Below are 57,671 nucleotides of genomic sequence, written 5' to 3' on the forward strand. Positions count from 1 at the left end.
GGGAATAATTATAACAAGAGACCTTGAAACCGCAGAATTGATGGAAAAACTTAAACAAGTATTACCGGTAAAGTGATGAAAGTAATTGCAGTTGACGATGAGCCCGTGGCACTGGATATTATCCGTGCCCATGCAGAAAAGATTCCTTTTATTGCCCTTAACGCTACCTTTTTAAGTGCTAAAGATGCACTGACATACCTTAAAAAAGAGCGCGTAGACCTGGTTTTTCTTGACATCGCTATGCCGGATCTTTCGGGGATTGAATTTGCGTCGATGCTGAATGCTGAAATTCAGGTTGTTTTTACCACTGCTTATCCGGAGTACGCATTAAAAGGGTTTGAGCTGGCAGCTACCGATTATTTACTGAAGCCGATTAATTTTACACGTTTTTTAAAGGCATGTCAGCTTGCTGAAACCAGGTTGCAGTCACCAGGTTTGAAAAAACGTGAAGAGGAGCAGGCTTTATTTGTGAAGGATGGACATGACTGGGTACAAATAAAATTTAACAACCTGATCTATGCGAAGGCAGAGGACAATTATGTCGACCTGCATGAAGCAGATAAGCATACCCTGACACGCATTACATTGACAGAATTACAGTCGAAACTTCCTGCGGATCAGTTTATACGAGTTCATAAATCTTTTGTCATTTCCAGACAGAAAATTGAGCGCATTGAGAAGCATCAGGTAACTGTGGGAGGGAATAAGATCCCCTTGTCTAAACTGTATAGAGATCAGCTGCTGCAACATGTAGGCAAAGACATATAGCATAGTTGTTTCAGATTGAATTGAACAGGAAAAATGTTTTCACTGTAAACCAACAGGTTAAGTAAACAGAGCGAAAATAATTTAAAAACAGTTTTGACTTTTAGAAACTATCTCTATCTTTGCAATCCAAAACAAATACATCCTAACTGCGGAAGTGGCGTAATTGGTAGCCGCACCAGACTTAGGATCTGGCGCTTCACGGCGTGGGGGTTCGAGTCCCTTCTTCCGCACAATACATTAAGACAGCTTCGAAAGAGCTGTCTTTTTTTATGCTGTATTCATTCGTATAAATCTTTTTTATTCATCATGCTGTACGGTTTGAAAAAAATCATGATGGTTTCCTATATATAATGTGAAAAATAGAATAAAAAAAACTAATTTTGCGCCCTCTAACAGGAATGGTAAAAGGAGGGTGTACTTCCCGATATTCCGCAGACAGAGACGGTTATAAAAATTGATTCAGAAAAATGAACATTACACAGGAAAAAATTAACGACCTAAACGCAGTTGTAAAGATTAAGATTGCGCCTGAAGATTATACTGAAAAGGTTGATAAATCTATAAAAGAACAAGCTAAAAAAGCAACCCTTCCGGGTTTCCGTAAAGGAATGGTTCCTGCAGCCCACATTAAAAAAATGTATGGCAGAAGCATCCTTGTTGAAGAGATCAATAACCTGTTGAGCGAAACTTTAAACAAGCACCTTACTGATAATAAAGTGGAAATCCTTGGACAGCCATTACCAGTAATGGATGACACTAAAGAATTCAAATGGGATAATACTGACGAGTTTGAGTTTGACTACGAATTGGGTCTGGCTCCTGCGATCGATGTAAACATCACTTCTAAAGATAAATTTACTCAGTATGATGTGAAAGCTGATGCTGAGACGCTTGCGGCACGTATCAAAAACATCCGCAAAAGCTATGGCAAAATGACAAATCCTGAAGTTTCGGCAGAAGAAGATGTACTTTATGCCGAAATAGCACAACTTTCTGCTGATGGTTCAGTTTTTGAAGGTGGCATTAACCATACAGGATCTATTCGTTTAGATCAGGTGACTGATAAAAAGATTTTAAAAACTTTAGTTGGTCTGAAAAAAGATGACGTAGTTGAACTGGATGTTCAGAAAGCTTTTGATAAAAATGAGGTGATCATCGCCAAATTGTTAAACATCAGCGAAGAAGATGCAAAAGACTTGAAATCTAAATTCCAGGTAACGGTTAAAAATGTAAACCGTTTAGAGGAAGCAGACCTGAATCAGGAGTTCTTTGATAAATTATTTGGTGCAGGCGTAGTGACTGACGAAGCTGGTTTTACTACTAAAATCACTGAGGAAGTTGAAGGCATGTTTAACCAGGATGCAGACCGCAAATTGCAAAACGATATGTACACTAAATTAATTGACAGTGTAAAAATCGAATTGCCTGATGAGTTCTTGCGTAAATGGTTAAAAGCTACCAACGAGAAATTAACTGATGCTGAATTGGCTGAAGGATATGATGATTTCGCTAAAAACCTGAAATGGACATTGATCGAAAATAAACTGATCAAAGACAACAACATCGAAATTAAATATGAAGATGTGTTCCAGACAGCGAAACAACGTTTAGATGCTCAGTTTAGAATGTACAGTCCAGCTCCGATGCCGGAAGATCAACTGGCTCAGTACACTGCAACTTTCTTAAAAGAGAAAGACAATGCAAATCGTATTTTTGATGAGGTAAAAGCCATTAAGGTTTTTGAACACATTAAATCGGTTGCTACAATTGACCAGAAAGAAATAGCTTACAATAAATTTGTAGATCTGTTGAAGTAATCGCTCGCGAAAGCTTTAATTTATAAATATTGATAGGGCGGCTTTTTTAAGGCCGCCTTATGCGTATAAAAAGATCGTCAAATTTTACAATACCACAATAAATTGCCAACTTAGTTTCCTTACTTTGGTGTAAGGAACAGAAAAAATAAAATAAAAGGTCATGAAAATAGATAAAGACGAATTCAGAAAATACGCAGTTAAACATCACCGCATTAACGGTTTGAATGTAGATCGTTACATTGGCGCAACCAATGTTTCTCCAAAAAGCATGACGCCTTATATTATAGAGGAGCGCCAGTTGAACGTAGCTCAGATGGATGTGTTTTCACGTTTGATGATGGACCGCATTATCTTTTTAGGTGATGCCATCTATGACGGAAATGCAAACATTATTCAGGCACAATTGTTATTTTTGCAATCAGTAGACAACAACAGAGATATTCAGATCTATATCAATTCACCGGGTGGTTCTGTATATGCAGGTCTGGGTATTTATGATACGATGCAATATATTTCACCTGATGTGGCTACGATCTGTACGGGTATGGCAGCATCTATGGGTGCTGTATTGCTGGTTGCGGGTGCTAAAGGTAAACGTGCGGCATTGCAACATTCAAGAGTAATGATCCACCAGCCTTCGGGAGGAGCACAAGGTGTTGCTTCAGATATGGAGATCAATTTAAGAGAGATGCTGAAACTGAAAAAAGAATTATACGATATTATTTCTACGCATTCAGGACAAACTTACGAATGGGTAGAGAAGGCTTCAGACCGTGATTACTGGATGAAGGCAGAAGAAGCTAAAGGCTTTGGAATGATTGATGAGGTACTGGGAAGTACGAAGAAAGACTAAAAATGGCGAAACAAAACAAAGATTCCCGCTGCTCTTTTTGCGGGTCGGGCAAACAGGATACCTTGATGCTTATTGAAGGGCTGGATGCATACATTTGCGATAAATGTGTGACCCAGGCCAATCAGCTCCTTGCACAGGAGTTGGGCAGTAAGAAATCGAAACCCCTGGATTCTTCGATCACATTATTGAAACCGCAGGAAATTAAGGCGCATATTGATCAGTATGTAATTGGTCAGGATGATGCTAAAAAAGTACTTTCGGTGGCGGTGTATAACCACTACAAGCGATTGAGCCAGAAGGTAGATAAAGCCGATGAGGTAGAGATTGAAAAATCGAACATCATGCTGGTTGGTGAAACCGGTACGGGTAAGACCCTGCTGGCGAAGACCATTGCAAAAATCCTGCATGTGCCTTTCTGTATCTGTGATGCTACGGTCCTTACGGAAGCAGGTTATGTTGGGGAGGATGTGGAGAGTATTCTGACGCGTTTATTGCAGGCTGCGGATTATGATGTGGCCTCAGCTGAGCGTGGAATTGTATACATTGATGAAGTAGATAAGGTGGCGCGTAAGAGTGACAATCCTTCTATTACACGTGATGTATCCGGTGAAGGTGTACAGCAGGCTTTACTGAAAATCCTGGAAGGTACGGTTGTGAATGTTCCACCTCAGGGCGGACGTAAGCACCCTGATCAGAAAATGATCCCTGTGAATACGAATAATATCCTATTCATTTGCGGCGGTGCTTTTGATGGTATCGAACGTAAAATTGCAAACAGGCTGCGTACTCAGGCGGTTGGTTATAAAGTGAAAAAGGATGATGTAGATCTGGATCTTAAGAACCTGTATAAATACATCACTCCGCAGGATCTGAAATCTTTTGGTTTGATCCCTGAGCTAATTGGCCGTGTGCCGGTATTGACGCACCTGAATCCACTGGATAAGCAGGCTTTGCGCAATATCCTGACAGAACCTAAGAATTCATTGGTACGTCAGTACGTGAAGTTGTTTGAATTTGAGAATGTGAATCTGTTATTTGATGATGAGGTATTGGATTTTATAGTTGATAAGGCTATGGAGTATAAGCTGGGGGCCCGCGGTTTGCGGTCCATCTGCGAGGCGATTATGCTGGATGCAATGTTTGAGATACCGTCTGATTCGACGGTCAAGGAATTGCTGATCACACTCGACTACGCGGTAGAGAAATTTGAAAAGGCCGATTTTAAGAAGTTAAAAGCAGCATAAAATGATGAGATCCCCGGTAAAATAACCGGGGATTTTTTTTAACTTGTTATTTGGGAACCCGCCCGTTCGTAAGAAAAACAACCGTTCTCTTCGAAGAAGGTGATAACTCCAAGAGAATCGCTTGGACTTTGAAAAAATAACCGTTCTCTTCGAAGACTGCATCCCCTGAAGCTTCGCAACATGGGCGCTGAGGTCTTCTCTGAGAAGGTGATTTTTTAAGTCCGCGCTAGTGCAGAGGAAGGGGAAACAAGTGGACATTATTAAATATAATAGTTAAAAAAGGAGGAATATATGAATGAAGAGAAGGATGTTAAAAAAGACGAGAAGATTGTAGCGAAGGCAAAGAAGGTGAAGGAGGTTGAGTCTCCGGTAAAAAAAGGATTAAAATCCAAGTCTGATATTGTCAATAATTGGTTGCCGCGGTACACCGGCAGGCCATTGGAAGATTTTGGCCAATATATATTGCTGACAAATTTCAGCAAGTATGTGCAAATGTTTTCGGAATGGAATGACAATGCACCTATAATGGGACTTGATAAGCCAATGCAGAGCGTGACTGCCAATGGCATTACCATCATTAATTTTGGTATGGGAAGTCCGCTTGCGGCAACGATGATGGATCTGCTGAGTGCCATAAAGCCAAAGGCTGTGCTGTTTTTGGGTAAATGCGGCGGACTGAAAAAGAAAAACCAGTTGGGCGACCTGATACTGCCGATCGCCGCGATAAGAGGAGAGGGGACTTCTAATGACTACATGCCGCCGGAAGTGCCCGCTTTGCCTGCGTTTGCTTTACAAAAAGCGATATCCACTACGATCAGGGACCATTCAAGGGATTACTGGACAGGTACTTGTTATACGACCAACCGCAGGGTATGGGAACATGATAAGGATTTTAAGAAATACCTGAAGACACTAAGGGCGATGGCGGTGGATATGGAGACGGCGACCATTTTTACAACAGGTTTTGCCAATAAAATTCCTACAGGCGCATTGCTCCTGGTTTCAGACCAGCCGATGATCCCTGAAGGTGTGAAGACAACAGAAAGTGACAGCAACGTAACCAGTCAGTTCGTGGAGACCCACCTGAGGATAGGAATTGACTCTTTAAAGCAGTTGATCAACAACGGACTTACTGTAAAGCACCTGCATTTTTAATCTTCAGCCGCTAATCTTCATCTGCACTTTTAGGGAAATCAAATTCAATCAGCTTACCGGTATGGTGGCTGATCTCTGACCAGTGATCAGCGGTAAATTCTATCAATACGGTGCCGCAGGTAGGGATGTTGTAGATTCCCGCATCGCTCAGGTAATTCGCAAAATCCGTAAAACCGGGATTGTGCCCAAATATGGCAATCCTGTTGTAATCATCACTCAGTCCATTCAATACACCAAGTAATGTGCTGGTATTTGCTTCGTAGATTTCCGGTTTTTCCAGTATTTGCTCCGGAGCTTTGTTCCAGACCTGTGCAAAATGTTTTGCTGTCGTCAGTGCTCTGAGCGCAGGGCTGCTGACAATCAGTTCAGGTACAAGATTTTTGTTCAGGATTCTGTTTGCCATCTCAGGCGCATTTCTGTGTCCCCTTGGGTTTAAAGGCCTGTCGAAGTCTGCGAGGTGGCTGTTGCCCCAGTCAGATTTACCGTGTCTTACTAATAGCAGCTGTTTGGTCATTATTTAGTTTTTCTAGTAGTTTATCTACAATATTTTTTTCAGGTAAATTATTCATGCATGCAAAGTCTCCTCTATAACAGGGTACATTTCCATATACTGAACATGGCCTGCAATATAAATCTATCTGAACGGCATCGTTTATGGATTGTCCATAGCCCAGGAAGCCAGCATAGGGATGGGTAGCTCCCCATACGGATACAACCGGAACATTCTTTAAAGAGGAGAGGTGCATTCCAGAAGAATCCATGCTGAGCATCACATCCAGTGTTGAAATGAATTCCAGTTCCTCCTGCAGTGTCATCTTTCTTACAACAGAGGTAATGTTTTGGTGCTTGTTTGCCCAGCCCTCAGCAGTCTGTTGTTCTTCTTCCGATCCACCAAAAATAAACAGCTGGTGACCAAGTTCTGCCAATGTAAGCAATACGGCCTCCATTTTGTGTAAGGGATAAACTTTTTGAAGGTGCTGGGCGAATGGACTGACACCGATCTTCCTGACGTCATTTCCGTTTAGCGTTTGCTTGTGGAGGGTATTCTTTAGTGTAAGCGGAAAACCGAGCTTTCCGAATACTTCGGTATAGCGCTGAATGGTCAGCTTAAGCGGGATGACCAGTTTGTTTTCCTTTCTGGTGAGCCGTTTTTTCTCCTTCCTGCCTTTATCGACAGTAGCGAAATCTATACCTGCGAAGAAAAAAAGAAATGTCAGTATTTTGCTGCGCAGGTTGTTGTGGAGATCCGCCACTGCAGTTACTTCCTGTTTCTTTAATTCCCTGAATAATTTAATGAGTCCAAAAAAACCCTTGTGTTTTTGTTTAGGATCGAAGGCATGAAACTGCGCATTGGTTAAGCCCTCGAAAAAAGGTTTGAATAACGTGCGGCTAACAATTAGTAATTCGGTGTCGGGGTAGGCTTCTCTGAATTCTTTCAATACAGGCGCAGTCATTGCCACATCGCCCATTGCCGAGAAACGAATTACTAATATTTTAGCGGCTTTTGGCATTAATTACTTTGTATTATATAATATCGGGTTCAAATTTGGATCATTGTACATCTTCATTTGCTTGTATACCTTCATGTATTTGGTGCCGTTTTCTATGTCTGTGATCAGTTCATCTAAGCTACCGGAAAGATCTGTTCTTTGGTTTAACAAAATGTTAAGTTTATCCGTACAATTGCGGATGTGTTCTTCAGAAGCATCGCTGCGCTCAGTTTCTTCCGTCATGTGATAAACCTTCAGGGCAAGGATAGACAGCCTGTCTATTACCCATGCCGGACTTTCAGAATTAATTCTGGCGTCTGCTTTAGGACTGATGTTTTTATATTCTTCCAGGAAATAGCTGTCGATGTATTCTACCACATCTGTACGTTCCTGATTAGAGGCATCAATGCGTCTCTTCCATTGCAATCCTTCCACCGGATCAATACCGGGATTACGCACTACATCTTCCATATGCCACTGTACTGTGTCTATCCAGCATTTCATGTATAATAAATGCTCCAGGGTACTGATGCGGTAAGGATTTACAATTGGCTGATCTATATTGTTATGAACGTGATAATCATTAATCGCATCCTGAAAAATTTTATTACAAAGCTTACTAATCATGGGGTAAAGGTAAGGATAACTATTTTTTATTGCTGAAGTATTGGGAGATATCTTCCAGCGACATGGCATTGAGACACTGCTTTGCGGTTAGTCCGCCTTTACGACCAATCAATAAACCAAAGCGGGTATCATGAAAACCCTCTGTTCTGTGTGCATCCGGATTTATGGATAACAACACGCCCTTTTCCAGTGCATAACGGTGCCAGCGCCAGTCGAGGTCGAGGCGGAGCGGGTTGGCATTGATCTCAATGACCACATTGTTCGCCGCACAGGCATCAATTACTTTAGTGTAATCTATAGGATATCCTTTCCGGCTGAGTAATAATCTGCCCGTAGGGTGACCAAGGATCGTCGTGTAAGGATTTTCTACCGCTTTGATGAGTCTGGCAGTAGCCTTCTCTTCATCCATTCTCAGGTTGCTGTGAACCGATGCCACCACAAAATCGAAAGTTTTCAGGATGTCATCGCTATAATCCAAAGCACCATCATAAAGGATGTCACTTTCGATGCCTTTAAAAATCTTAAAAGGAGCAAGTTTGGTATTTAGCGCATTGATTTCCTGATGCTGTGCATATACCCGCTGCTCATTGAGGCCATTGGCGTAAAAGGCAGAGCGGGAGTGATCGCAAATACCCAGGTATTCCAATTGGAGGTTTTCTTTGCAATACTGAGCCATTTCCTCAAGCGTATGGACACCGTCGCTCCAGGTAGAGTGATTGTGCAGGCTACCTTTAAGGTCTTCATATTTGATGAGTACAGGAAGCCTGTTTTCTTTAGCCAGTTGAATCTCATCAAGCCCTTCCCTGAGTTCAGGCGCTACGAAAGACAGTCCAGCCTTTTGGTATATTTCATATTCATCGCTGAAAGGGCCTGTGCCAGCCAGGTCAAGCACCTGCTTTACATGCGCTTCATTTCCGGTGAGACTGAACCAGTTCAGGTAGAAATCCTTTTTGTCCGTCAGGTGAAGTTTTATTTTCATGCCGAAAGGACTTAAGGCGATTAAAGTATGCTCTGTATGAGGTTCAAAATTTAAGGGCTCGAATTCAGCGATCCTGTCATAAATTTCCTGTATGCTTTCTGCGCCAAGTACCAGTTCTACTTCTTCGATGATCTCCAGGCAGCGGCGGTATGCGCCGGCTACACCAAGTAGTGGCTCGCCACTGATGCCTTTGAGCCAGATGGCCAGATCAGCATGGAGTTTATTCACTAGAGGTTCAGTCTGGGCATACAAGAACTTACCATGTGCCGCCATCTGAAATTCGATCACTTTTTTGATCTCTTCCTGAGTTTTCAGACCGAAACCCTTGGCTTCAATCAGTCTGTTTTCATTACAGGCATAATAGAGTTCGCCGATATTCTCAATGCCAAGGTCTTTCCAGATCACCACGATTTTCTTAGGGCCAATTCCCTTGATGCCCAGCATTTCTACGATGCCTTCCGGGGTTTCTGTAAGGATGGCCTGCAGTTCTGCCATGGTACCAGTCTGAAGCAGTTCCCATACCTTTGAAGATATACTTTTACCCAGACCATCAATTTGGGCGATCTCTTCCAGATTTTTGGTTTTGATGGCAAAGGGGAGCTTATCTACCTTAAAAGCAGCATTTGCAACAGATTTAATTTTAAAGGGATTTTCATTGTGCAGTTCCATCAGCTGCGACAGCAGGCGTAGGGTACGTGCAATAGCTTTGTTTTCCATTGATTACTGAACTTTGATTTCGAAAGGCATCCTGGCCTGTACGCCGGATTTGGCAACAGCAGATTTCATTTGTTCGTAGATGTGGTAATGCTCACCCAATTCCTGTTTCGCGAAATAGGTTTTTACTTTATCAGTACCAGTTTCCATGAAGGACTTAATAGGGTCTATGATTTCAGGATATTCAACAATTTTATAGTCTTTTATTTTTGCTTTTTTAGCGGCGGCTACTATCGCATCATTGAAGCTGCCGGTTCTGTCGGCCAGACCAATCTTAACCGCATCAGTACCTACCCATACACGTCCGCCTCCGATACTGTCAATGTATGCTTTTGATTTTTTACGGCCATCAGCTACCCTGGTAATGAAGCTGTCGTATACGCGGTTGACATCGTTTTGTATGATCAGCCTTTCGCCCGGTGTAAGCGGCCTGTTGGTGCTCATGATGTCAGCGTACTTACCGGTCTTCACGCCATCGAAAGTAATGCCCAGTTTATTGTTCAATAAATTCTGGAAGTTAGGGATCACGCCAAACACACCGATAGAGCCGGTGATGGTGTTGGGCTGTACAAAAATAGAATCCGCTGCGCAGGCGATGTAATAACCGCCAGATGCTGCGACGTCTCCAAAAGAAGCAATTACCGGTTTCACTTTTTTGGCAAGTACAATTTCTCTCCAGATCACATCAGAAGCCAGCGCGCTGCCGCCCGGTGAATTTACCCTGAGGACGATTGCTTTGATGCTGTTATCCATACGGGCCTTTCTGATGGTTCTTGATATGCGTTCCGAACCGATGGTATTGTCCGATCCTTCACCGCCATTGATGTCGCCATTGGCAAAAATCACCGCTACTTTATCTCCCGATGGGTTTTTATCAGCTGCTACATTTTTAGCATAATCATTAATGGTTACTGTTTTGAGATTTTTCTTCTGATCTATTCCGCTAAGCGATTTGAGCTCGTTGAGGATCTCATCTTTGTACCTCAGTCCATCAATCATTTTATACGCAAGGGCATCTTTAGGCTGCTGGATTTTATATTCATCAGCTATATGGTGCAAAGAGTCTTTGCTTAATTTTCTGCTGTGAGCTATTCCGTCCAGGAAGGTGTTGTACAAACCGTAAACATAGGCAGTTACCTGCTCGCGGTTTTTGTCGCTCATTTTATCAGTGATAAATGGCTCAACTGCACTTTTGTAAGTGCCAACACGGATGATCTGTGCTTCTATGCCCAGTTTGTCCAGCGCCCCTTTGAAGAACATGAGTTGCGAACTTAAACCTTTAAATTCCAAAGCACCTTCAGGATTCAGGTAAACTTTATCAGCGGCAGAAGCCAGGTAATAGGCTCCTTGTGTGTAGACTTCACTGTATGCGATGATTTTCTTGCCGCTCGTTTTGAAATCCAATAGTGCAGTTCTTACCTCACGCATGGTGGCGAAACCAGCATTTGGAGAAGACACATTCAGGTATACACATTTGATATTATCGTCAGTTTTTGCTTTTTTAAGAGATTTTATGATGTCGTTGAAACCAATGCTCTTTTCTCCTTCAGATCCCAGAAACTTTGCAAAAGTATCGTCAGGTGTGCGTTCTGTAATTGCCTGGTCAAGATTCATAAACAATACAGAATTGCTGCTCACCAAAACAGTTTTGTCGTTCTCCAATGAAGATACAAGTCCGATGACAACAATAAAAAACAGTGCAAAAAGCAGTACAGTTGAAATTACGATTCCGACTACGGTGGCAAAAACATACTTGAAAAATTCTCTCATGTGGTAGTTTAATATTTAATTTGTAAATATAAGTAAACGATGGTGAGTTTACCTTGAAATTGATATGGTATTGGACAGTAAAAAGGTTTTTTTGTTACTCGGCAGTAACCTGGGAGACAGGGTACAGCTGATTGATGACGCGGTAGTTCAGATTAATTTAAGAATAGGGTCTGTTTTTTCCAGGTCGTCCTGGTATGAAACTGCTGCCTGGGGCAGGGAAGATCAGCCTGGATTTCTGAATATTGCTGTAGGAGTGGAGACACAATTGTCGCCTTTGGCAGTATTGGAAATGGCTTTGGACATTGAGCTGGAGCTGGGAAGAGTAAGACATGAGAAATGGGGGGCGAGGCTGATTGACATAGACCTGATCCTCATTGATGATGAAATCATCGACATTCCGGGAAAGCTTCAGATCCCGCATCCGGAAATGCAGAACAGGAAGTTTGTGCTGGAGCCGCTTGCCGAAATTGCCGGAGCGCATGTTCATCCGCTATTGAAAAAAACTGTGTCAGATATATTGCGAACTTTAGCTGATAATTTATCTGTATCAAAAATTAATTTATAGTTTTGTTTAAATGATCGATCTAAATAAAAATAACGAGCCTCTTGATCTTTCTTATTTGAAAGAAATGTCCGGCGACAGCGCCGAGTTTATCATCGAAATGATAGACCTGTTTAAAAGCCAGACACCTGTATATATTGCCGAACTTCAACAAGCAATAAATGATAAAGAATGGAGCAAAGCAGCAGGTTTTGCGCATAAAATCAAACCTACCTTTGTATATGTTGGCCGCGAAGATGCAAAAGCGCATATGCAAATGATGGAGGATAATGCAGGTTCGCTTAAAGATGTGGAGCGTTTACCTTCCGCTTGCGATGAACTTGCAGCCTTTGTAGAAGTATTGTACGTACAATTGGATAAGGCCAGGGCCGAACTGGAAAAACAACTTTAGTTTAGCGTGGGATTCGTCTGAAATGCAGGATCGATAACCCGATATACAACACGAGAATGAAAGGTACTGCCACGAACCTGAGGGCAGCGACAAGTAGTACACAAAGGATCAGGAAAATATACTTTAGTTTGTTTTCCTGCCAGCCTTTTGTTCCGAATTTCATCGAGAAAATACGAATTTCACTGACGAGTAACCAGCTCACTAAAGCAGTCAGGGCTACCAATAATGCCGTCGAGCCTATTACGTCAGGGTAATCTGTTTTGATAAAAGGGAGCGATACAATCAGTAAGGTATTCATTGGCGTGTTTAATCCGATGAAATCTTCAGTCTGGCGTGTATCTATGTTGAACTTTGCCAGTCTCAGCGCAGAAAATACCGTGATGATGAAACCTAAGTAAGGTAGGTATTGCGAGGAATAATCACTTTGTCCCAGCAGCTGGAACATCACTACTCCGGGTAAGAACCCGAAGCTGACCATATCCGCCAAAGAATCCAGCTCTTTACCTATGTTTGATTTTACACGGAGCAACCTCGCCGCAAATCCATCGAAGAAATCAAAGATACCTGAAAGCACCACAAAATATGCGGCTACTTCCAGGTTTCCTTTAAATGCATAAACTATCCCTATACAACCAGAAAAAAGGTTGGCACAAGTAATGGCATTAGGGATATGTTTTTTTATCATGTTATGCTGAATTCGATTAGCTGTTCATGGAGATCAGGAACTCTTCATTTGATTTTGTGCCTTTGATCTGTGCCTGTACAAACTCCATTGCTTCCTGGGCATTCATATCGGCAAGGTGGTTACGAAGGATCCATACACGTTGTAGCGTATCTCTGTCGTGCAACAGGTCGTCGCGACGTGTACTTGAAGCCGTAATGTCAATTGCAGGGAAAATACGTTTGTTAGACAACTTACGATCCAATTGAAGCTCCATGTTACCCGTACCTTTAAACTCTTCAAAGATCACCTCATCCATTTTAGAACCGGTATCAGTCAGCGCAGTAGCAAGGATGGTTAATGAACCACCTTTTTCGATGTTACGTGCAGCACCGAAGAAACGTTTAGGTTTATGTAAAGCATTTGCATCCACACCACCAGAAAGGATTTTCCCGGAAGCAGGAGCAGTTGTATTGTATGCCCTGGCCAGACGAGTGATAGAATCCAGAAGGATCACCACATCATGTCCACATTCCACCAGGCGTTTTGCTTTTTCTAATACGATATTGGCGATCTTTACGTGACGTTCAGCAGGTTCGTCAAAAGTAGAAGCGATTACTTCCGCTCTTACACTGCGGGCCATATCAGTTACCTCCTCAGGACGCTCATCGATCAACAAGATGATCAGGTACACCTCAGGGTGGTTTTTCGCGATTGCATTGGCCACCTCTTTTAACAAATTGGTCTTACCCGTTTTAGGCTGAGCTACGATCAGACCACGCTGACCCTTACCTATAGGAGTAAATAAGTCGATGATGCGGGTTGAGTAGTTGTTTGTTTCCGTGAAAAGATTTAACCTTTCAGTAGGGAACAAAGGAGTCAGGTAATCAAAAGGTACGCGGTCCCTAACGTCGGCCGGCAGGCGTCCGTTGATGGTTTCCACCCTTACCAAAGGAAAGTATTTTTCGCCTTCTTTTGGAGGGCGGATACTGCCTTTAACAGTATCACCAGTTTTCAGTCCAAATAATTTGATCTGAGACTGTGATACATAAATATCATCAGGAGAAGATAAATAATTGTAATCCGCAGATCTTAAAAAACCGTATCCGTCAGGCATGATTTCCAACACACCTTCATTGGTGATGGTGTTGTCAAAGTCAAGATTTGAATAACTGTTTTCTACCTGTTTATTATTGTTGTTGTTATTCTGATTCGGGTTTTTAGGCCTGTTGTCGTCTCTAGGTTGTTTGTTCTTTTTGTTTTCGCCCGATTGTACAGGTGCCGGACTGCCGGCAGGTGCTACAGCAGGAGTAGCCGCAGGCTGCTCAATTTCTGCTACTTCAGTCAGTACTTCTGCAGGTTGTTCTGCTTCCTGAAACTCAGGGGTCTCAGTTTTTTCGTATGCCGGTGGGGTGTCAAATAAAGATGCGCGGTTGAAAGGCGTATTTTTTACTGTTTCTTCCTCTTTGGCTGGAATACGGATTCTTTTTCTGGTAGGCTTTTCTGTGCTGGTTTCCTTTGCAGCTGCTGTTTTCAGCTTAGCTGTTTTTGGGGCAGCTTCACTTTTAACAGCTTCGGCTGTAACCGGTTCAGCTGTAGTTTCCTGCTCTGTAATCTGAGCAATGATCTCAACCAGTTCTGCTTTCCTTAATTCATCTGCGTTTAGTATGCCCTGAGTTTTAGCAATCTCACGCAGTTCTGCTGTGAGTTTTTCATTTAATTCTGTTTTATTAAACATTATATAGGTGTAGAGAAAATTTTAAAATTGAACCAGGCAGAAAATGCAATTATAAAAAATAGTAGAAACAAGATTTTATGAGATTTTCTGGAATGGTCAGATAAACTTTTAGAGAATTATGTTGCAATTCTATGTATTTGTAAACTAATCTCCAAGAAAAATATTAAAATGTTTAAAATAATTTACTTTAAAAGTATATAAACTGGTATTAAATGATTGTTAAATTTGACATCTTTGCACACAAAATTACCCCCTGATGAATAAGAAGCAACTATTTGAGCAGATTAAAACCAAGAAATCTTTTTTGTGTGTAGGCCTTGATCCCGTTCTGGAAAATATCCCAAAACACCTATTAAAATACGATAATCCGGTTTTGGAGTTCAATAAACAAATTATCGATGCTACCAAAGATCTGTGTGTTGCCTATAAGCCAAACACAGCTTTTTTTGAATCAATGGGATTAAAGGGCTGGGAAACCCTGATTAAAACATGGCAGTATATCCCTAAAGATATTTTTACCATTGCAGATGCGAAAAGAGGAGACATAGGAAATACTTCCGCTATGTACGCCGATGCTTTCTTCAATGAAGCCAAATCTGAGATGGGCTTTGATGCGGTTACAGTGGCGCCTTATATGGGAAAAGATTCCGTAGGTCCTTTCTTACAACATGAAAACAAGTGGGTGATCCTGCTGGCGCTGACATCCAATGCAGGTCACAGTGATTTTCAGTTGCACCAGACACCAGGAGGAAAACTTTATGAAGAAGTAATCCGGATTTCTTCCCAGTGGGCAGACAGCGAAAAACTAATGTATGTAGTCGGTGCAACCAGAGGTTCAGAATTCGAAAATATCCGCAGGCTGGCTCCTGATCATTTCCTTCTTGTTCCTGGAATCGGGGCACAGGGTGGTAGCCTCGCTGATGTATGTCAGTACGGACTGAATAAAGAATGCGGTTTGCTGGTCAATTCAGCGAGAGCCATCATTTACGCGGGTAATGGAGAAGATTTTGCAGAAAAAGCAAGAGCCGAAGCATTAAAAGTACAGCAGGAAATGGAGCAGATCCTGGAATCTGCGAAATTGATATGAAGCAAAAGCTCGATGTAAAGCTTATTGTTTCCTTATTGGCTGTCGCGATCATCTGGGGCACGACTTATCTGGGAATCCGCATTGCCGTGGAGACCATACCGCCATGGTTTGTGGCGGCGATACGGCAGACCATTGCTTCAGCCATCTTACTGGTTATCCTGATCCGCAGGAATGAACTGAGCTGGAAAGGCTGGCCCTATTTAAGGAGACAAATGATCCTGGGTACTTTGATGCTGGTGGTGGCCAACGGAATGACCACTGTAGCGGAACAAAGTATTCCAAGCGGGCTTACCTCCCTGCTGAATGCGCTGAACCCAATCTTTGTCTTTCTGGGCTGTGTGCTGATCGGTTTGCAGAAACCCTCATGGAAAGGGTTTTTGGGAGTCATCATCGGTTTCATGGGTGTAGCATTTATATTCAGGGATGGATTCAGTGCACTTCTTGATCCCAATTATAAAACAGGAATTTTGTTTCTCTGTGCAGCCATCAGTGGCTGGACCATCGGTACCATATATGTTAAGAAGAGCAACCAGAAATCTGACCAGATCTTTTTAGACCTTTTCTACCAGTTTGTATTTTCCGCAATAGTGCAGTTTGTGCTTGCCTTTATTTTCTCTGGCGATGCAGATGTCAGCAGCTGGACGGGGAGAAGCTTACTTGCTGTAGTTTACCTGGCATTGTTTGGTTCAGTAATTGCATTTTTCTGCTACCATTATGCCCTGAAAAAGGTGACTGCAACAGAAGTTTCCGTACTTTCCTATTTCAATACCGTGATTGCGCTGTTTCTTGGCTGGTTGATTCTCGATGAGGTCATCACTTTTGATATTGTCATTGCAACCGTGTTAATTATCCTTGGCGTATTCATCACCAATTATAAAAAGCAAAAAACTTAGCAACTAGATTTGGACTATCTCATTAATTTGAATGAAGTTCGCTGTGATGAATTTCACGGAAGACTTTTTACATTTTATATGGCAGTTCAGGTTATTTAAAACCCATGAACTTTATTGCGCCGGTGGCGAAAAACTGGAAATATTGAGTCCGGGCATACTCAATAAAGATGCCGGGCCTGATTTTAGTCATGCCAGACTCAAGATAGACCATACCCTGTGGGCCGGCAACGTAGAACTGCACATTAAATCTTCAGACTGGGTATTGCACAATCACGAGGAGAATGGGGCTTTCGAGTCAGTAATTCTTCACGTGGTTTATCACCATGATCAGCAGATCTATCGCAAAAACGGAAGTTTGATACCCGTTTTGGTATTGAAAGACCTCTTTTCAGATCAGTTATTGGATACTTACCACGGCCTGGTCAATAACAGGAATGCCTTTCCCTGTGAAAAGCAGATTGGGGGTGTTGATCAGGTTGTGATTGAACATGTATTATCGAGGGCTATTGCGGAAAGACTAGAATATAAATCAGCGGAGGTACTGATGCGGCTGGGAGCGTTGAAAGGCAGCTGGGACGAGACCTTTTATTATTTTATGGCCAGGAACTTTGGATTTAAGGTGAATGCAGTGCCATTTGAGATGCTGGCTTCCTCCTTGCCGCAGCGAATTTTTGCAAAACATAAAAACAATCCGTTGCAGATAGAGGCGATGATTTTTGGACAGGCCGGCTTTCTAAATGCCGATTTGCAGGATGAGTATTCAAAGCGACTTTTCCTGGAATATACTTTTTTGCGGAAAAAATATGGATTTGAGCCGATTGATGTTTCCCTATGGAAGTTTCTGAGGATGAGACCGCAGAACTTTCCAACGGTGAGGCTTGCCCAGTTTGCGGCACTGATTATAAGTTCGAGTCATTTATTCTCAAAGATCCTGGAATTGAAATCTTTAAAAGAGATTTACCGTTTATTTGAAGACCTTCCCGTGAATCAGTATTGGGAGCGTCATTATCATTTCAGGAAGACTACAAAACAGGTGATTCTTCAACCCGGTCCGGCCTCCGTACAGAATATTGTGATCAATACCATTTGTCTGTTTCTGTTTACTTATGGAAAATATACAGATCAGGTACATTTTATGGAAAGGGCATTTATTTTTTTAGAAGAATTGCCGGCAGAACGCAATATGATTACAGATCAGTACGTTAATTCCGGAGTCAGGCCAGACAGTGCATTGATGTCGCAGGCCTTACTGCAATTAAATAAATACCATTGCAATCAAAAAAAATGTTTAAATTGTGGTATCGGAATTAAAATTCTAAAAAAATAAGATGTTTCAGCGAATCATTACTTTCTTTGAAAAGCAGAGTTTTGGGGTATGTACCTACCTTGCAGACCGGTTAAACATGTCGATCAGTAAGATCAGGCTTTTCTTTATTTACTCTTCTTTTCTGGCTGTTGGTTTTCCTATTGTCTTTTATATACTTGCGGCCCTGGTTCTGGACGTGAGGCATTATATAAAAAAGATCAGGCTCAGGATCTGGGATGTTTAGTTTCTCAATATAGCGGCAATTTCGGTATAGCCTTTTTCATCTGCCAGATCGGCCGGTAATTTGCCGCCTTCCATTCTGATGTCTACATCAGCATTGTGCTCCAGCAAGAGAATGAGTATTTCAATATCTCCGTATTGCGCAGCAGCGTGTAATGGCGTAAAACCAGCCTGCTGCTTTACATTAACCGCAGCACCTGCGTCGAGGAGCATTTTGGTGATGTTGTAATTTCTTGCAGCTACGGCAGAATGAATGGGGAATACGTTGAAACCATTATTGGTTGGTACATTTACTTCAGCTCCGCTGGTGATTAGTACTTTTGCAAGCTCCTCGTGACCAAAGTACGCAGCGAGGCCAAGTGGGGTGAACCCATCATTAGCAAAAGTATTTACCAGTTCAGGCTGCTCGGTAATTAATCCGATGGCATGTTCCAATTGTCCTAATGCACAAGCTTCGAAAACAGTGATCTCCGTAGAAAAGCCAGCAATCAGTTCTGCCATTTTAGGTTTTCTATAATAACAAGCCAATAAGACAGGAGATACACCATGACTCGTCTTCTGATCCGCAAGCTGTGGCGTTTTATTCAGGAGGTCATATATTTCCTGTAGTTTGTTGTCTTCAATCAGTGCTTCAAGAGTTGCAATGTTCATCGTATAAATTAGAGTTGAGTCGACAAACTTATGTAATTTTTTTTTTTATATTGTAAGCATAAATGCTTCTTAGTTTTTATCTAAGTTTGTTGATTATAAATATTAATAGCGAAAATGTCGGTAAGGGGTAACCAATTTAAGTCAAATTCTTTTAAAAACGAATCAGATGAAAAGCAGGGTTCCAGGTCAGCTGGTACCAGAAAACCTAAGGAACGGGCGGAGATATTGCCACGTTTCGATTTTCAGGATGGCAGGTTTCTAAAGATTGTCGGACTGGTATTCATCATTCTGGCCCTATACTTTTTAATAGCTTTTACATCATACCTGTTTACCTGGCAGGAAGACCACAGTTACGTGATCGATGCGAATGGGGGATGGAGTAATTTGTTTAAAACCTACGAAGAGCTGCAGCAGGTAAACATTCCTCCTGTGGTACAGAACTGGTTGGGTAAGATCGGTGCATTGTTATCGCACCAGTTTATCTATGAATGGTTTGGTCTCGCTTCATTCCTATTCATCTTTGTATTCTTTGTGATCGGGTACCGTTTGCTTTTCAAGGTGAAGATATTTGCAATTGAAAAGACACTTGCCTATAGTTTGTTTTTTCTCCTGTTTACCTCCCTTACACTTGGCTTTTGTCATGCCTTTTTCTCCGATGCCCCTCATTATTTGGAAGGGCAATTCGGTTATTGGACCAATAAACTGCTGGTGGCTCAGATTGGGGTAGCCGGAGTAGGGGGACTGATTGCTTTTCTTGCGCTGACAGTTTTGATCATTGCTTATAATATTGATTTTAAACTGCCGGAACGCAAGCGTGATGATGCCGTGATTCCCGATGTACCGGAGCACATTGAGCTGGAGAATGAAGTGCTTTCAGAACCCGTTGAGTTTACGCTTAACGACAGGTTTGCCAATCAGCGAAAAAAAGAACAAAATGTAGTAATTACGCCGTCCAGATTTGAGCAAAGAGAAGAAGATGAAGAAATCATCCCGTCTTTTACCTCTGCAGTCAACGTTATGCATCCACCGGTTGTAAATACACCGCCGGTCGTCGCTTCCCCATCTATTGAGCTGTCGCCAAATGTAGAACTAGCGACAGAAGCGCCACAGAAACCAGAGCCCGAACTGACCATTGAAAAAACAGAAGAAGATAAAAAATCAGAAGAGCTTGTTGAGCAGTTTGGGAATTATGATCCTACATTAGACCTGGCCAGCTATAAATACCCACATTTGGATTTACTGGAGAACCACGGTTCAAATAAAATATCCGTAAATGCAGAAGAGCTGGAGGCAAATAAAAATAAGATCGTAGAGACTTTAAATCACTACAACATAGAGATTGACAAGATCAAGGCTACGATAGGACCAACGGTGACACTTTATGAAATTATTCCGGCGCCCGGTGTGAGGATTTCAAAAATAAAGAACCTTGAAGATGATATTGCGTTAAGCTTGGCTGCATTGGGCATCCGTATCATTGCCCCGATGCCTGGAAAAGGAACCATTGGTATAGAAGTTCCGAATATGCATCCGGAGATGGTTTCTATGCGCAGTATTCTGGCGACAGAGAAATTTCAGCAAACCACCATGGATCTGCCGATTGCATTGGGTAAAACCATTTCTAATGAGGTCTATATTGCAGATTTATCAAAAATGCCCCATTTGCTGGTTGCGGGAGCTACCGGACAGGGTAAATCGGTGGGTATCAACTCTATTCTGGTATCCCTGCTTTACAAGAAGCACCCGTCGCAACTGAAGTTTGTACTGGTAGATCCTAAAAAGGTAGAGTTGACCCTATTCAATAAAATTGAGCGACATTTCCTGGCAAAGTTACCAGGAGAAGCAGATGCGATCATTACAGATACAAAAAAAGTAATCAATACACTAAACTCTCTATGTATTGAAATGGATCAGCGCTATGACCTGCTGAAAGATGCGCAGGTTAGAAATCTGAAGGAATACAATGAGAAGTTCATCAAGCGTAAGCTAAACCCAAATAATTCCCACCGCTTCCTGCCTTATATCGTGCTGATCGTGGATGAGTTTGCCGATTTGATGATGACTGCGGGAAAAGAGGTAGAAACGCCGATAGCGCGTCTGGCACAGCTGGCACGTGCGGTAGGTATTCACCTGGTGCTGGCGACACAGCGTCCTTCAGTGAACATCATTACAGGTACTATTAAGGCCAACTTCCCGGCAAGGCTTGCTTTTAGGGTATTGTCTAAAATAGATTCAAGAACCATCCTGGACAGTGGAGGTGCAGACCAGCTGATCGGTAGAGGAGATATGCTGTTGTCGACAGGAAATGACCTGATCAGGCTGCAGTGTGCTTTTGTGGACACACCAGAAGTAGACCGGATCTCTGATTTTATCGGTGTTCAGAGAGGATATCCTGAAGCGTACCAATTGCCGGAGTACATTGATGAGGCCGCGGAAAACGCAAAACTGGAATTTGATCCTAACGACCGCGACTCTATGTTTGAAGACGCTGCAAGACTGATCGTTATGCATCAGCAAGGTTCTACTTCACTGATACAACGGAAGCTGAAACTTGGTTACAACAGGGCCGGACGCATCATAGACCAACTGGAGGCTGCCGGAGTAGTGGGGCCTTTTGAAGGCAGTAAGGCGAGAGAGGTCCTGATCCCTGACGATTATGCTTTGGAACAGTTCTTGAATGACCTGAACAACAATAGATAAAAAAGGAGAAAAAGATGAAGAAGACCGCGTTGTTATTTCTACTGGTTTCAGGATTTATAGTTTCAGCATATGCCCAGACCGATGCAAAGGCAAAGGCCATACTCGCAGGAGTAAGTAAAAAATACCGTTCATTTGATGTTGTTAAAGCAGACTTTACCTTTACACTGGATAATTTACAGGCAAAGATTAAGGAAAGTCAGCAAGGTACATTACTGGTAAAAGCTTCGGCGAACAAGTATAAAGTGGCCATGACAGAGCAGGAGATGATCAGTGACGGTAAAAGTCAGTGGACTTATTTAAAAGAAGACAAAGAAGTTCAGGTGACTACTGTAGACCATTCTGCAGATGGGCTGAACCCGGCTAAAATATTCACGGTTTATGAAACTGGCTTTAAGTCCCTATACACCGGCGATACCAAATCTGGAGGGAAGGTTTACCAAATGATCGACCTTTCGCCTATAGACACTAAAAAGTCTTTTTACAAAATACGTCTGACGATAGACAAGGTGGCTAAGCAGATCAGTAACGTGCTTATTTTTGATAAAAACGGCAACAGGTATACCTATGCGGTAAAGTCATTTACCGGAAATGTGAAAGTTCCCGAAAACACATTTACTTTTGATGTTAAAAAATATCCTGGGGTAGAAGTAGTAGATTTGCGGTAAATGAAGATCACGTTTCTAGGTACAGGCACTTCTCAAGGCATTCCGGTTATTACCTGCAGTTGCATCGTATGCAAATCAGCAGATCACAGGGACAAGCGACTGAGGGTATCGGTACTCATTGAAACAGATGATAAGACCATAGTTATCGATAGTGGTCCTGATTTCAGGTATCAGATGCTGCGGGCAGAAGTTAAGGATCTGGATGCCATTCTGTATACACATGAGCACAAGGACCATGTGGCAGGACTGGATGACATCAGGCCGTTTAATTACCTGCTGAGAAAGAATATAGCTATTTATGCTACCGAGCGTGTACAGCATGCTTTAAAAAAGGAGTTCTCCTATATTTTCGCAGAAGCACACTATCCGGGGCTGCCTCAGATTGATATGCATACGATTGCCGGTGACGCATTTAACGTAGGTGAAACGGCGATTGTTCCTTTGGATATTATGCATTATAAATTGCCTATTCTGGGATTTAAAATCAATGATTTTGTTTACATTACTGATGCGAAGACGGTATCAGAAGAGACTGTCGCGAAAATCAAAGGAACTAAAATACTGGTTGTAAACGCATTGCAAAAGGAAAATCACATTTCGCATTTTACGCTGGATGAGGCCATTGCATTTGCGGAGCTGGTGGGGGCTGAAACGACGTATTTTACACACATCAGCCATAATATGGGATTACATGAGGTTGTGGAAAAGGATTTACCAAATAACATAAAATTGGCCTTTGATGGCTTGACATTATACTGCGAATAAGTTATGTTTGCAGGATATAAATACCTAGGTGGCGAAATTGGTAGACGCACCAGCTTGAGGGGCTGGCGCCCGCAAGGGTGTGGGAGTTCGAATCTCCTCTTAGGTACGCAAGGAGATTGATCGTTTTTCGAAACTTTCAATCTCTTTTTTTTGTCCACTAATTTGTTGTTAATCTGATAGATAAGCAAAACAACTTCATTAATTTTCCCCGTTCGATGTTTTCCATACGAAAAAGCCCACATATCAAAAAATATCGAACTAATAATTTGCCTTTTCCCTTTAATATCTGCGTTTAAATACATTAAATCGATCTTTTTTAGGTTTTCGATGACTTTGTAAATTAAGCCTTCTATATCGATTTCCTGCTTGCCATTCTTATTCAATTCATTTAAGTCCGCCTGTAGTTTTAACAGCTTTTTGTCAATATTTTCTTTAAGATCTCTGTACTCACTTTCCTCTAAAGTATTGCTCAATAGCAGCTCTCTGGCTCGATTTAATTTGTTATTGTATTCACCGATTTCACCAGCAATTTTACTTCGGTCACCCTTTTGCGTTTTAGCCTCATCATTATACAGGTCAGATACAATTTCTAAAAAAAGCTCAGCAACACCCTTTTTCGGCACAAATTGCTTGAGCAATTGTACGAAAGCTATATTTACATCACCAGCTTTCTCTCTCCATTTGCAAGGGTGTTGACAATGATAATAATGAAAGTAGCTTTTGCATCCTTTAGATGCACTACCCGTAGCTCTTTTGCCACACACAGGGCATATAAGAAAACCTCTTAATGGCAACAATTCAAGCGAAGTTAATGTAATACCTCGAGTACTCTTAGGCCCGACATCCCTCTTCCGGCCATCTATCGCTTCCTGAGCTTTATAAAAGACACTTTCAGAAACCAGCGCCTTGTGCTGGCCTTTTACCGTGTAGGCAGGTTGACCTTTATACTCCGGAACATAGATCAACCCACAGTAACCGACATTTTTAATCGCTTTCCAAAAACTCGGTAGCTTACATTTTAAACCTCTTTGCGCAGCCATACGCCAGATTTCAGCCGTCGTATAAACATTCTCAGCCAATTGCTCGAATACCCATACCATATGTGGCGCCTGAGAGTCATCAATAGCGACATACTTATCTCCGTTCTCCTTTGTCCTGTTGATGTAACCTGGGCCAGCTTTGCTCATCCATCGACCTTCTTTCTTGGCTTGATGCATCCCATGCTTCACATTCAGTGAGCGCCTGTCATTCTCAATTTCGGGAGCAGTAAGATAAATGGCCAGCATCACCTTATTCTCCGGCACAGTTAAATCTAAAGGCTGCTCAATGGCCTGAGGTTCTACCTTTAGTTTATTTAAGGTGGCGATCATCTGATAAGCATCGGGCGCATTCCTGCTAAACCTGTCCCACTTTACAAAAAGGATATAATCTGGCCGCTTTGAATTGATACGAAGGTTCTCAATTAATTTCTTCCATTCAGGCCGATTGAATGTTTTAGCGGAATAATCCTCATGAATTACCTTTCTGATCGCTATATCATGTATTTCACAATGTTTTCGCAATGCTTCTTCCTGACTTCTAGGAGAATACCCTCTGGCAGCCTGTTCGTCTGTACTTACTCTTATGTATAAATCTGCTGTTTTCATATTAGATTAAATAGGTGGCGATTTCGGGCTGGTGTATGGCCTTAAAGCGATGTCTGCAAACATATACATCAAATCCACAATCAGTTTGGCCTGTTCCAAGCTGACGTGCGTGCCATTCTCAGCGAGCAGTTTCCTTGCTCTTTCCGGTGATACCTTTCTTTTTTCTTTAAATTTTTCCATCCTGCCCTTTTTTAAGGCAAAAATGCTGGGTCAAAACAATAGCAGTTACCACTGTCATAACATAGTGTCAGTTTTATTTTATCATCAAGGTGTATGTTTTTAAGCCTTTGATAGTCAGTAATGTGTGGGTTTTTTGTTGTTTTTCAAAGATTTTTACTGTTATTATTTTTCTATAATTAAGCGTGTTGAAGTAAATAAAATCTATTAGTGGTATTGGACTTTTGGGCAGTGATGTAATCCATCAAGATGAAAATGGTATAATAAAAGTAGATTTCCAACGCTATACTTGCAATATGCATTTACCAATGCGCATCAATTTTGATGAAAGGGATTATACTTATATGATCATCACTAAGGGAATAACAAAAGAAACCAGTTCCATTCTGATTAACCTCAATGGTATGGAATATGAGCTTGTTCGAATTGAAAAAGGTGATTGGGAAGCTGTTGATGTGACTGTAAGTGATAATTCTGGGTTAATTAAAGCTATTGGAAGAAATATTAAGCTTCGGTATCGGTTGTAAGGAAAGCAATAGGGTATTATTGGTTCTAAAGTAGCTGAGATATTGAGTTTGAATTGGTTTGTCTAATGTTTGATGGTGGCCAATTTGGCTCTTTGACTTTATTTTGCCTTTCTGTAGGCTTGTTTATATCGCATTTTTAGTTATAATAGATTGTATGTGTTCAAATATGATTTCAAACTCTTTAATTGCTGCCGTGGCTATTTCGCGAGAAGAGCTTGTTTCTTGTTCATAGAATCGCATCACTACCCAAATCGGATTGTTCCATATGTTAATATCCAGTGAACGCTGAGCGCGCATCGTGGAGGGTTGAAATAAAAGGTTGGTGAGTTCTGGATAGCTGTAATTTTTTTCTAAAGTATCACATCTTCCCCATTGACATTCGTAGCGATATTTGTAAGCAAATAATTCGCTAATGAATTGTATTTCTGCTTTCTTTTCAAATTTAAAGTCTTTGGCAATCCAAAACATCCTTTCTTTTAGATCCACTGGGTAACGTAGTTGATCGATACGATGGGTTGTAATGTAATTAGTCTTATATAAATCTATTTGTGTTAAAATTTTGTTTTTTTCCGACTGTTTTACTGTTAGTAACTCTATTTTAAGGTCACTGAGCTTTTGTTTTACTAATGTTATATCAGATTTTTTTTCTTCTTTGGAGTAGCAAACGACAAGCTCATTATTTCTGAAAAAGGCAAACCAGCTCTGGGGTAAAGTATTTGCTGCTAATTGGATGGAGTGGGTATTCAGGTTTTTTGCAACTTTAAATATGTAGCTTTTTAAAGCTGAAAATTGGGCATATTTGACTCCTTTGGTGTTATATTCATCTTCTAGTCCAATTTCTTGGGTGTAATATGGTATAAGGGAGCAGCCAGATTCAGCATGTATCAGCATTCCTTCAGATTCCTCTTCTTTACCGGATTCGAACCCTTCACCTTCTAATGAGCAGTATTCTTTTTCCGAGTATATTTCTCCTAAATCACTCACAAATGTTTGTGCAGTGTCCAGAGAAATGAGTTTTGCCTGGCTGAGATCGTGTAAGAATACAAAGGTTGTTGATCTCCCTGTTAAAATATGCCACCAGTTTCCTTTAGGTATAACCGGAAGATTATTTCGGAGCAATTGAACAATTATATTTTTTCTGATGAGATTTACATCAAAGGGTTTATCATTTAAAACGGTGACGGCTATGGCCAGTGCTGAAAGAGGGGGGCTACTATAGTTAGGATCTTTGTCTGGTGAAAAGTAATTGATGTCTATATTCCTTTCGAATTGTAAGGAATGGGAGATTTTGAATTCAATTTCATCTCCTAATCGTCCTTCATATGTTTTTTCTTCGGTATTTTCATGGATGAGTGCCTTGTCGATTAAGTGCCGAATTAAATTTTCTAAGATATGCTGATTTTGTTCTGCTTTAAATGGTAATAGAAAGATGGATATTTCGAATCTGAATGTTCTTAATCCATGTGTTTGTCCAAGACCTCCAAACCATTTGTTTAGGATTTCGCTGCTGGAACTGATTTTTTCCCAGATCCTGTAATTATTGATATAATCAATTTCCAGTCGTGGACTTTTTTTCGGCCAGCCTCTTAGGTATTCCTGGTCGTTAATGTATCGTTTGGCTTGGGTCGTTAGATCGCCATTGGTTACAAATATGGCGCGTTTGCAATTCTTTCGTATAGTTGCGGCAAATACAAGGTCAAGCTCGTCTCCATTGTAACGGGACCGATTATCACTTGTATGTTTGCATTGGATCAAGCATTTGTTTCCTTTGGAATCAATGGTTAACAGATCTTGCTTTTCGTCTCCTGAACCATCGGTAATGTTTACGAGTGTATGTCCTTCTATGATTGTCAGAATGTCTTTTACAAATTCAGTAAATGCGTGATGGGGGATTTGAGATAGATAACTCATTATTGCTTCCTGCCTGGGGAGGGTAACCAGCTCAGATTCTTGAGAGGGGATAGGTCGATAAATCGCTGGTATATGACCAGAAATTTGGGTGTATCTCATATTTGGTTATTTTCTTTTAATCTAAGCTAATAATAGTCGTTTTATTTTCAGACAGTTAGAAGTTTAAAGGGTCTTTAATGTAATTTGTAACACTGTCCAATTGAGGTGTTAAACTTTAGTTCTTAGAAGCCTGATTTTTGCTGGAATATACAAATTGTCATGCAAGAGTTTTATCAGATTACCCGCCATTTACTGTACTGGTTTTGGTGGTTAGGAGCGTCCAATTTTCCTTCAAAAATTGGAGCAAGCGGAAATTGGGCAGCAGCCCTATTTTGCCCCTCAGTTTGCAACTATGAGGGTTCGACTTATACTCCGGGTATAAGTTACCAGTCTAAATGCTACGCCAAAGCGGAAAAAAGTATAAGTCCACTTATGAACTGAAGGTATGGCTACAAAGGACAACTATACCAAATCCCTCCGCTTTTCGGTAGATACTGATACCAAACTGGGAAAGCTGGCGCTGAATTTTGGCTACAGTAAATTCCAGTTCTTTAACCAGATGGTGGAATATTTCCACCGTACCAAAAAAGACCCAGCAGATATCAATGACGAATTGCTGAAACGTACATTAAGCCGCAACCACGATGCCTATACCAGCTTTATCAAAACCCAGGAAAAAGTACTGTTGATCCCCATGCACCAAAGCGTAGAAAGAATGATCCGTAACCAGGAACAAATTGTAAAACAATTTAACGGGCAAGTGCTATCCGCGAATAAAGAACTGCTCAAACAGCAGCAGGACCAAGGCCAGAAATTCAAAGACACTGAAAGCCTGATGAAGCTGATTTATGAACAGCTGCAAAGCCGAAAAAAACTAAAAGAACAATTCCTGCAATTGTTTGACGGTTATGTGAAAAATAGGGAAAGTATAGGTGCTTTTAAAGCCAGGGAACGGGAAGAGTTAACCGAACAGTTCAGAAAGCAAATAACCGACTTATAGCCATGTATATTAATATCACCGACAGCGAGAAGGGAAATAACAAAGCAATGGCCTATCGGAGAATTTTACAATTTTGTTGCTAAAGGATTAAATAAATTTTAAGGAATTGATGATCACCAAAGCGAACCGTAACGATAAGGACAGGGTAGTGGAACTGCTAGCCCTGTCCTTTAAGGACAATTTAAGTGTGGCTTATCTGACAGGAGCAGGCGCTGGAGCAGATCGCCGGACCAGGCGGCTGATGGCTTATGCTTTTGAGTTGTGTCTGCGTTTTGGTGCGGTTTGGCTGACTGAGAAGAAAGATGGTTGTGCCTTGGTGTTCTATCCGCATTTGAAGGGCTTTTCGGTTTTTGCCATTTGGCTGGACGCGAAGCTTTTGTTTGGTGTGATCGGGTTGTCCAGGTTAAGCAGGGTGCTGAGGCGGGAAAAACTGATTGCCCTGCAGCATCCTGATTCAGCTTTTTGCTACCTCTGGTTTATCGGGGTAAATCCCTGGGTTCAGAAAAGGGGAATAGGTGCTGAATTGCTGGCTGAGGTGGTGTCTGAATCGGTTGCGGCTGGGTTGCCGGTCTACCTGGAGACTTCCACGCTTAAGAATGTGCCCTGGTATGAAAAACGGGGCTTTACTGCTTTTTATCAACTGGATTTGGGATATCCCTTGTTCTTTTTAAAGAAGGAGGCTGGCTGATGGGATCTTTTTATCTTAATCTACTGCTATGTATGTGTTTAATTCCGAGATGTATGTGTTGAGATTCATCATTTGTTTACTTGAATTTGGGATGTGCTGTTACCAGTTGGTGTATTACCTGTCCCGGCCGGAGGATAAACGGCGCTTGTGGTACCTGCTCCTGCTGGTGCTGCTGATTGTGTACAATGTAACCGGTGGACTTTTTCCTGATCCGCGTTATAGTTTGCCGCTGGTTTTGCAGAACATCATTGCTTATGGCAGTGGCTTTGTGATGGCGGCTTACTTTCCTTATTATTTCTATAAAGCTTTTAATCTGAAATCCCTGCGTTTTCATGCGTTGTATGGGGTTGTTTTGTTTTTGCTGGTGCCTTATATGGTTTTCTTTTGGGTAGTATATCCCTTATCGGGTAAGCTGGAATTTGCGACCAGTTATGGGATGATTGTGCTTGGGGTGTATTCTTTGGTGCTGTTGTATGCGATGCTTTGTGCCATTTGGGTAAGAATTAAGGTAAGAAATGCTTCTGCTTATCCTTATAGCAAAGTGGAAATGTTCTGGGTGTATGCTGCTGTTTCTCCCTGTGCTTGTATGGCGGCGTTTTCTTATTTTAAGGTTGGACAGCGCATAGAGGTGCTGGTTACTAATTCTGGTTTTCTGATCATTACGGTGCTTTTTATTGCTAAGATTGTGAAATGGGAACGGATCAGAGATGAGCAGCTGGAGGCGAAGTATACCATAGGGAGCGGTGCTTCGGTATTTGAATACAACTGCGTTTTCTATGGACTGACCAAGCGGGAAGTAGAGATTGTGGTGATGATCAGCCAGGGTAAGCAGTATAAGTACATTGGTTTTGAACTGTTCATTTCACTTGATACTGTGAAGAGCCATGTGAAGAATGTTTTTAAGAAGGTGGGGGTGAATGATAAAACTGAGCTGGTGTATAAGCTAAATCAGGAGAGTGACAAAGCAGTGGTTTAGTTCGGATGATCTGTTTATGTATATCTTTGTTTTCGACGATGATTGCCGAAAAGTGTGAAAGTAAAAGCGAGGCTATCGGATGACGTGATTGATGGACAGATCAACAGCCTGCGCACGGAATGGGAGCCGGAGCTTTGATCAGCCGCCAATTTTGCCAACATAATATACTGAGGAATAGTTACCCCGTATATTATGGATAAGTAATGTTTTGGTTGATATGTTTATATTTAAAAAAGGCCCTTCAGTGTTGGAGCTGAAGGGCCTTTTTAAATAGCATAGGACAGGCTGTCAGGAATTTTAGATATCTACAATCTCAATGTCCACGACCCCCTTAGCTATTGCGCTGGTACTGATCAGGTATTCTAAAGTTCTTTTAAAGTTCCTGATCTCGCGTTGTTCGAGGATCGTTTCTCTTACGGACTTACCGATGTGTTCAACCTTAGAGTACAGCTGTATGGATTTGTTGAGTGCATTTAATGTGAATGGGATGTCCACCAGATGCAGTTCCCCGGTACTTGTTTTTGAAACATCTATGGAGAAATCGTAGTCCCTGACATCTTTGGGGTCAACTTTCAGTTTAAGCCATTCCGATTTGAGTCTTTTGGCCTTTACTTTTTTAAACATATCATCGCGCAGGTCATCTGGGATCAGGATGGTGAACCTTAAAGAGGTTATTTTAAATTTTGAACCGTTAGACAGTTCAAATTCTTTTTTATCCTGTTTGTCTTCCAGCAACCTTTCTACTGTTCTTTCTACAAAATTGGTGAAATATCCATAGGCCAAGGCGGTGGATGGCAGAAAGCCCAGGTCAAATGTTTTTTCTTTATTTGCGATGTGCTCTTTGAGCTGCTTTGTTGCAGCGGTTAACTTGGTTTTGAACTCAGGCGCGGAGAATTTAGGTATAAAGGGAAGGGTGATCCCACCTAGGTCTGAAGGCATTTTGTTGTCGTCCTCCATTAAGAAAAAGACGCGTGAAGTACCTAGGCCACCTGTAAACAGTCCAAATTCAAATACGACATTGTCCCGCGGCGAACTTGTTGATTTTTTTCTGGATTCAGTGATGTCATCGGCTGTGGCTACTAAAATGGCGTAATCATAGAATGCAATCTGTGAGGCCAGGTTGTCAAAATTACTTTTGTTCAGCTGGAAGATATCGGGCCATAGTTGAATTTCTGAGGTACCCTTAAGTTTTGCTGCCAATGCATTGGCAACTGGCAGTCCTTCTTTGGAGGAGCCTATAAATATTGTTGGTTTAAAATCCATTTTTTAAATTCTTTTGTGTGGGACAAAGGGATGCTCCCATTTGCCGCTGATTTGATAACGTTCGTAAAATAGGAACCATTCGTGTGTCCATGGAACAATGGTGTTGAACAAATGGGTTTCAGTTGTCCAGCTAAAGTCCTTTGGATAAAACAAGCAGAATCTGTTGTCTGAGGAATACATGTGGATGTCTTCATCATATTCAATTTCAGGATCAACCGCATATACCCGAGGGTATTGTGATGCGCTGTACTTGATCTTATAATGGTAAATGATGGAATGTTTACTGGGCTGACAGTAGCCTGTGCAGGTCAGGTTATTTCCGGTCACAGAAACTTCTAGAAAAGCATAGTGCTTTAACAGCAAATGCTTTTCTAAAAGAGCTTTCTGGTGGTCATTTATCCTAGCTTTTGGAATTAGGGATTTAGCCGCCATAATTTCTATGGATTACGTGTCCGACTCCTGAGCTTAAGTTAATCTTTCCAGACCTGTCCAAGTGTGCGTTTTGGTTCAGTACAATTGCAGCACTGGCGGCCAAAGCACTGGCACGTTTGTCCACATCTTCGTCTAAACCTAAGTTGAACCTGGTGCCCAGATGTTTGCGCCAGAGTTTAGAAGCTGCCAGTTGGTTGGTCTCATCGACTGCTTTTTGCGCGTCGGCAGCAAATGCATCCAGTTCCGTTTTAAATTTATCTCTTTGCTCATCACTCAGTTTGGAGATCAGGTCGTCATAAGGCTCAACCGGAGCATAGCAGGTTACGCTGAACAGTACTGCTAATTGAATAGCATTCAGTAGGCTTAAAAGACACTTGTCGTCCCTGTCTGCATTTTCAGTGAAGTTTTTAGCTGCCCATACGGAAAGGGCAATGCCACTTGGCATTTTGAAATTGCGTGTGGATGCCCAGGCTTTCAGGTATTTTACCATTCTGATCAGTTGCCCGCCTTCGTCTTTATATCCCTCGAACCAGTTGATCATTTCTTCAGGGTCGTCCTTGATCCATCCGTTTCCTTTAACGGCGATATAGGAATAGGATTCATCTGGTACTTCATAATACACAGGGAAGTCAATGTTGTATGCGCCCTTATAGTAGACACGCACACACTTTTTACGATGCGATGCCCCGCCTGAGGTTTGATCTTTCACTGCATCATAGATGTATTTCTGTACAGTTTCTGCACTAACCTCCGGTTCGGCGGGGAGATAAACTCCCCGGTCTGCATCATAGGTGCCGTTTTCCTTGATGATGATTGTTTTCATGCGCTTGGCACCGGAACCCTGAGTGAAAAAGGATACAGTTACGTTTAGTTTTTCTTTGATCTTGTCTGTGATCTTCTTTTCAAGGGATTCCCTTGAGGTCTTCATTTTTTGCATCTCCACCAGTGATGGGGTGATGACTTTGCTATAGTCTAAAAATAATTTATTACAGTTTGCCATGGTTTATGGTTGATGTCTGCAAGTCCAGATTATAAAAAGGTTCTGAATAATACCTGACACAAGCCATTTTGTAAATATTATTTTTACATTTGGCAAATCCAGTCCAAATAAACCATGGGGGCTAAGCCCTGGTTATGCGCCTCCTCAAGCTCAAAATATTGGAACCGGTAAAGGAGATTGTGTGTCACTGTCTCCTTTTTTCGTTTCTTAGCATGTCTTTATTTAAATGTCCCTTTGGTCTCAATACCGGTTTGCTCATATGGCAGATTCCGTCTATAGTAATAAACCAGTTACAAATGTATGAAAATTAAAAGTTATAACGAAATTTTCGTTGTATAATTTGATTTTATTGATTTATTTGTATTATATTTAAACAATACTGCGTTATAGTCGTTATATTTGCATCATTAAAACTATACTAATATGTTGATTAAGTTTACGGCAGAGAACTTTCTTTCTTTTTATGAAGAGACGGAGTTCAATATGCTTACCGGAGAGGTAAGGCGCCTGCCTGACCATGTTTACAGTTTGCCTAAAGTAGACATCCTGAAATCTGCAGTGATCTATGGCGCTAACGGCGCGGGTAAATCCAACTTGATTATTGCAATAGACGCTTTAAGGACGGTTGTTACCGAGGGTTGCCTTGATTTTTTAACTTCAGAGACCTGCTTCCGGATGAAGGATACTTTATCTAAACCGAGTAAGCTGGAAATAGAATTCATTGTTGATGAAGTTGGCTACGCCTATGGATTGTGTTTTTTTGAGAACAGGATCACAGAAGAGTGGCTTTATGTGCTGAACTATGGCAAAAAAAATGATGAACTGGTTTTTGAACGTGCATTGGTCAAGGGAAAGGAAAGCATTAAAATGTCCCCTAAATATTCAAAAAATCAAAAGGACAGGTTGCTGATCCAGGTTTATGAAGAGGATTTGCTGGAAGAGGATGTACCTTTTCTGTTTATGGTTAAGGATAAAAAATTCACTGAGATCAGTAATGCTTTTAAATGGTTCAACCAAGGCATGCAGATCGTTTTTCCAAGGATGCAGTACTCCGGTTTGGTGTACAGTTTTATCAATGACAAGAAGTTTAAGGCATTTACCAATCACATGATAGCCCAGTTGTCCACTGGTATTCAAGAGATTGATATTCTGAGTATTGATTTTGATCAGTTTTTTGGTGAGGATAATTTATCTGAAAAGGAAAGGGTGCTGAAAATTATTCGCAGCGGTGAGCAGGAGCGTGTTGGTGACAGCAGGGAGGCAATCGCTTTGATGGAAGATGGGAAGCCCGTGGTCAAAAAGGCCGTCTCTTACCATAATAACGATAAAGGGGAAAAAGTACGTTTTGAACTCTCAGAGGAGTCGGATGGTACCAGGAGGCTAATCGATTTTATTCCGCTCCTTTATATGCTGGATTATTATCCCGTAACGATTATTATCGATGAGATCGATCAGAGTCTTCATCCGGCGTTGTTGAAAGAGTTTGTTTCTTTCGTGCAAAATAATAAAGCTAAAAAAGGTCAACTGATCATTACAACTCATGAATCCAATCTGCTTGACCTTGATCTGTTCCGTCAGGATGAGATTTGGTTTGCAGAAAAGAATGAAATGGGAGCCAGTCATTTTTACCCGCTGAGTGATTATAATGTCAGACCGGATCTGGACATCCGTAAGGGGTATCTTTCCGGTAGATTTGGGGCGATCCCTTTTCTGGCAAGTCTCAAAGATCTAAACTGGGAGGAGCATGTCCAGGAGCACTAATAGAAATTATAAGAAAGGGAAGCCCCATCGTGACTTCCGAAAGTTTATTGTAGTTGCTGAAGGTGAGCGTGAGGATGAGTATTTTGGCTTCTTTAATAGTGTCAATCAGCGGGTGAGTGTGGAAATTGTTGAGCGGGAAGAAGGAGCATCTGCTGTAAAACATTTACTCGACCGTTTAACCACCTATAATTATAAAAATGGGATAGAGCCGGAGGATTTTGTTTGGTTCGTACTTGATGTAGACCGCTGGCCAAGGGAACATATTGATGAACTTAACGAGAACTGTGAGCGGGAAGAGAATTGGTTTCTGTCGATCAGTAATCAGTGCTTTGAGGTTTGGCTCTTTTACCATCTTGTGCCAGAAATCCCGGCTGAGCACAACACGGCGAAAAAGCTGAAACGGGCCCTTAACGATAAGACACCTGGTGGATATAACCGCGATAAATTTGCTATATTGATTCGTGAAGCTGCCGATAACGCTTCAGCTGCTGACCATCATCCAGACCATTATTTTCCTGAGAAAGGGGTTTCAAAGGTTTATACCCTTGCCTACCGCCTGCTGGACTTCCTTGGGAATAACTGGAAAGATGATTTATAAAATGCTTTTGATCATTTTGGTTTAAAGTGGGTATGAAGGGATACTTTGGAAAGGATGTAACATGCATCTATCTGGATCAGTTTGCAGCCAGTAATTTATTCGACAACCCCTCAAATGAGCTTTGGAGTGGAGGTTTCGGCAATAGTAGCCAGGTAATTTTGAAACCTGCTTGTCTCGTCCTGCTATAGCTTGTCATTAATGCATGTCAAAAATGAAAGCAAAATCAGTAAAGAAAGTAAAAGTCACCCTTTCAAACAGGAAGCCATGGGGCCGGCTTGATGAGAGTACTAAGGGAAAAATTGTTAGTGAAATAGGCAGTGGACTTCTAAGCCGACGAGCTGCGGCCAGACAATATGGTTTGCCCCATAGTACCATAGGCAAGTGGCAGGATAAACATAATTTAGCTATATTGTTGAATCCACAAACTTTTAATGAGCCTATAGCTATGAGTGAATCTCAAGAGGCAAAATTACTTAAGAAAAAGATCGACGAGTTGAATAAGGCCCTGGCAGATGCTCAATTAAAGAACATTGCTTTGGAAACTATGATTGAAGTTGCAGAGAGCGAATTGAAGATCAAAATCAGAAAAAAGCGTGGTACCAAACAGTCTTAAGAATGAGGCAAAAACTGCCAGGGAAATCTCTGGCGGAACTTTGTGCATTGTTTGGTGTAAGCCGTCAGGCATATTACCTGGCACATCATAACGCAAAAAGAACGAATATCTCTCACATGGTTATATTGGCATTGGTGGCTGAATTCAGAGCTGCTGTTCCTATGCTTGGAACCAGGAAGTTGCTTCACATGCTCGGCCCGGAGTTAAAGAAGCACGACATAAAAATGGGGAGAGATCAGCTTTTCGAATTATTGCGGTTTCACGGATTACTTATGCGAAGAAGGAAGCGGTATGTAAAAACGACCAACTCGCATCACTGGTTAAAGAGGTATCCTAACTTAATAAAAAACATGTTACTGACAGCGCCAGAACAGTTATGGGTAAGCGACATCACCTATATTCGGACGTTGGACGGCTTTAGTTACCTCAGCCTGATCACTGATGCCTACTCCAGGAAAATTGTTGGTTACGCCCTTCATCCTAACCTGGAGGCCGCCGGTTGTATTGCTGCACTATATATGGCTATTGAAAGCAGGAAACGGGAACATCCTTTTATACTTGTGCACCATTCTGATCGGGGCATTCAGTACTGTTCCCAAAACTACGTTTCCATATTAAACGCGGATAGAATCGCAATAAGCATGACTCAGACCAGAAGCCCTTATGAAAATGCGCTGGCAGAGCGCATTAATGGAATTATCAAGAATGAGTTCTCGCCGGAACTCATCTATAAAAACCACAAAGAAGCAAAAGATAATATTATTCTGATTATAAGAAATTATAATAGCAAAAGACCCCATGCAAGTTTGGATTACCTCACCCCAGACCAGGCTCATGGGATCTCAGGACAGCTTAACAAACGATGGAAGCAATATCCATACGTGAAAAACGAAAGGCAAAAGGAGGGTCTGGCAAAGGAAAAAACCTGAACAAATAATCAAGAAAAATAAAGCAATTGAAATTGGATTAACGTAAATTGTACCTTGTAAAGTAGAAACAGGATTATCAAAAAAATTGATGTCAAGTTATACTCGGATTATCAACCAAAAATGTCTTCTACTAACATAGGTTTACAGTTTTTGGGATTAATTTATTTCAAAAATGAATGAACATATTCTAAATTTACTAACACAAAGACAGTACAGTGAAGAAGTCAAAGATGAGGCAATACTGCGGGTTTTGTTCAATGGAGAAAGTGCCATCGATGTTGCCGAAGCTATGGAAATCCACAACGTACAAACAATCAATCTTTGGGTAAATGCATATCGTAGAAAAATACAGGAGGGATTAATAACGTTAGCTCCGATGACCGAAAAACAGAAACAAGATCTACACGCCCTGCAGCAGCGCAATAAAGAACTGGAGCGTGCAGTTAAAGAAGCGAACCTGATGATTCTTGCGCTAAACAGTTTGATCGATGTTGCTGAACAGGACTTGAAAATACCGATCAGAAAAAAGCGTGGTACCAAACGGTCTTAAAGCTGCGAGATAACCGCATTGCAAATGTTGGCGTCGGCCCTCTTTGCAAACTGTTTGGTAAAAGCCGTCAAGCCTATTATCAAAAGTACTACCATACCGAAGAAGTAAACACACAGAACATGTTAGTTCTGGATCTTGTCGCTGCTTTCCGTCGCGAGATACCAGGTCTGGGAACGAACAAGCTTTATCGCCTAATACGGCCCAGTCTGCATTTAAGTGAAATTAAAATGGGCAGAGATAAACTGCATAGTTTATTACAAGCTCATAACCTGATTATAAGGGCAAGTCGAAGAGCTCCTAAGACGACTAATTCTAATCATTGGATGAAAAAATATCCAAATCTGATCAAGGATTTGCAGATCGTGACAACAGAACAAGTTTGGGTATGTGATCTAACATACATTTGTGTAGGTAATGACTTTAATTACTTATCACTAATAACAGACGCACATTCTAGAATGATCGTTGGCTATTGCCTACATCCGTTTCTTAATACAGAAGGCTGTATTACAGCATTGGAAATGGCTATTGCTTCCAGGACTAAGGAAGGAGCAGCTAACTCACTAATCCACCATTCTGATCGTGGCTCTCAATACTGCAGCTTTCAATATGTTAGCAAATTGCGAGAGTCCGGTGTCAATATCAGTATGACGGACAATGGGGATCCCTATGAAAATGCTATGGCAGAAAGGATTAATGGAATCTTGAAAGTTGATTTTAAGCTTAATCGCTTGTTCAAGTCTCATGCTGAAGCTCTATTAGCAACCAAGAGTGCAATAGCCAACTATAATTTATTAAGGCCTCATATGAGCTGCGATTATCTTACTCCACAAGCTGCTCACTTACTTGACCAACCCATGCGTATGCATTGGAAAAAGAAGCAAGGTCGTCAATCGGTAAGCACTTAAAATCATTTCAGATTATGTCGAATAATAAATCTCCACCTGTCAACCTTAGGCCGTATAATTTTTCAGACTAGTCGAAGATTTTTTATATTTGTCAACTCATATCAGGGTTACAATTGTTAAGTTTTTACCAACCTCAAAAACTGTAAACATTTTTCAGTATCGGACAAAACGACAAGTAAATTCAGGACTGGACAGCTTGTCCACTCATTTCGCTTCAAAGTGTTCAATAAATAATCTTCAAACTATCCACTTGACTGATTTTAAGCGCATTAGGTGGATTTCTGTTAGGATCTGAACTCTTGGGTGGTAATTCTGATTTTAAGAGCGTAGTGAAGCGCTAATGGTCAGAATTTTTGACTGAGAAAGGTTTTGTGTAGAGCGAGTGAGATGAGGGGCTGAGAATGTTACTTTATACCGATTGATCTGCCTGGATACGGAGCATATCCCATCCAAAAACTACGGCTGCTGTCTGGAAAAATTAAAGTGGACACTTTGGTCTGAAAAGGACTGAACACTATTGCCGGAATCTCCAGTTATTAGAAGTAAGAAGAGATAGTGATCAAATATTGGAATGTTAGATCCATGATGTAGGAGTTGAATGTATATTTCACCAAAAGTGAGGAAGAACCACTTTCGCTGAAATATACAACTGCTCAATACTTCTAACTCGATACATCTAATTCAATTATCTAGTGAACAACATTACGACCAGGTTTTTTAATATAAACGCATATTTGCAATTCATTTTATCTTTGTTGAATTATAAATAAATGTAATGATGGTAAATAACCAGGTACCAGAAATTTTAACAAGTCACCAGCAGTTGACAACAAAGGATGTTTCTTTTGTGTATTATAATGAATTTACACCCGTTGGAAGAAACCTGATAACCTTTAGTAAATGCGCTATAAGTTTTATCCTAAGTGGGCAAAAAGAACTATATCGTGGGGCTGAATGTACTTTTGTGGGTGAGAGGGAAGCAGTATTAATCCCAAATGGAAATGCAATTATAGCCGAAAGAAAACTAAACGCAGAAAAATATAGCAGTTTAGTTGTATTCTTTCCTGCACAACTGGCACAAGCGTTTATAGAAAAATACCTGATCAACAATCTAGGTCATCAACACCTGGACAAAGCAGCCGAACAAAATGTATTTTTTAAGTTTCAGCAAACATCCTATATTACAGAATATCTCAATGGGTTAATTCAATTGATTAAAAAGGAAGTGTCTGTACCTTTAGCTTTGTTATTACATAAATTAGAAGAACTTTTTCTCGTTCTAATGGAAAGCTTTCCTGCACAATTTTACCAGATATTTATGCCAGCGGTATCAGGCAATGCTAACAGACTGAGAGAAATAGTGGAGGCCAATATCATAAAAAATCTGACCCTGACTGAGTTGGCATTTCTCGCCAATTGTAGTCTTGCTACGTTTAAACGTGATTTTGAAAAAGAGTATCATGTTTCACCTGGGAAGTATATTAGGGAAAGAAAGCTGGATGCTGCACAACATCAATTGAAAGGAGGGGCTTCTGTTAATGAGATCTACCTTCAATTGGGATACGATAATGTGTCAAATTTTGCAGCGGCTTTTAAAAAGAAGTTCGGTTTATCTCCCACCGTTTATCAGTCCAAAATTAGAAGTTGAACTAAAAACACTATGCTTTGAACTGAATTCACTATAGTATATCCTTATCATGACAGATTTTTGTACTATGATAAACAAAAAAATTATAACAACAATATGCCTGATCTTAGGCTCTTACCAAGTCTTTTCGCAAAACTTCACGCTTAGAAGTAAGGATCTGGCTGGTCAATTCACAGGAAAATTCATGGCCAGTACGTTTGGTTGCAAAGGGGAGAATATCTCTCCTGAATTAACCTGGAGCTACGCACCTTCAGAAACAAAGAGTTTTGCGGTAACAATGTACGACCTTGATGCCCCAACAGGTAGTGGTTGGTGGCATTGGGTTGTTTTTGATATTCCAGCCAATGTAGGTGAGTTAAAACAAGGTGCAGGGAATTTGGAAAAGCAATTGACGCCTAAAGAGGCAATACAAAGTTTAACCGATTTTGGGACTGTTGGCTATGGAGGACCTTGTCCGCCTGAAAATGATAAACCTCATTCCTATATGATCACTGTGTATGCCTTAAATAAAGCAAATTTGGGTTTGGATAAAAATGCTAGCCCAGCATTAGTCGGATTTATGGCCAATCAAAATATATTGGCAAAAGCATCAATAATCGTTTACAGCAAAAGATAATTAGTATGGACAATATTAAGGAACAATTCAACAGTATATCTAAACAATATGACGAGCAGAGAAAATACCTCATTCCCTGTTTCTATGATTTTTACACCAGCTGCTTACCCATCATTGATACATTATCTACAGCAAAAAATGTTTTGGATATCGGGGCCGGAACTGGCCTCTTCTCACAGTTTATCTATCAGCAAAGAAATGATCTGCATTTTACCTTAACTGATATTTCCACCGAAATGCTGTCTGTTGCCAAAAGGCGCTTTAATGGATTGAATAATTTTGAGTTCCTGGAATATGATTTTTCAATCGGGCAGATTTCTAAAAAGTATGATCTCATTATTTCAGCATTGGCTATTCACCATTTGGAAGATGAACAGAAAGCAGCACTTTATCAATCTGTTTTTAACGCACTTAATACTGATGGGGTATTCATCAATGCGGATCAGGTTGAAGGACGTACACCTTGGTATGACACCTATTATAAATCAAACTGGAAAGAGACCGTGCTGAATTCGGGTCTTGATCAGCAGGCTATAGACAGGGCTTTTGAACGGATCAAACTGGATAAATTTGCCAGACTTGAAACACAACTGCAAATGCTTGAAAACGCAGGATTCTCACAAATAGACTGTATTTATAAGTACAATAATTTTGTGGTTATGTCTGCGATGAAAACAGCATAACTATAGTCATTTTTTTAGTAGAAATCGCATCAGTAAATCCATTCCGTTAAGATCATTTCTTGTGAAATACAGTGATATTTAATGTATTTAAATTTGCGTTTTTTTGCTACACTTTTTGCAAAATCCTATTCAAAAACGCATAAATAAAAAGCTAAAACAAATATAAAATAGTTCTATGAAGCAGTTTTTTGAACATGTTCAAATCAGATTGAGTTGCGTATATTTGAGAGTTAGATTGCTAAATAATGTTTTCCATATCTGCCAACTTTTTTGTTCTAAGTTAGTCTTCTCAAGGTCAAACCAATCTTGAGAAGACTTAAATAATGTCAATTCTTAAATGAATTTCTTTCTTTCCAAATCCTCAATTATAGGCTCTATAAGTAATAAAAAGCGATTTAAATGTTCAAAGTATTCCTGCTGATCGGTACAGCCGGGCTTTGAACATTTCAAAGTCTGGCTTTTTTATGAAAAATCGCTGTTCTAAGCTATTCTAGGCTTGTTCAAGGTATTCCTGCTAATGGTTCAGTCTGGTAAGGGGGGAATAGCAGATTAGTTTAGAACTATTTGTGATTCATCTTTTATTTTAGCACCTCTTCGATTGTTTTCTTCAAATTTAGGTATGACTAATTATATTGGCGAGTTAGAGGCATATTAACTGCACCGTGACAGCCAAAATACTTATCCTGCTAATTTTTATATTTTTTTCCGCAAATAGCTTAGTAGTAATCTAGTATGCCTGTATCAGCCCTAAAAAGCTGATGGGTTTTTTCCCAGATACTTCTTAAATGTTTTGTTAAAATGGCTGGCATCTGTAAAGCCTAATCTTTCAGCGATTTCATTGATGTTAAGTCGCTTCTGTTTGAGTAATTTCTCTGCGGTTTTTAGCTTAAAATGGATAATCTGCTGTTGCAAAGAAAGACCGGTATGTTTTTTTACATAGATACTGATATAATTTGGTGACATTAAAAAATGAGCAGCAATATATGGTATCAATGATTTTTCCTGATCAAACGCATGTATTCTGGCATAGGCCAATATGTTGTTCAGCTTTTCTGTCTCTTTATCTATTCCCCCCAAGTCGATGGGTCTGTTGGTGTTTAAGTTTCTGGTAATCAGCACCATCAATGAACCAAACAATTCTAAAACAGCTTCACTTTTGAACGGTAATTTATTTTGAAATTCATATAGGAGTACTTTTAATATGGCGAAAACATGGGCGTTATCTTGTGGATCGCATATTATATTTCCCTGATTTATCTGGTTAGATGCCAATATATTTTTTAACGCTTCTTCCCATTGCGATCTCTTTTTTGTACTTAGTTTTTCAAGAAACACCTGTTCTGTAAATTTTACATAGGTAAAGACAGTCTTTTCTTCAATAACAAATTCATGGGCGTCATCAGGTGTCAGTAGAAAGACGTCTCCTTTTTTATAGGTATAATCCATTTCATTTAATAAATGGCTTCCTGCGCCCTCTTCTATAAATATGAGCTCATAAAAATTATGTTTATGTAATTCATATTCCCACTTTACTAATTCGAGAGAAAAAACATTGATGCTGTGAAAATTATTGAAACGCTTCATTGAAATAGGTTTGTACAAAATTACAATGAATTTTTACAATAAATGATTTTTTAAAAGGGCATACTTTTGTATAAATAAGAAAGGAAAAATAATTCTGAGGCGAAATACAATAATTAACTAATAAAATTTTACAGATCAAACATGTAGTTTTACTATTAGAATAGTTCTTCGCATTTGATTTTGTATCATAAAAAAAGTAAATCTATGTCATATACTAAATTATACCAACCTTATTCATTTAAGGGAATAGAACTAAAGAACCGTTTTTTAATGGCGCCAATGACCCGTAGCCGTGCTTCGCAGCCTGGTGATGTGCCCAATGCGCTGATGGCAGAATATTATGCACAAAGGGCATCTGCAGGTTTAATCATTACCGAAGCCACACAGGTTTCCCTACAGGGAATGGGCTATGCAAAAACACCTGGTATATACAGTCAGGCACAAATAGATGGATGGAAACTCACTACTGATGCTGTACACCAAGCTGGAAGTAAAATATTTTTACAATTATGGCATGTTGGGAGGGTAAGCAGTAGTAAAGTGAATGGAATGCAGCCAGTCGGTCCGTCAGCAATAATTGCTGAAAATACAAGTGTTTATATCTTTGATGGAGCGCCAAATGGTGACGCTACTTTTGTTCCGGTAGAATCGCCCAGGGCACTGGATATACAGGAGATAGGAACTGTAGTTTCCGAATTTGCGAATGGGGCAAAAAATGCCATAGAAGCGGGCTTCGATGGAGTAGAGATTCATGGTGCCAATGGTTATTTGATAGATCAGTTTTTGCGCAGTAACAGCAATAAAAGAACTGATGAATATGGAGGCACAAAAGAGAATAGGATTAGACTTTTAATTGAGATTACCAAAGCTGTAATCGAAGCTGTGGGCAAAGAAAAAACCGGAGTTCGCCTTTCACCTTTTATTAGTTTTAAAGATATGGATGACCCGGAAATTCTAGAAACCATTATGTTGGCAGCGACAGAATTAAACAAATTGGATATTGCCTACATACATCTTTGTGAGGCTGATTGGGCAGATGCTCCAATAATTCCCCTGGATTTTAGAAAGGAGCTAAGAAGTAAGTTTGGTAATACGATTATCGCAACCGGTAATAAAACCCCAGAAGAGGGAGAAGAGTTGCTAGAGGAAAACCTAGTAGATTTAATCGGATTTGGCAGAAAGTTTTTAACCAATCCAGATTATCCTGCGAGGGTAAAAGTGAATGCACCTCTAAATGAAATTTCAGACAATCATACTTTATTTGGCGGTGGTGATGCAAGAGGTTATACAGATTATTCTTTTCTAGTATAGGATTCTTAATAATCCATATAAGTATTTCTCATATATGCCATCTTCTGTCTTAAATGCGCATGAAACGGAGTTCAAATTATTTTTGCTGAATCATTGTATTATATAGGCAATTATAGATTTTTTCTGCCTCCAAGCAAAAAAAGTTGGAATTCTTATCTACATGAATTTTTATCTTTCCATCCCTTAAATCCATCATTGGTCACATTTTTATAAAACCTAAATTCCAACCTTGTATCATTGTATCAAATACAGAGACAATGAAAGTTGAAATAAGAAAGTACGAACAACTGCTCATTACCTTTTTGGGTTTGATGGCAATCATTGGTTATATTTTACAGCATTTAAATTTGGCCCCAGTTTATACCGCCGGTTTTGACCAGTATAATATTGCCCATCCCAACCTTCAGTTTAAATATAGTGCTAATCTTTTGTTACCAAGGGTCGGAGTAGTGGTTTTACTGATGGTTGTTTATTTTTGGATCAATCTTTTTACTATCCCGCAATTACGGCTAGCCAATTACAGGTCGTTCTTAATTTATCCGTGGGTTTTATTTCAGCTATTGCTGCTAAGTTTCCTAATCGCCATTGGAGTGAACTTTGCAACCTATTATGCGCATCCAGCCTGGAATAATTATGGAGAATTTCGTTTGTTTGCTTTATTTGGATATAATGAGACTCCCTTAACAGATTTATGGGCGGGATTTGATAGGGCATTGATTTTATTACTTGTTTATGGCGTTTTTGTTTGTATTCGAGAATTCATTATATACCGCATCAAAAACTCCGGCTCAAAGAGTACTTACAGAATTTTGATTGTCAATCAAATGAGTGCTTTTTTATGTATTTTTTTACTGCTGCCTAACCTTACCTCCACCTTACACATCATTAACGATGATGGTATATATCGTGCTTATTTTGTTTTTATACCTTCTGTTGTATTTGTTTATTTCAGTAATACGTACTGGCTGTTCCCAAGCTTTGCAAATACATCGGGCAATACCTTTCAATTGATCTGGCGGCTTGCAATTTCTACGTTTTTCTATTCAATTCCCATTATCTTGTTTCCAAACAGAGGAGGTGCAACACCAAACATGCTGCTAATTAACTGGATAATTCAACTTGTGGTTGTCACACCGGTTACCTGGATGTTTTATCAGCAACGCAAGGATAAAATAAGAGAATTAAGAGGAGCAGAAATTGCATTGTCCAAAACGACAGCTGATTTGAAGTTTTTACGTTCACAAATCAATCCTCACTTTTTGTTTAATATTCTTAACACCATATACGCCATGGCCCTGATAGATGGTTCCAAAAGAACAGCCAACGCCATACAAAAGCTCGGCGATATGATGAGATTTATGCTGGATGATAATCATCTGGACTTTATTCCTTTGAACAACGAAGTCAGCTATCTTCAAAATTATATAGCCCTGCAAAAATTGCGCATTCAGGATTCGGACGATATTGTGATTAGCGAAAAAATTACTGTTGACAATTGCACCTACGAAATAATTCCGATGTTATTGATACCTTTTGTGGAAAATGCTTTCAAGCATGGGATTGACATCAATCAAAAGTCATGGATAAGCATCGCATTGACATGTGATCAAAAAGGCATTTGGTTTAACGTTAGGAACAGTTTGCATAAAGTGGATATCAATGATCCTGAGCGAAAACATTCCGGTATCGGCCTTCAAAATGTTAAAGAAAGGCTGACGATGTTTTACGAGGGCAGGCACCGGTTAACTTGTGAAACAACTGATAAAGAGTTTATTGTGGATTTGATTATTAAACCGGAAACCTTTAAGATATGAATATGTTACGAGCTATAGCCATCGACGACGAACCATTTGCATTGGAGGTGGTAAAAAACTTACTGGAAGAAATTCCTTTTATAGAACTTGCAGCTTGTTTCACTAAAGCTGTTGCAACCATTAGTTTCCTGCAGGAAAATGATATTCAACTTGTTTTTTTAGACATTAAAATGCCTGGGCTATCGGGTATAGATTTTATCAGATCGTTGCCAAAACCGCCAATGGTAATCTTTACAACTGCCTACAGTGAACATGCCGTTCAAAGCTTTGAGCTGGATGCTATTGATTACCTGTTAAAACCATTTTCATTCTCGCGCCTTTTAAAAGCATGTAATAAGGCTTACGAGTTTCAACAAATGAAAGAAAATAATAAGCAGGTAACTTCGGAACCTTTACCTGTTATTTTTATAAAAAGCGGCGTCGAGCAAATCAGAATAGATCTTGCCGATTTGCGTTATGTCGAAAGCATTGGCAACTATGTGAAGTTGTACTTAAACGAAAAGTCACCGGTAATGTCTCGTCTTACTACATCCGAGGCCGAAGCTTTGCTGCCGGTCAATGTCTTCATTAGGGTGCACCGTTCATTTATTGTAGCGAAAGAAAAAATAACTAAGGTGGATAAAAGAAGTGTATGGCTGAATGAGACTGAGATTCCTATCGGCCCATCTTATACAACTGAAATTGAAAAGCTATTAAAATCAACACCCAGATAAAGGCATCAAAGTAATATAAATCACTCATGAACTTTAAAAAATTAATGACAATAATATTGTCAATTGGATTTGCTTTGCCTGTTTTTTGCCAGCAAATAAAGCCTCGCATACTGACTAACGATCATGCGGTAAAAGGTGTAGTAATTGATACCAGCATTAACATAAAACTTAAGGACGCTGCAGTCGTCATCTTAAACAGTAAAGATTCCATTATAAGGCAATTTACAAGAACTCAACCAGACGGGAGTTTTTTGATGGATGGAATGCAAAGCGGCAATTATATACTTTATATCACATACCCTGGTTATGCAGACTACACAGAAAAGTTCGCCTTGGATTCAAATCGGAGTAGCAAAGATTTTAGTATGATTGGTTTGGTGCTGAAAACCAATTTGTTAAAAGAGGTAATTATAAGGGGAACAGCATCGGCAATTCAAATAAAGGGAGATACCACAGAATATAATGCCAAAGCTTATGTATTAAGTCCTAATGCTAAAGTAGAGGACTTGCTGAAAAGGCTACCCGGAATCCAGATAGACAAGGACGGCAAAATTTCTGCCCAGGGTCAACAGATAAATAAGGTGCTGGTTGATGGAGAAGAGTTTTTTGGGGACGATCCTATTTTAGTAATAAAAAACCTACGTGCAGATATGGTAGATAGGGTACAGCTTTTTGATAAGAGAAGTGATCAGGCTATACTAACGGGTATGAACGACGGCAAGACTGATAAGACGCTCAACATTAAATTAATGGAAGATAAAAAAAACGGCTATTTCGGAAAAGCTGATGTGGGAGTTGGAACAGATGATTATTATAGTGGACAGCTGATGTTTAATTCCTTTAAGGCAAAGCAAAGGCTTTCGGTGTATGGCATCACGGGGAATAATGGAAAAACAAGCCTCGATTGGCAGGATAATGCTAAATATGCCACTTCCAATATTGATATTTCTTCGCCAGGAATGATGATTGACCTTGGGGGATATGATGAGCTGGAGTCTCATAGTGGCCGGTATGATGGCAAAGGTTTACCCGTTGCCCGTACAGGTGGAATTCATTATGATAATAAATGGAAAAGCGATACACTAAGTGTTAATGCCAACTATAAGATCGGCGCATCGACTGTAGATGGAATAAACAATATTCAAACTCAAAATAACATTCCAACAGGCCGGCTTAATAGTACCTCTGATCAAACTTCTTATAGTCATGTTTTTCGTCAAAAAATTGATGGAGTTTTCCAGGTCAAACCAGACAGCACGTCCAGCCTCAAAGTTACCTTAAACGGCGGCATCAAAAATACGGAACAAATTAATCACGCTTTAACCAGTACTGAAAACGAAGGAGGTATTCTGTTGAACAATAATTTACTAAACAATTCGTCCAAAACGGATCAATATAACCTTTCGACTGGAGCGCTATTCACTAAAAAATTAAACAAACCAGGCAGAACTTTTTCTTTAAATTTTATTGGGTCAATCAATAAAGTCAATAGCACCGGTTTGCTAAATGCAAAAATCAACCTTTATTCAAACGGTGTTCCTTATAGCACAGACTCGGTTAACCAATTTAAAGCAAACGCCACATCAAATAATGCTGTAAATGCCGTTCTAAATTACTCAGAGTCCTTATCAAAAGCAATGTTAATGACAGTGAGTTATGGCGTGGCCGCTGCAGGTGGCGCATCAAATCAAAGAACATTCAATAAGTCAGCAGATGGAGGCTATCGTTTCTTAGACAGTCTTTACAGCAATAATTTTGAAGTAAAACAATTATCCAATCAATTGGGACTTAACTTCAACCTGGTTAAAAACAAAACTATGCTCGCTTTCGGGAGTAAGGTAAATAGCGTTGATTTCCGACAGCTGGACGTTTATTCAAGAAGCAGACTAAACCGAACCTTTACACTTTGGAGCCCACAAGTCAATTTACAATACAATATCTCGCAGCAATCCTCTTTAAGGTTAAATTATGAAGGTAATTCTGTAGAGCCGACAGTCGCACAGTTACAACCAGTTCTTGTCAATAATGATCCTTTAAATATCACTCAGGGCAATCCTGATTTGAAGCCGTCATTTACTCAACGGGTTTTTGTCGCCTACCAAGCGCATAATCCGCTAACCGGTCAGCTGGTCGGAATATTTGCTGGTTACCAACTTACCGCCAATCCTGTGGTAAGTAGTCTGATGGCTGATTCCTCGGGCAGAACGATTAACAGATATATTAATTTGGATGATCAAAACACGGGTAACTTTAACTTCTCTGTCTTTTTTGATCGCAAAATCAAGCCACTTGACCTAAATGCCGGACTCAACTTAAATATTAATGGGAGTACTTATTACAATCTATCTAATAATGAACTGAACCGGACAAATTATACCACCTATACCTTACAGGCGAGGTTTTCGAAAGCTAAAGCAAACGTTTATGAATTCAACGCCAGTTTGGGTCCTACGTATACTATAAGCGGATCATCCTTACAGCAAAATATTAATAATAACGGGCGCGGGTTCAGCGGAAATGGCGATTTTACACTATACCTCCCCGGCAAATTTCAACTTTCTACAAACGCCAATTATCAACATAGTAGTAAAACAGAAACTTTCAACCAGAATTTTTCGAGAGTAATTGTTAATGCCTCGTTAAATAAACTATTCCTCAAAGAACAAACACTAAAACTTTCCCTTTCAGGTAATGATCTGCTGAACCAGAATACAGGTTTTGACCGGAATTTATCAGGTAATCTAATTACCCAAAGCAATTATACTACAATAAAAAGATATTTTATGATCTCATTATCTTATGATTTTAATAAGGTAGGGGGTCAACAAACACCAAATAAATAAACTATGAGAAAATTAATTCTAACCTTTAGCACGCTGGCGATTGTAACCGTTTCATCGTTCGCCCAAAATGTAAGATTTACTCGTTCAGGATTAATCGAATACCAAAAAAAAGTAAATATGTATGCAATCATACAGCGCAGTATTAACAAAGAAAATGAGGCGCTTCTAAAACCTGCTTTTGAAGCATATAAGGAACAACATCCCCAGTTCAAAGAATTGAAAAGCACTTTGATGTTTTCTGATAATAAAACATTATTTACACCTGTTGATGTGAATACTTCAATCACAAGTTTTTTTAATGATCCTCAAATAGCGATGCAAAATAATATTGTTTATTCTGACCTGAACAATAAACAGCTGATCAGCAAAAGAAAAGTATTTGATGAGACTTATTTACTAAAAGATAGTTTAAAAAATATAAAATGGAAATTTACAGATGAGGTTAGAGATGTAGCAGGTTACCCTTGCCATCGGGCAAATGGCCTCACACTGGATTCCGTTTACATAGTAGCGTTCTATACCGACAAAATTCCTGTTTCCGGTGGGCCGGAATTATTTGGAGGCTTACCGGGTATGATTTTACAGCTGGCCTTGCCTCATGAAAATGTGAGCTGGATTGCGACTAAGGTGGAGGAAGTTGCTTTGCCAGTTAATTCAATTCTGCCCCCAACAAATGGTATTATAATTAATTATAAAGATCTGATCAGAAAACTTAGTAGTGTTTTAAACAATGACTTAAAAAGCTTGAAAGCATTTTTATTGTAGAGATAGTGTTGAATCGCTACATATCTTTAACACTGTGTTAGTGTAGATTTTATAAATTGGCGATTTCGAGGGTAAATGGTTTTAAAATGTTCGCAAATGATAATCATATCTTCTGTGAATTTTTCACCGTAAGGCTCCATTTCTCTTGTATAATATGCCATATGAACTTTTTTCCAATAGGCTAATGATTTGTCCCCCTCACCCTCAATCCTTGCAAACTCTGCCGTTATTTCATGGTAAGGTGTGGGCGTTACTTTAGTGGTTTCAATTATTGCTTTCGCATGTCCGTTCCAATCGGTAATTATGTATTGGTCTCCTTCTTTTGGTAAACTTTCCTTATTCTTCTGAAACCACCAAAGTGAAGTTGCAGTTGCCTGTTTAATTCCTTCAACCACTAATTCAGCACACTCATTTGCATCTTTCTCATTGTCACAGAAATAAAAAGAAACGGGTTCTTTTTTAAACTTATTTTGTGGGTTTTCTTTCAGAAAGTTTTTCCATAGTTGTTCAACCGATGTTTTATTATTGTCTTTTGTCATTTTAATTTTGCAACCTGTCGCTAAAATACAGATTTTTTAAGTCAGCAAGAGCTAGTTCATATTCTAGATTGATTATACTAACACTAATCTGTTTATTCTTATGCTAAGCATACAGACGGTCATTCAATTAATTTCGGTAGGGCTGTCGCGTAAGCTAAATAAAAGAAACTATTGCCCATAATGAGGCAATAGCGATCATAGCTAAGACAAAGAGGGCAAATTTTTGAAAAGTCCATCAAATGTCTTGAAAAGTCCGTCAAATGTCATGATAAGTCAAGGAGATTCCGCAATAGTATTCCTTGATTTTTATAGTTTTACACCATACAAAACTCAATATTTATGAAGTCAACCGGAAAGATTATTTACGAAGTTCGCATGAAAAAGGGACTGTCTCAAGAGGAACTGGCCGAAATGGCCAAGGTGAATTTAAGAACGATACAAAGAATTGAAAATGACCTAACAGAACCCAGGGAAACCACTATAAATTTGATTTTTGGTGTATTGGAGATCGATCAAAATGAATTAAAACCGAGGATAGAAGAAAGTAATTTTGGTGACCTCGTTCCAAAACTGATAGATGTTGTATTTATAATTCTATTAAATGTAACTATTGCAGCTATTATCATATACCTAACAGTCTACGACAATGCAAATATCTATAGTAGAACAGGTAACTTTTTCCTGTGCATTTTAATTCCTTATTTTATCGTTTCACTAACACGTAATTCTACAAGTCCAATGAGGCTTATTAAATTTGGAACCGGATTTATTCTTGCAATCATTTTCGCACTTTTCCAATTAAAGATAGCGGCAGCGGTGTTCAGTGGCCTTATTCCATTCTCACTAATGGCGCTTTCCATTCTTTTCTACGGAAATTCTATACAACTCAGAAGATGAAACTTATAATGCTTAATAACATATTTCCAATAATCTACTTTCACTAATTACGCTCATATTATGATAAAATTCATTCTCACAATATTTCTATTGTCCATGCTGGATTGTAATCACCAATCTATAAAAACACCATTTAAAAACAATATAAAGAAAAAGAAAACCACGATTAAAGGCAAAGTTCATAATTGGCCTACGGATACAGTATACTTTGCTACGTTTACATTTCATTCTCCATATTCCACTGTACAAGGTTTTCAAAAACTAACATCGGATAACACATTTGCATATAGCTTTGATCAAGTAGATAAACCGTTCATTATTTTTCTAACACCAGAGCGAAAATTTCTCGATTTAAGAAACGATGTACTATTTGAAAACTTAACCGATAAGTACTATAGGGGGTATTGCCAAAAATTCTATGATTATCCGATAACTACATACCTAATAGAACCAGGAACTGAAACCAAAGTTGAATTGACAAAAACGAAACGTTATGGTAAAACAGATATTAAATTCTTAAATGCTAATGCGTATAACTCAGAATATTATCAAACTACATTTGTATCCGATCAGGGATTTGATGAAGTATTAGATTCCAGGTTTGATGTAACATTGAAGGATATTAAAAACATCGATAATGCAATTAAAAATTTAAACAATAAACTGAAGGAGCTATTGGCTGAATTAGATAAAGAGCAAAAATATATAAGCCCATTTTTGTATAAATATGCAAAATCAGAAATCGAATTTGGAGCTAGAAAGGAATTTCTTAGATATTTACTATTGGATCACAAGGAGGAAGCATCAAAAATATTTAGCAATAAAATTCCAGAGAAGATAAACCATGTTGTCGAATTTAATAAAGAAAAGGTTGACTACGCTACTATGATAAGTCAGGAATATAATGAGTTTCTTGAATTGTATTTAGCTTTTAAGTTTAGTAAATTAAAAAATGAACTGATTATCTATAAAGAGTTTGATGCAGAAAAATTTGACTTTGCTTTAAAAGAACTTCCACAAGCATCAAAATATTATTATTTAGCTAACAATCTTTTGCATTTAGATTACAACGAAGAAGCTAAGGATCTTATTACCAGACTTATTAGCCTATATCCTAATGGAAAATAAATGATAAATTTAGAAATTTTTAGTGTGACTTTCTATTAGCGTAGAATAGTCTATTAAAAACGGAGAATAATGCATTGTGTAGCATTACTCTGTAATGTAATTTAGTCATATTGTAGAAAAGTAAATGAATTAAGATTAGGTATAGAAAACCAATAAAATGATAAAAAAAAATACTTTTGTTGCTCTAGTCTTATGGCTAATATGTTTCTCTGTGATTGCACAGGAAAAAATCAGGGTAGCCTGCGTGGGCAATAGCATCACCTACGGGTCTGGTATTTCTAACCGTGATAAAAATTCATATCCGGCACAATTGCAAAATATGCTGGGCGATAGTTACGACGTAATGAATTTTGGCCACAGCGGGGCCACCTTGTTGAAAAATAGCAGTAATCCTTACTGGAAAACGAAAGCCTATACCGATGCGCTAGCCAGCGAACCCAATATTGTGCTGATCAAATTGGGAACCAATGACAGCAAAGCACCCAACAGACCCATATACAAGGAATTTGAAAGCAACTATGAGGAACTTATTTCGAGCTTCAGCCGGTTACCTTCTAAACCCCGTATTATCTTGTTGTTGCCTTTGCCCAGCTTTTCGACTGATACCAGTCAGATCTATGATGCAGTAATACAGAAAAATATCATTCCCATGATCAGGCATGTTGCCTACCAAAACAAATTGGAGGTGGTTAACTTACATAGCCTTTTCATTGATAACCCGGCGCTATTTCCTGATAAAATCCACCCATCTTCTATTGGGGCAACCGTTATTGCTGCAAGATTATATGAAACCATCACACAGGGCACTGATCATAAGTTCAATATTTTTCCGAAGATTAAGGAAGCAATAACCGTCAGCAATTTCCATGGGTACGAATGTGCCGATTTTACTTTTGAAGGGCGTAATTGCAAGGTAGTGAAACCGAAAGTAACAGCAAAAGACCATCCCTGGGTATGGCGTGCCCGCTTCTGGGGGCATGAACCGCAAAATGACATTGCCTTGCTGGAACGTGGTTTTCACGTAGTTTACTGCGATGTAGCAGAGCTTTTTGGTAATGCAGAGGCGATCTCCTTATGGAACAAATTTTATGCGCTGATGCAAAAAAATGGACTGGCTAAAAAGGTGGCCCTTGAGGGAATGAGCCGCGGAGGCGTTTACGTTTACAACTGGGCTTTGGCCAATCCGGAAAAAGTGGCTTGTATTTACGCAGACGCTCCGGTGCTCGATTTAAAAAGCTGGCCTGGCAAAAAAAGGAACGCCGGAGGAAAAGAGCCATGGGAGGATTTTAAGAAGGATTATAATCTTACTGAAGAACAAGCCAACAACTTCAGCAATAGTCCCCTGGACAATGCAGCTAAAATTGCCAGGTTAGGCTTTCCGATGTTGCATGTAGTTGGCGATGCAGATGATGTGGTTCCTATCGCGGAAAATACCACACCATTTGAAGAGGAAATTAAAGCAAATGGGGGTAACATTACGCTAATACACAAACCCGGAATCGGTCACCACCCACACAGTTTACCAAATCCTACCCGCATTACCGATTTTATTTTAAAGGCGACAGGACAAAAAGTGAATTTTGCCACAATTGCAGCTCCTGGTTCCGAATACAGATCCGGAGCAGGCTGGACAAAAGATAAAGACTGGTGGGCACAGCACGAAAATATCGACAGTTTACTTGACGCAGAAAAAAATCTGGACATCCTGTTTTTGGGTAACTCCATTACACAGGGCACCGGCGGGCATAGGGGATACGTAACGCATAAACCGGGACTTACAGCCTTTAACAGTGCTTTTGTCAACCTGAAGTGGGAATGTGCAGGTATATCTGGCGATAAAACCCAGAACATCTTATGGCGTCTTCAAAATGGCAATTATGCAAAAGCCAGACCGAAGGTGATGGTGATCATGATTGGTGTAAATAACCTGATCGCAGGCGATAGTCCGGCAGAAGTGGCAGCAGGCATTAAAAAAATTACAGACTGGACTTCGAAAAACATGCCCTCTACAAAAGTGCTTTTACTGGGGCCTTTGCCTGTCGGCTTAAAAAAAGACGATGAGCGAAGGAAAAAATACGAAGAAGTCCACCGCCTGTTGGCCAGACAGCCGCACAGCAAATTTAATTACCAGCAGATAGCTGAGCCTTTTATGCTCCCTAATGGCGATTTGGATCCTTTGAAATATGGATCAGATGGCATTCATTTGCAGCCAGAAGGATATAAGTCCTGGGCAGCAGCATTAAGGCCAATAATAAATGAGTTATTAAGATAATGAGAATATTATAATCATGTTGTGCTGAAAATATCTTAGTTTTATTCAAATTATGAGGTAATAAAATGGCGATTAAACCTCTTCCTAATGAAAAGGAACTGCTGCAAAATATAGCGGAAGGGGATGATCTTGCATTTTCGATACTGTTCAGGGCTTATTATGAACCATTGGCCAAATATGTGTACACGCTGCTCGACTCCGTACAGATGTGTGAAGAAATTGTGCAGGATGTGTTTGTGAAAATATGGGAAAACAGAGCAACCTTGCCTCAGCTTGATAAATTCACGGCTTATCTTTTTATCCTGACCCGCAATTATACCATTAGCTGTATCAGGAAAATGGTACAGGACCGGAAGCAAAATCAGTTTTATGCTGATGATGTGCTGCGTTTTAATACTGGTGAAGAAATCTTCACTATGGACCAGGAATATCAGGATATCCTTAAGCGCGCTATAGCTCAGTTACCTCCTTCCCAGCAAAAAGTGCTGGAGCTTCGGCAACAGGGATTCAAGACCAGAGAAATCGCTGAATACATGGGGATATCGACAGATTCAGTGAAGAAATATCAGCAATGGGCAGCACAGTCTGTATCTAAGTTTCTAAAATCCAATGCTGCATTGAGTGTGCTGTTTATGCTGATCAGGAACGGGAATAATTTATTTTAAAATTCTATATCCCGATTTTGATGTTGGTGCGTCTTTAGTTTAAAGATGAGCAGGAGCCTTCCTGTTAAATCTCAACCAAATGATATGAACGAAAACCAAAGACTGAAGTTTTTATTTGAGCGTCAGCTGTCGATGCAAAATTCTGCTGAAGAGAAAAATGAGCTGCTAACGCTGATGTCTGACCCTGTAAATGAAGAGTTGGTTAAGATTCTCCTGAACAATTACTGGGAAAAATTTGAGGAGGTTGCTTCAGAATCAGATGGTATTTTTCAACCGGGTCAGGGAGAAGAAATGCTGAATAAGTTATTACAAGAACACATATATCCATCCCGGAAGCCTCAGAGAAAGTTAGAGCTGTGGATGAAAATCGGCCTTACTGCTGCGATAGCTGTCATTTTATTTGGCGTATCCCTGTTTTATTTTTCACATAAAAAAGAATTGTCTGCCGCAAGCGATAATATTGCTCCAGGTAAAACAGGAGCTACACTGACTCTTGCAGACGGGAGAAGAATCAGGTTGTCGGATGCTGTAAATGGAGAACTGGCAAACGAGGCAGGGGTGAGTATTGTGAAATCCAAGGATGGGCAGCTGATCTACGAAGTAAAGGGAGCTTCAGAATCGAATAGATTGAATACACTTTCCACGACTAATGGAGAGACTTATCAGGTACGCCTGCCTGACGGTTCTATGGTATGGCTAAATTCAGCTTCAAGCATTAGTTATACCGCATCCTTGCTGGAAAAAGGTAAGCGAATTGTCCGGCTTCAGGGTGAGGGGTATTTTGAAATTTCCAAAGATGCGTCACATCCCTTCATTGTTAAAACCAGTGATCAGGATGTGGAAGTTCTGGGTACACATTTCAACATCAACGCTTACGAGGATGAGCCATTTGTGAAAACTACGCTGTTGGAAGGAAGTGTAAAGGTAAATAAACCTGATGCTTATAAAAGGATTTTAAAGCCGGGAGAGCAGTCGGCATCACATGGTAATGGTATTTCTGTTGAAACGGTGAATGCAGAATATGCTGTGGCTTGGAAAGATGGCTTTTTTCGTTTCAATAATAAAACGCTCGATATGGGACTGAGGGAAATTGCGAGGTGGTACAATGTGCAGGTTACCTACAAACGGCCTGAACTCAAAAATGAACAATTGGGTGGCAGGATTTCAAAATACGCGACAATTAACCAGGTACTCAAAAAGATGGAATTGGCGGGCGTATTTAGGTTCAAAGTGAATGGTCGCGAGGTCATTGTAGAATAATAGTAATTAATCAATATATCTAACCAAACTAAAAACCAAAATCATGAAAAAAGAGAATTACCCTTGACAGGATGGTCTTTCAGATGAGTAAGGTAATGAACCGGAAGTGTTGGAAGCACTTCCGGAGAATGACTTGTCTGAATAAAATTAGCGTGTAAACTATTTTTTGACTTAAAACAAGACGATCAAATGTACAAAATTTACCCAAAATTATGCGGGATCAATTCCTGTGTTCCTAAAATCCTGCGAATTATGAAACTTACGACGTTATTACTCCTCGTCACGATCATGCAGGTCAGTGCAACCGGATATGCACAAAGACTGACATTAAAACAGAAAAACATAAGTATTGCACGTGTTTTCGAGGAAATTGAAAAGCAAACAGGTTATGATGTATTTTACCTGGCTAAAGTTTTGAAGACCAGTAAAACCATAGATGCCAACTTTGAAAATGCATCGCTTGAAGAAGTGATGAAAGCTTGCCTGAAAAGCCAGCCAGTGCTATTTGCGATTGACGATAGAACGATTGTAATTACAAAAAAGGAACCATCGTTAAATGTGGAATTCCAGAACAGTCTGGCCGATATCAGTATTACAGGGAAGATAGTAGATGAGAATGGACTGCCTCTCCCTGGCGCAACAGTTACAGAAAAAGGAACCAGAAATGCAATCTCTACGAATGCACAGGGAGTCTTTACTTTGACAGTTAAAGATAACAATTCCATTTTGGTGGTTAACCTCCTTGGATTTCAAACTAAGGAAGTTGGTGTTGGTAATATTCAAAACGGCACGATTTCACTGGTGCCTTCTCAAGAGCAATTGGGAGAAGTTGTGATCAC

At 40.0% G+C, this 57,671-nt stretch carries 55 protein-coding genes, 2 tRNA genes and 1 pseudogene (2 of these 58 running past the window's edge); 42 read left to right on the forward strand and 16 right to left on the reverse strand.

The features are described 5' to 3' along the window. The 7 genes from R2Q78_RS19165 to R2Q78_RS19195 form a co-directional block, all read left to right on the forward strand. Positions 1 to 76, forward strand: partial view of a TlpA disulfide reductase family protein gene (locus R2Q78_RS19165; protein WP_316794167.1) — the final stretch only. It extends 1,070 nt beyond the left edge of the window; only the last 76 of its 1,146 coding nucleotides appear in the window; the start codon falls outside the window, past its left edge; its stop codon occupies positions 74 to 76. Then, complete coding sequence (locus R2Q78_RS19170) at positions 76 to 768, forward strand: LytTR family DNA-binding domain-containing protein (RefSeq protein ID WP_316794168.1); 693 nt, start codon at positions 76 to 78, stop codon at positions 766 to 768. Before R2Q78_RS19165 ends, R2Q78_RS19170 begins: the two co-directional genes overlap by 1 nt. 148 nt (positions 769 to 916) lie before the next feature. Further along, a tRNA-Leu gene (locus R2Q78_RS19175) sits at positions 917 to 998 on the forward strand. Positions 999 to 1,235: 237 nt separating this feature from the next. Continuing rightward, positions 1,236 to 2,585, forward strand: a complete 1,350-nt coding sequence (gene tig / locus R2Q78_RS19180) for a trigger factor (RefSeq protein ID WP_316794169.1) — start codon at positions 1,236 to 1,238, stop codon at positions 2,583 to 2,585. 160 nt (positions 2,586 to 2,745) lie between these two features. Continuing rightward, positions 2,746 to 3,438: an ATP-dependent Clp endopeptidase proteolytic subunit ClpP gene (gene clpP / locus R2Q78_RS19185; protein ID WP_316794170.1), complete on the forward strand. Its 693-nt coding sequence runs from the start codon at positions 2,746 to 2,748 to the stop codon at positions 3,436 to 3,438. Between the two features lie 2 nt (positions 3,439 to 3,440). Beyond that, positions 3,441 to 4,682: an ATP-dependent Clp protease ATP-binding subunit ClpX gene (gene clpX / locus R2Q78_RS19190; protein ID WP_316794171.1), complete on the forward strand. Its 1,242-nt coding sequence runs from the start codon at positions 3,441 to 3,443 to the stop codon at positions 4,680 to 4,682. Positions 4,683 to 4,973: 291 nt separating this feature from the next. Further along, a complete protein-coding gene (locus R2Q78_RS19195; protein ID WP_316794172.1) occupies positions 4,974 to 5,837 on the forward strand; it encodes an AMP nucleosidase in 864 nt (287 codons plus the stop codon). 10 nt (positions 5,838 to 5,847) lie between these two features. On the opposite strand, the gene R2Q78_RS19200 is transcribed toward R2Q78_RS19195, so the two are convergent. Genes R2Q78_RS19200 through sppA form a run of 5 tightly spaced genes read right to left on the reverse strand, consistent with a single transcriptional unit; the run spans position 5,848 to position 11,417 of the window. After that, a complete protein-coding gene (locus R2Q78_RS19200; RefSeq protein ID WP_316794173.1) occupies positions 5,848 to 6,351 on the reverse strand; it encodes a SixA phosphatase family protein in 504 nt (167 codons plus the stop codon). Beyond that, entirely contained in the window at positions 6,317 to 7,348 is a 1,032-nt protein-coding gene (locus R2Q78_RS19205; protein ID WP_316794174.1) for a glycosyltransferase family 9 protein, read from the reverse strand. The genes R2Q78_RS19200 and R2Q78_RS19205 overlap by 35 nt, the downstream gene beginning before the upstream one ends. Before the next feature lie 3 nt (positions 7,349 to 7,351). Continuing rightward, entirely contained in the window at positions 7,352 to 7,954 is a 603-nt protein-coding gene (locus R2Q78_RS19210; protein WP_316794175.1) for a DUF4254 domain-containing protein, read from the reverse strand. A 19-nt stretch (positions 7,955 to 7,973) separates the two neighbouring features. Next, positions 7,974 to 9,650: a helix-hairpin-helix domain-containing protein gene (locus tag R2Q78_RS19215; protein ID WP_316794176.1), complete on the reverse strand. Its 1,677-nt coding sequence runs from the start codon at positions 9,648 to 9,650 to the stop codon at positions 7,974 to 7,976. Positions 9,651 to 9,653: 3 nt separating this feature from the next. After that, positions 9,654 to 11,417 (reverse strand): signal peptide peptidase SppA, encoded by a 1,764-nt coding sequence (gene sppA, locus R2Q78_RS19220; protein ID WP_316794177.1) that lies wholly within the window; start codon positions 11,415 to 11,417, stop codon positions 9,654 to 9,656. Between the two features lie 64 nt (positions 11,418 to 11,481). Here sppA and folK point away from each other — a divergent pair, with 64 nt between their 5' ends. Both folK and R2Q78_RS19230 read left to right on the forward strand, forming a co-directional pair. Continuing rightward, positions 11,482 to 11,982, forward strand: coding sequence for a 2-amino-4-hydroxy-6-hydroxymethyldihydropteridine diphosphokinase (gene folK / locus R2Q78_RS19225; protein ID WP_316794178.1), 501 nt, complete (start codon positions 11,482 to 11,484; stop codon positions 11,980 to 11,982). 10 nt (positions 11,983 to 11,992) lie between these two features. Further along, positions 11,993 to 12,370 carry an Hpt domain-containing protein gene (locus R2Q78_RS19230; RefSeq protein ID WP_316794179.1) on the forward strand — a complete coding sequence of 126 codons (378 nt, stop codon included), beginning with the start codon at positions 11,993 to 11,995 and terminating at the stop codon, positions 12,368 to 12,370. 1 nt (position 12,371) lies between these two features. On the opposite strand, the gene pssA is transcribed toward R2Q78_RS19230, so the two are convergent. After that, a complete protein-coding gene (gene pssA / locus R2Q78_RS19235; RefSeq protein ID WP_316794180.1) occupies positions 12,372 to 13,055 on the reverse strand; it encodes a CDP-diacylglycerol--serine O-phosphatidyltransferase in 684 nt (227 codons plus the stop codon). Between the two features lie 16 nt (positions 13,056 to 13,071). After that, complete coding sequence (gene rho / locus R2Q78_RS19240) at positions 13,072 to 14,769, reverse strand: transcription termination factor Rho (RefSeq protein ID WP_316794181.1); 1,698 nt, start codon at positions 14,767 to 14,769, stop codon at positions 13,072 to 13,074. 256 nt (positions 14,770 to 15,025) lie between these two features. Here rho and pyrF point away from each other — a divergent pair, with 256 nt between their 5' ends. The 4 genes from pyrF to R2Q78_RS19260 are packed head-to-tail and all read left to right on the forward strand — an operon-like array spanning position 15,026 to position 18,299. Beyond that, positions 15,026 to 15,856: an orotidine-5'-phosphate decarboxylase gene (gene pyrF / locus R2Q78_RS19245; protein ID WP_316794182.1), complete on the forward strand. Its 831-nt coding sequence runs from the start codon at positions 15,026 to 15,028 to the stop codon at positions 15,854 to 15,856. Continuing rightward, positions 15,853 to 16,749, forward strand: a complete 897-nt coding sequence (locus R2Q78_RS19250) for a DMT family transporter (protein WP_316794183.1) — start codon at positions 15,853 to 15,855, stop codon at positions 16,747 to 16,749. Before pyrF ends, R2Q78_RS19250 begins: the two co-directional genes overlap by 4 nt. A gap of 46 nt (positions 16,750 to 16,795) precedes the next feature. Next, complete coding sequence (locus R2Q78_RS19255; protein WP_316794184.1) at positions 16,796 to 18,076, forward strand: DUF2851 family protein; 1,281 nt, start codon at positions 16,796 to 16,798, stop codon at positions 18,074 to 18,076. Position 18,077: 1 nt separating this feature from the next. Further along, the gene (locus tag R2Q78_RS19260) at positions 18,078 to 18,299 is read left to right on the forward strand and encodes a PspC domain-containing protein (RefSeq protein WP_316794185.1); all 222 of its coding nucleotides are present in this window, start codon (positions 18,078 to 18,080) and stop codon (positions 18,297 to 18,299) included. On the opposite strand, the gene R2Q78_RS19265 is transcribed toward R2Q78_RS19260, so the two are convergent. Continuing rightward, positions 18,296 to 18,946 (reverse strand): ankyrin repeat domain-containing protein, encoded by a 651-nt coding sequence (locus tag R2Q78_RS19265; protein WP_316794186.1) that lies wholly within the window; start codon positions 18,944 to 18,946, stop codon positions 18,296 to 18,298. The genes R2Q78_RS19260 and R2Q78_RS19265 overlap by 4 nt on opposite strands. Positions 18,947 to 19,060: 114 nt before the next feature. On the opposite strand from R2Q78_RS19265, the gene R2Q78_RS19270 reads away from it, so the two are divergent. The 4 genes from R2Q78_RS19270 (at position 19,061) to R2Q78_RS19285 (ending at position 23,182) form a co-directional block, all read left to right on the forward strand. After that, entirely contained in the window at positions 19,061 to 21,646 is a 2,586-nt protein-coding gene (locus R2Q78_RS19270) for a DNA translocase FtsK (protein ID WP_316794187.1), read from the forward strand. 14 nt (positions 21,647 to 21,660) lie between these two features. Beyond that, positions 21,661 to 22,311, forward strand: a complete 651-nt coding sequence (locus R2Q78_RS19275) for an outer membrane lipoprotein carrier protein LolA (RefSeq protein ID WP_316794188.1) — start codon at positions 21,661 to 21,663, stop codon at positions 22,309 to 22,311. Beyond that, positions 22,312 to 23,076 (forward strand): MBL fold metallo-hydrolase, encoded by a 765-nt coding sequence (locus R2Q78_RS19280; RefSeq protein ID WP_316794189.1) that lies wholly within the window; start codon positions 22,312 to 22,314, stop codon positions 23,074 to 23,076. A gap of 22 nt (positions 23,077 to 23,098) precedes the next feature. Further along, positions 23,099 to 23,182, forward strand: a tRNA-Leu gene (locus tag R2Q78_RS19285). A gap of 757 nt (positions 23,183 to 23,939) precedes the next feature. Here the strand turns inward: R2Q78_RS19285 and R2Q78_RS21920 are convergent. Both R2Q78_RS21920 and R2Q78_RS19295 read right to left on the reverse strand, forming a co-directional pair. Beyond that, a pseudogene (locus R2Q78_RS21920) lies at positions 23,940 to 24,722 on the reverse strand (recombinase family protein); the annotation flags it as partial. Positions 24,723 to 24,728: 6 nt separating this feature from the next. Continuing rightward, a complete protein-coding gene (locus R2Q78_RS19295; protein WP_316794190.1) occupies positions 24,729 to 24,902 on the reverse strand; it encodes a hypothetical protein in 174 nt (57 codons plus the stop codon). 305 nt (positions 24,903 to 25,207) lie between these two features. Between R2Q78_RS19295 and R2Q78_RS19300 the strand changes: the two genes are divergently transcribed. Beyond that, a complete protein-coding gene (locus R2Q78_RS19300; protein ID WP_316794191.1) occupies positions 25,208 to 25,426 on the forward strand; it encodes a hypothetical protein in 219 nt (72 codons plus the stop codon). A gap of 123 nt (positions 25,427 to 25,549) precedes the next feature. Here R2Q78_RS19300 and R2Q78_RS19305 read toward each other — a convergent pair whose 3' ends face one another. After that, positions 25,550 to 27,436 carry a restriction endonuclease gene (locus tag R2Q78_RS19305; protein WP_316794192.1) on the reverse strand — a complete coding sequence of 629 codons (1,887 nt, stop codon included), beginning with the start codon at positions 27,434 to 27,436 and terminating at the stop codon, positions 25,550 to 25,552. Between the two features lie 385 nt (positions 27,437 to 27,821). On the opposite strand from R2Q78_RS19305, the gene R2Q78_RS19310 reads away from it, so the two are divergent. The 3 genes from R2Q78_RS19310 (at position 27,822) to R2Q78_RS19320 (ending at position 30,040) form a co-directional block, all read left to right on the forward strand. Continuing rightward, positions 27,822 to 28,376, forward strand: a complete 555-nt coding sequence (locus R2Q78_RS19310) for a BfmA/BtgA family mobilization protein (protein WP_316794193.1) — start codon at positions 27,822 to 27,824, stop codon at positions 28,374 to 28,376. 109 nt (positions 28,377 to 28,485) lie between these two features. Beyond that, the gene (locus R2Q78_RS19315) at positions 28,486 to 29,064 is read left to right on the forward strand and encodes a GNAT family N-acetyltransferase (RefSeq protein WP_316794194.1); all 579 of its coding nucleotides are present in this window, start codon (positions 28,486 to 28,488) and stop codon (positions 29,062 to 29,064) included. 28 nt (positions 29,065 to 29,092) lie between these two features. Next, positions 29,093 to 30,040 carry a response regulator transcription factor gene (locus R2Q78_RS19320; protein ID WP_316794195.1) on the forward strand — a complete coding sequence of 316 codons (948 nt, stop codon included), beginning with the start codon at positions 29,093 to 29,095 and terminating at the stop codon, positions 30,038 to 30,040. 297 nt (positions 30,041 to 30,337) lie between these two features. On the opposite strand, the gene R2Q78_RS19325 is transcribed toward R2Q78_RS19320, so the two are convergent. Genes R2Q78_RS19325 through R2Q78_RS19335 form a run of 3 tightly spaced genes read right to left on the reverse strand, consistent with a single transcriptional unit; the run spans position 30,338 to position 32,735 of the window. Further along, positions 30,338 to 31,303: an STING domain-containing protein gene (locus tag R2Q78_RS19325; protein WP_316794196.1), complete on the reverse strand. Its 966-nt coding sequence runs from the start codon at positions 31,301 to 31,303 to the stop codon at positions 30,338 to 30,340. Positions 31,304 to 31,306: 3 nt separating this feature from the next. Further along, on the reverse strand, positions 31,307 to 31,735 hold the full coding sequence (locus tag R2Q78_RS19330; protein WP_316794197.1) for a hypothetical protein: 429 nt from the start codon (positions 31,733 to 31,735) through the stop codon (positions 31,307 to 31,309). Continuing rightward, complete coding sequence (locus R2Q78_RS19335; protein ID WP_316794198.1) at positions 31,725 to 32,735, reverse strand: cyclic GMP-AMP synthase DncV-like nucleotidyltransferase; 1,011 nt, start codon at positions 32,733 to 32,735, stop codon at positions 31,725 to 31,727. The genes R2Q78_RS19330 and R2Q78_RS19335 overlap by 11 nt, the downstream gene beginning before the upstream one ends. Positions 32,736 to 33,158: 423 nt before the next feature. Between R2Q78_RS19335 and R2Q78_RS19340 the strand changes: the two genes are divergently transcribed. The 10 genes from R2Q78_RS19340 (at position 33,159) to R2Q78_RS19385 (ending at position 41,041) form a co-directional block, all read left to right on the forward strand. Then, positions 33,159 to 34,496, forward strand: coding sequence for an ATP-binding protein (locus R2Q78_RS19340; protein ID WP_316794199.1), 1,338 nt, complete (start codon positions 33,159 to 33,161; stop codon positions 34,494 to 34,496). After that, positions 34,480 to 35,094 (forward strand): RloB family protein, encoded by a 615-nt coding sequence (locus R2Q78_RS19345; RefSeq protein ID WP_316794200.1) that lies wholly within the window; start codon positions 34,480 to 34,482, stop codon positions 35,092 to 35,094. Before R2Q78_RS19340 ends, R2Q78_RS19345 begins: the two co-directional genes overlap by 17 nt. Positions 35,095 to 35,126: 32 nt before the next feature. Next, positions 35,127 to 35,282, forward strand: coding sequence for a hypothetical protein (locus R2Q78_RS19350; protein WP_316794201.1), 156 nt, complete (start codon positions 35,127 to 35,129; stop codon positions 35,280 to 35,282). A 23-nt stretch (positions 35,283 to 35,305) separates the two neighbouring features. Beyond that, positions 35,306 to 35,707: a hypothetical protein gene (locus tag R2Q78_RS19355; RefSeq protein WP_316794202.1), complete on the forward strand. Its 402-nt coding sequence runs from the start codon at positions 35,306 to 35,308 to the stop codon at positions 35,705 to 35,707. A 2-nt stretch (positions 35,708 to 35,709) separates the two neighbouring features. Continuing rightward, positions 35,710 to 36,636 carry an IS3 family transposase gene (locus tag R2Q78_RS19360; protein WP_316794203.1) on the forward strand — a complete coding sequence of 309 codons (927 nt, stop codon included), beginning with the start codon at positions 35,710 to 35,712 and terminating at the stop codon, positions 36,634 to 36,636. Positions 36,637 to 36,808: 172 nt separating this feature from the next. Beyond that, positions 36,809 to 37,186, forward strand: a complete 378-nt coding sequence (locus R2Q78_RS19365) for a transposase (protein ID WP_316794204.1) — start codon at positions 36,809 to 36,811, stop codon at positions 37,184 to 37,186. A 2-nt stretch (positions 37,187 to 37,188) separates the two neighbouring features. Continuing rightward, positions 37,189 to 38,094 carry an IS3 family transposase gene (locus R2Q78_RS19370; RefSeq protein ID WP_316794280.1) on the forward strand — a complete coding sequence of 302 codons (906 nt, stop codon included), beginning with the start codon at positions 37,189 to 37,191 and terminating at the stop codon, positions 38,092 to 38,094. 775 nt (positions 38,095 to 38,869) lie between these two features. Beyond that, positions 38,870 to 39,742 carry an AraC family transcriptional regulator gene (locus tag R2Q78_RS19375; RefSeq protein ID WP_316794205.1) on the forward strand — a complete coding sequence of 291 codons (873 nt, stop codon included), beginning with the start codon at positions 38,870 to 38,872 and terminating at the stop codon, positions 39,740 to 39,742. Positions 39,743 to 39,809: 67 nt separating this feature from the next. Continuing rightward, positions 39,810 to 40,358: a YbhB/YbcL family Raf kinase inhibitor-like protein gene (locus R2Q78_RS19380; protein ID WP_316794206.1), complete on the forward strand. Its 549-nt coding sequence runs from the start codon at positions 39,810 to 39,812 to the stop codon at positions 40,356 to 40,358. 5 nt (positions 40,359 to 40,363) lie between these two features. Beyond that, positions 40,364 to 41,041, forward strand: coding sequence for a class I SAM-dependent methyltransferase (locus R2Q78_RS19385; RefSeq protein WP_316794207.1), 678 nt, complete (start codon positions 40,364 to 40,366; stop codon positions 41,039 to 41,041). Between the two features lie 747 nt (positions 41,042 to 41,788). Here R2Q78_RS19385 and R2Q78_RS19390 read toward each other — a convergent pair. Next, positions 41,789 to 42,625 carry an AraC family transcriptional regulator gene (locus R2Q78_RS19390; RefSeq protein WP_316794208.1) on the reverse strand — a complete coding sequence of 279 codons (837 nt, stop codon included), beginning with the start codon at positions 42,623 to 42,625 and terminating at the stop codon, positions 41,789 to 41,791. A 204-nt stretch (positions 42,626 to 42,829) separates the two neighbouring features. On the opposite strand from R2Q78_RS19390, the gene R2Q78_RS19395 reads away from it, so the two are divergent. From R2Q78_RS19395 to R2Q78_RS19415, 5 genes are all read left to right on the forward strand, one after another. Next, entirely contained in the window at positions 42,830 to 43,936 is a 1,107-nt protein-coding gene (locus R2Q78_RS19395) for an alkene reductase (protein WP_316794209.1), read from the forward strand. Between the two features lie 257 nt (positions 43,937 to 44,193). Beyond that, positions 44,194 to 45,750, forward strand: coding sequence for a sensor histidine kinase (locus tag R2Q78_RS19400; protein WP_316794210.1), 1,557 nt, complete (start codon positions 44,194 to 44,196; stop codon positions 45,748 to 45,750). A gap of 2 nt (positions 45,751 to 45,752) precedes the next feature. Then, entirely contained in the window at positions 45,753 to 46,463 is a 711-nt protein-coding gene (locus R2Q78_RS19405) for a LytTR family DNA-binding domain-containing protein (RefSeq protein WP_316794211.1), read from the forward strand. Between the two features lie 44 nt (positions 46,464 to 46,507). After that, complete coding sequence (locus tag R2Q78_RS19410; RefSeq protein ID WP_316794212.1) at positions 46,508 to 49,306, forward strand: TonB-dependent receptor; 2,799 nt, start codon at positions 46,508 to 46,510, stop codon at positions 49,304 to 49,306. 3 nt (positions 49,307 to 49,309) lie between these two features. Then, entirely contained in the window at positions 49,310 to 50,071 is a 762-nt protein-coding gene (locus tag R2Q78_RS19415) for a GLPGLI family protein (protein WP_316794213.1), read from the forward strand. A gap of 26 nt (positions 50,072 to 50,097) precedes the next feature. Here R2Q78_RS19415 and R2Q78_RS19420 read toward each other — a convergent pair whose 3' ends face one another. Then, positions 50,098 to 50,610: an ASCH domain-containing protein gene (locus R2Q78_RS19420; RefSeq protein WP_316794214.1), complete on the reverse strand. Its 513-nt coding sequence runs from the start codon at positions 50,608 to 50,610 to the stop codon at positions 50,098 to 50,100. A gap of 339 nt (positions 50,611 to 50,949) precedes the next feature. Here R2Q78_RS19420 and R2Q78_RS19425 point away from each other — a divergent pair, with 339 nt between their 5' ends. The 6 genes from R2Q78_RS19425 to R2Q78_RS19450 all read left to right on the forward strand — a co-directional run. Then, on the forward strand, positions 50,950 to 51,507 hold the full coding sequence (locus R2Q78_RS19425; protein ID WP_316794215.1) for a helix-turn-helix transcriptional regulator: 558 nt from the start codon (positions 50,950 to 50,952) through the stop codon (positions 51,505 to 51,507). A gap of 60 nt (positions 51,508 to 51,567) precedes the next feature. Then, positions 51,568 to 52,635, forward strand: a complete 1,068-nt coding sequence (locus R2Q78_RS19430) for a hypothetical protein (RefSeq protein WP_316794216.1) — start codon at positions 51,568 to 51,570, stop codon at positions 52,633 to 52,635. A 157-nt stretch (positions 52,636 to 52,792) separates the two neighbouring features. Beyond that, the gene (locus R2Q78_RS19435) at positions 52,793 to 54,907 is read left to right on the forward strand and encodes a GDSL-type esterase/lipase family protein (protein ID WP_316794217.1); all 2,115 of its coding nucleotides are present in this window, start codon (positions 52,793 to 52,795) and stop codon (positions 54,905 to 54,907) included. A 65-nt stretch (positions 54,908 to 54,972) separates the two neighbouring features. Next, complete coding sequence (locus R2Q78_RS19440; RefSeq protein WP_316794218.1) at positions 54,973 to 55,572, forward strand: RNA polymerase sigma factor; 600 nt, start codon at positions 54,973 to 54,975, stop codon at positions 55,570 to 55,572. Between the two features lie 84 nt (positions 55,573 to 55,656). After that, positions 55,657 to 56,832, forward strand: coding sequence for a FecR family protein (locus R2Q78_RS19445; protein WP_316794219.1), 1,176 nt, complete (start codon positions 55,657 to 55,659; stop codon positions 56,830 to 56,832). Between the two features lie 252 nt (positions 56,833 to 57,084). Next, on the forward strand, positions 57,085 to 57,671 hold the 5' end (the start) of the coding sequence (locus R2Q78_RS19450; RefSeq protein WP_316794220.1) for a SusC/RagA family TonB-linked outer membrane protein. 2,860 nt of this gene lie beyond the right edge of the window; 587 of the gene's 3,447 nt are visible here — the first part of the coding sequence; it begins with the start codon at positions 57,085 to 57,087; its stop codon lies off the right edge, out of view.

This window comes from Pedobacter frigoris, from assembly GCF_032678645.1.
Classification (GTDB): domain Bacteria; phylum Bacteroidota; class Bacteroidia; order Sphingobacteriales; family Sphingobacteriaceae; genus Pedobacter; species Pedobacter frigoris_A.

What these genes read in the sequence shown, in the direction of transcription:
- R2Q78_RS19350 (WP_316794201.1), top strand. Translation starts at nt 35,127, where the DNA reads ATGAAGGGATACTTTGGAAAGGATGTAACATGCATCTATCTGGATCAG.
- R2Q78_RS19440 (WP_316794218.1), top strand. Translation starts at nt 54,973, where the DNA reads ATGGCGATTAAACCTCTTCCTAATGAAAAGGAACTGCTGCAAAATATA.
- R2Q78_RS19325 (WP_316794196.1), bottom strand. Translation starts at nt 31,303, where the DNA reads ATGGATTTTAAACCAACAATATTTATAGGCTCCTCCAAAGAAGGACTG.
- R2Q78_RS19345 (WP_316794200.1), top strand. Translation starts at nt 34,480, where the DNA reads ATGTCCAGGAGCACTAATAGAAATTATAAGAAAGGGAAGCCCCATCGT.
- R2Q78_RS19310 (WP_316794193.1), top strand. Translation starts at nt 27,822, where the DNA reads ATGGCTACAAAGGACAACTATACCAAATCCCTCCGCTTTTCGGTAGAT.
- R2Q78_RS19405 (WP_316794211.1), top strand. Translation starts at nt 45,753, where the DNA reads ATGTTACGAGCTATAGCCATCGACGACGAACCATTTGCATTGGAGGTG.
- R2Q78_RS19360 (WP_316794203.1), top strand. Translation starts at nt 35,710, where the DNA reads ATGAGGCAAAAACTGCCAGGGAAATCTCTGGCGGAACTTTGTGCATTG.
- R2Q78_RS19385 (WP_316794207.1), top strand. Translation starts at nt 40,364, where the DNA reads ATGGACAATATTAAGGAACAATTCAACAGTATATCTAAACAATATGAC.
- R2Q78_RS19210 (WP_316794175.1), bottom strand. Translation starts at nt 7,954, where the DNA reads ATGATTAGTAAGCTTTGTAATAAAATTTTTCAGGATGCGATTAATGAT.
- R2Q78_RS19365 (WP_316794204.1), top strand. Translation starts at nt 36,809, where the DNA reads ATGAATGAACATATTCTAAATTTACTAACACAAAGACAGTACAGTGAA.
- R2Q78_RS19300 (WP_316794191.1), top strand. Translation starts at nt 25,208, where the DNA reads ATGCGCATCAATTTTGATGAAAGGGATTATACTTATATGATCATCACT.
- tig (WP_316794169.1), top strand. Translation starts at nt 1,236, where the DNA reads ATGAACATTACACAGGAAAAAATTAACGACCTAAACGCAGTTGTAAAG.
- R2Q78_RS19340 (WP_316794199.1), top strand. Translation starts at nt 33,159, where the DNA reads ATGTTGATTAAGTTTACGGCAGAGAACTTTCTTTCTTTTTATGAAGAG.
- R2Q78_RS19425 (WP_316794215.1), top strand. Translation starts at nt 50,950, where the DNA reads ATGAAGTCAACCGGAAAGATTATTTACGAAGTTCGCATGAAAAAGGGA.
- R2Q78_RS19265 (WP_316794186.1), bottom strand. Translation starts at nt 18,946, where the DNA reads ATGAACATTGCAACTCTTGAAGCACTGATTGAAGACAACAAACTACAG.
- folK (WP_316794178.1), top strand. Translation starts at nt 11,482, where the DNA reads ATGGTATTGGACAGTAAAAAGGTTTTTTTGTTACTCGGCAGTAACCTG.
- R2Q78_RS19205 (WP_316794174.1), bottom strand. Translation starts at nt 7,348, where the DNA reads ATGCCAAAAGCCGCTAAAATATTAGTAATTCGTTTCTCGGCAATGGGC.
- R2Q78_RS19315 (WP_316794194.1), top strand. Translation starts at nt 28,486, where the DNA reads ATGATCACCAAAGCGAACCGTAACGATAAGGACAGGGTAGTGGAACTG.
- R2Q78_RS19170 (WP_316794168.1), top strand. Translation starts at nt 76, where the DNA reads ATGAAAGTAATTGCAGTTGACGATGAGCCCGTGGCACTGGATATTATC.
- R2Q78_RS19260 (WP_316794185.1), top strand. Translation starts at nt 18,078, where the DNA reads ATGTTTCAGCGAATCATTACTTTCTTTGAAAAGCAGAGTTTTGGGGTA.
- R2Q78_RS19395 (WP_316794209.1), top strand. Translation starts at nt 42,830, where the DNA reads ATGTCATATACTAAATTATACCAACCTTATTCATTTAAGGGAATAGAA.
- R2Q78_RS19255 (WP_316794184.1), top strand. Translation starts at nt 16,796, where the DNA reads ATGAATTTCACGGAAGACTTTTTACATTTTATATGGCAGTTCAGGTTA.
- R2Q78_RS19435 (WP_316794217.1), top strand. Translation starts at nt 52,793, where the DNA reads ATGATAAAAAAAAATACTTTTGTTGCTCTAGTCTTATGGCTAATATGT.
- R2Q78_RS19250 (WP_316794183.1), top strand. Translation starts at nt 15,853, where the DNA reads ATGAAGCAAAAGCTCGATGTAAAGCTTATTGTTTCCTTATTGGCTGTC.
- R2Q78_RS19275 (WP_316794188.1), top strand. Translation starts at nt 21,661, where the DNA reads ATGAAGAAGACCGCGTTGTTATTTCTACTGGTTTCAGGATTTATAGTT.
- R2Q78_RS19295 (WP_316794190.1), bottom strand. Translation starts at nt 24,902, where the DNA reads ATGGAAAAATTTAAAGAAAAAAGAAAGGTATCACCGGAAAGAGCAAGG.
- clpP (WP_316794170.1), top strand. Translation starts at nt 2,746, where the DNA reads ATGAAAATAGATAAAGACGAATTCAGAAAATACGCAGTTAAACATCAC.
- R2Q78_RS19415 (WP_316794213.1), top strand. Translation starts at nt 49,310, where the DNA reads ATGAGAAAATTAATTCTAACCTTTAGCACGCTGGCGATTGTAACCGTT.
- R2Q78_RS19195 (WP_316794172.1), top strand. Translation starts at nt 4,974, where the DNA reads ATGAATGAAGAGAAGGATGTTAAAAAAGACGAGAAGATTGTAGCGAAG.
- R2Q78_RS19335 (WP_316794198.1), bottom strand. Translation starts at nt 32,735, where the DNA reads ATGGCAAACTGTAATAAATTATTTTTAGACTATAGCAAAGTCATCACC.
- R2Q78_RS19320 (WP_316794195.1), top strand. Translation starts at nt 29,093, where the DNA reads ATGTATGTGTTTAATTCCGAGATGTATGTGTTGAGATTCATCATTTGT.
- clpX (WP_316794171.1), top strand. Translation starts at nt 3,441, where the DNA reads ATGGCGAAACAAAACAAAGATTCCCGCTGCTCTTTTTGCGGGTCGGGC.
- R2Q78_RS19380 (WP_316794206.1), top strand. Translation starts at nt 39,810, where the DNA reads ATGATAAACAAAAAAATTATAACAACAATATGCCTGATCTTAGGCTCT.
- pssA (WP_316794180.1), bottom strand. Translation starts at nt 13,055, where the DNA reads ATGATAAAAAAACATATCCCTAATGCCATTACTTGTGCCAACCTTTTT.
- R2Q78_RS19270 (WP_316794187.1), top strand. Translation starts at nt 19,061, where the DNA reads ATGTCGGTAAGGGGTAACCAATTTAAGTCAAATTCTTTTAAAAACGAA.
- R2Q78_RS19280 (WP_316794189.1), top strand. Translation starts at nt 22,312, where the DNA reads ATGAAGATCACGTTTCTAGGTACAGGCACTTCTCAAGGCATTCCGGTT.
- R2Q78_RS19400 (WP_316794210.1), top strand. Translation starts at nt 44,194, where the DNA reads ATGAAAGTTGAAATAAGAAAGTACGAACAACTGCTCATTACCTTTTTG.
- R2Q78_RS19305 (WP_316794192.1), bottom strand. Translation starts at nt 27,436, where the DNA reads ATGAGATACACCCAAATTTCTGGTCATATACCAGCGATTTATCGACCT.
- R2Q78_RS19330 (WP_316794197.1), bottom strand. Translation starts at nt 31,735, where the DNA reads ATGGCGGCTAAATCCCTAATTCCAAAAGCTAGGATAAATGACCACCAG.
- R2Q78_RS19375 (WP_316794205.1), top strand. Translation starts at nt 38,870, where the DNA reads ATGATGGTAAATAACCAGGTACCAGAAATTTTAACAAGTCACCAGCAG.
- R2Q78_RS19430 (WP_316794216.1), top strand. Translation starts at nt 51,568, where the DNA reads ATGATAAAATTCATTCTCACAATATTTCTATTGTCCATGCTGGATTGT.
- R2Q78_RS19420 (WP_316794214.1), bottom strand. Translation starts at nt 50,610, where the DNA reads ATGACAAAAGACAATAATAAAACATCGGTTGAACAACTATGGAAAAAC.
- R2Q78_RS19390 (WP_316794208.1), bottom strand. Translation starts at nt 42,625, where the DNA reads ATGAAGCGTTTCAATAATTTTCACAGCATCAATGTTTTTTCTCTCGAA.
- R2Q78_RS19215 (WP_316794176.1), bottom strand. Translation starts at nt 9,650, where the DNA reads ATGGAAAACAAAGCTATTGCACGTACCCTACGCCTGCTGTCGCAGCTG.
- R2Q78_RS19200 (WP_316794173.1), bottom strand. Translation starts at nt 6,351, where the DNA reads ATGACCAAACAGCTGCTATTAGTAAGACACGGTAAATCTGACTGGGGC.
- rho (WP_316794181.1), bottom strand. Translation starts at nt 14,769, where the DNA reads ATGTTTAATAAAACAGAATTAAATGAAAAACTCACAGCAGAACTGCGT.
- R2Q78_RS19355 (WP_316794202.1), top strand. Translation starts at nt 35,306, where the DNA reads ATGAAAGCAAAATCAGTAAAGAAAGTAAAAGTCACCCTTTCAAACAGG.
- sppA (WP_316794177.1), bottom strand. Translation starts at nt 11,417, where the DNA reads ATGAGAGAATTTTTCAAGTATGTTTTTGCCACCGTAGTCGGAATCGTA.
- R2Q78_RS19410 (WP_316794212.1), top strand. Translation starts at nt 46,508, where the DNA reads ATGACAATAATATTGTCAATTGGATTTGCTTTGCCTGTTTTTTGCCAG.
- R2Q78_RS19230 (WP_316794179.1), top strand. Translation starts at nt 11,993, where the DNA reads ATGATCGATCTAAATAAAAATAACGAGCCTCTTGATCTTTCTTATTTG.
- pyrF (WP_316794182.1), top strand. Translation starts at nt 15,026, where the DNA reads ATGAATAAGAAGCAACTATTTGAGCAGATTAAAACCAAGAAATCTTTT.
- R2Q78_RS19445 (WP_316794219.1), top strand. Translation starts at nt 55,657, where the DNA reads ATGAACGAAAACCAAAGACTGAAGTTTTTATTTGAGCGTCAGCTGTCG.